The sequence below is a fragment of the Serratia microhaemolytica genome, assembly GCF_004011885.1.
Classification (GTDB): Bacteria; Pseudomonadota; Gammaproteobacteria; order Enterobacterales; family Enterobacteriaceae; genus Serratia_G; species Serratia_G microhaemolytica.
Genome location: NZ_SBEF01000034.1, coordinates 1 through 41,900, shown reverse-complemented (window position 1 = coordinate 41,900; position 41,900 = coordinate 1). Strand labels below are relative to the sequence as shown.

Below are 41,900 nucleotides of genomic sequence, written 5' to 3'. Positions count from 1 at the left end.
GAGCCAGCCAAGTTGCAGTTCGCCAAACTCCTGTATCGATTTCCATCCCGATGCGCCACTGAGCACAGCGGAGAAAACCAAAAAAATGACATCGACCAACTTATGTTTTTTGTTAATGTCTTTGCGTGGGTCTGGTATTTCACTGATATAATTAAAAATAGACATCATCAACTCTGCGTTACTGAAGGAGACTGATCAGATCGTATCTACAGAGAAAAGTTCCATTAAAAGTGGGATCCGGCCCTGGGCCTTGTGGCGACTCCAGCCAACCTTGCGGATGATGGCACTGCGTTTTCACTGACGGTAATTTGACTGCTGCCAGCTCTGGTAGACAATAATGGTTATTATCAACTTTCATCTCGTTCACCACGCGTTAACCGATCGATAGTCTGCATCGCCTCACTCAATGCAAAATCACGCCCGAGATACAAACCATTATTTAATACGCTATAGGCGGTTTTCATGGTGATGGCATTACGTGGACATTTTTGAATAGTAAATCCACGATAAATATAGCTATGACGGCTTAATTGAATTAATTGACTCATGATCTTCTCATCAACTATTGGCAATGGCATCTTTCAGCATGGCAACCATATTAACTTCGATTTTGCCACCGGAAAGTTCCTTGGGGCGGATAATGATACGGCCATCTCTGACCATACCCCGGCAGGTATCAAACGGGATACCGGTGACGCGGGCATACTCCTTCAATGAGAGATAAGGCGCCGCAACATTTAAATTGATTGTTACGTTGGTCATTTTTCACCTATCAATAAATATTTTTTATCCGATGCTGATTTTATTTAACAAACTGTTTACTTGCTATCGCTGGCGCTCGTGCTATCGCCTTAGCGCGCTCAGTGGTCATTGTTATCGCGCGCATTTGCATTCATCGTTGCCAGTCCGCGCAAAAAAACGATACGGATCATATTGGAAGCAGAACGGCACTCTGCTCTTGCCATCGCTTCAATGGTTGATCGCTCTTCGGGGGAGAGACGAAGTGGTAATGCTCCGCCAGCAACAGTATTGTTTGGCGTTCGTGATCGCTGCACATGATGTTGTTGTGTCATAGTGTTATAGTGTGATCCATAAAATGTCTGTGGTGCCTATATTGGTATCCAATTGAATACCTGTCAAGGTTTTTTTTATGCAAGAGAATACCGGAGAACGGATAAAGGAGGAGCGCGAACGGATTGGCTTGAGCCAGATGGCATTTGGCGAGATGGGCGGAGTGAAAAAACTTGCTCAACTTAAATATGAAAAAGGCGAACGAGCACCAGATACCACCTACCTAAGCGCAATTGCCAAGATAGGTGCTGATGTTCAATTCATTGTAACGGGGGTACGTTCCACAACAGCACTGACTAAAGACGAAGAAGAGTTACTTAACAGTTACCGAGCAGCTCCTATCGCACTCAAAGCAGCAGCACTTGCGGCGCTGACGGCTGGCAACTCAGCATCAAGTCACATCACTGTTTCTGGCCAGGGAAACCGAGTAGCAGGTAGGGATTTCAACGAAAACAAATGATTAAGTAAGGAAACTTTATGAGCATACACTCTACGGGCGAACAAAACCGTATTGCCGGGCGTGATTTTATTGAAAACACCATACAGATCGACCAATTTGACGGGCGCCATACCATCAACATTGCGCTCCCGGTAGAAAAAGAGGAAATCCGGCCGCTGGTACCTGCCCAGCGGAAGGAGCTAAATGACTTGGTGATTGCCATCGCCAAGGAGAGCGGAAAAGAACCTTTTCTGATTTGGCAAAAGGTTCATGCAGAAATCGGCGTTAACAGCATCAAGAATATGACCAGCAACCACTATCAAGGTGCTTGGAGTTTTCTGAATCAGATGCTGGAACATTGCAAAGAGAAAGGGAATACCAAAGCACTGGTGCGGCTACTGCTGCGCAACAGTGAAGGTGAAGAGGGGCAGTTGCGCAAAAAGTTGACCCACTACTGTTGTGTCAGTTTTGGTTCCGGTCGTTTCAATGACTTAACGCGTATTCAACTGCAACAAGCACTCTCTTGGCTGGATGAGTTGAAACAGAAAAGCGAACAGCCGCCAGTAGCACAAGGGGGTGTTCAGCCAGAAGTTACTGCACCACAGCCAGCACAAGCTGCACCGTCGCTGATTGAACGACTGAGCATGTCGGTATTATTGCGCACGTATTCCAAAGAACTGGGATTGACTTTTATTCTCGGCATGTTGCTCGGGGCATTGCTGTTTCGCAGTCACTAAACCGCAATTGATCAAATTTCAATCAATTATATTACCATAAAATAGACCTGTTCTGGCTTACCTGTGCCTAAGACGAACACATTTTAATCACCAGGGAGCAGCAAAATATATTTAAAGAAATAGCATATAGCGTGGAATAAAATTTTCCACATAACCTTTATTCAAGCATATTGTTAGATTGCGTTAATTTATGCGATCAGTCTTTCTGTTGCATATTAATTCTAAACAGGTTTACTTTTTATTTTCCTTTTAGTGAGTTTTACTATTTTTGTTTAACTTGGCAGTATTAGAGGTAATGTTATATGACGGTTCGAAGACTCGCTTCTGGAAAGTGGTTATGTGAATGCTATCCATATGGAGCCAAAGGCAAGCGGGTGCGTAAACAGTTTGCGACTAAAGGCGAAGCACTGTCACATGAACGGCGGTTGCTGAATAATGCCAGTAGCCAGGCTCCGCACGATAATGCTGTGACACTTTCCGCCTTTATTGAGCGCTGGTATCAGATGCATGGCAAAACATTAACCTCGGGCAATGAACGCAAAGCGAAATTGCTGGCGATATGTCAACGTTTAGGTGATCCCCTGGCCATCCACCTGGATAAAAATAGCTTTGCTGTTTATCGCGAGAGACGCCTCAGCGGTGAGTGGAGCCAAAAAGGGAAGAAAAAAGTCAAACAGGCGACTGTCAATCGTGAGCAATCCTATCTGCACGCGGTCTATGCCGAAATGAAACGGCTGGGTGAGTGGCAGGGCGATAATCCATTATCCGGTATTCGGCAATTTAAGGAGGGTGAGCAGGAACTCTCTTTCCTTTATCAGCAGGAAATTGAACGCTTATTGCTGGCCTGTGATCAGTCGCCTAATCCAGATTTGGGCATTATCGTGCGTATCTGCCTTGCTACCGGTGCGCGTTGGAGCGAAGCACAAAGCTTGAAGCAGTCTCAAATCTTGCCTGGGCGATTAACCTTCACGCAGACCAAGAGCAAAAAAAACCGCACGGTGCCGATCTCCGAGCAACTACAAAAGATGTTGCCGAAAAAGCGTGGTGAACTCTTCAGTCCGGCGTATGAAGCGTTTAACGCGGCGCTGAAACGCGCCGATATTCAACTACCCGCAGGGCAACGCACTCACGTGCTACGCCATACTTTTGCCAGCCACTTTATGATGCGCGGCGGTAATATTTTGGTACTGCAGCAAATCCTCGGCCACAGCACCATTATGATGACCATGCGCTATGCCCACTTCGCGCCCGATCACCTTGATGCTGCTATCGCACTCAACCCATTAGATAACCTCTCGCCTTCCACTTCCCCCCTCTCCGATAGCACCGTTGCCTCACCGCCATTTCATCGCCACCGGGAAAAATAGCCGATAAAAAAGCCGCCCTACATCGGCGGCAATATTAGATAAACCAATTGATTTAAATAATAAAAATAAAAAAGCACAACAACAAAATCGCCCTTCAAAACTGAAGGGCTGAGGGATTTTAAAAACTTTAATATCGTGTAAGCACTACTCGGTTGAGAGCTGTCTCGATTGAACAGCCACTAACCGGGTTGAGGCGTGAACAATGTCAACAATAAGGTTCACCACAGTGAAATGATAGCAGTCTTCACTACTCAGCATCCTACGATACGAGTTGATTACTGATTAGCAACAGTGATTACGCTATTAGCTTGAAAAAAAGAATGGCTGTTAATTTTAGTAGGAATAACTATATTAATAAGGAAATTTAAATACTGAACGAGATTAGTTGGAATATTCTGGAAATTCCCCCACCGTCATCGTTAAATTGATATAGCGACCATCACGTAATACCACGACTAAAATTTCAGTACCAGGACGGATCTCAGCTACTTGGTCTATCGTCTCTAATACCGAAGAGGCCGGTTTATTATCCACTTTAATAATGAGATCATTAATAGCAAAACCGGCTTTTGCTGCAGGCCCATCTGGCGTCATATTGGTGACAATAATTCCTTGCAATCGATCGAGACTGGCATTACTGCTGCGTATTGGTGTTAGATCTTTACCCTGTATACCAAAATAACCCCGGATCACCCGACCATCATGAATTAATTTATCCATAATTTTTATCGCCAGTTCGACTGGGATGGCAAAACCAAGCCCTTCAGGTATACCACCATGAGTCACTTTGTCGTAGGTGAGTGTGTTGATACCTACCAATTCACCCAATGAGTTCACCAGTGCGCCCCCCGAGTTACCACGATTAATCGAAGCATCAGTTTGCAAGAATGCTTGTCTGCCCGAAGTGCTCAGACCAACTCGCCCTGTGGCACTAATAATGCCTTGTGTGACTGTTTGCCCCAGGTTATAGGGGTTACCTATCGCTAACACCACATCTCCAACATGCGGAGTGCGCGTGGTATTAATTGGGATCACCGGTAAGTTGCCCGCATCAATTTTCAGCACGGCCAAATCAGTCAAGCTATCTGCACCTACTAGCAGTGCTTCATAGCGCCTTCCATCTTGTAACACTACGGTGATCTGCTGTGAATCCTGGATAACATGACGATTGGTGATGATATATCCGCGTTCATTCATGATCACCCCAGAGCCCAAAGAAAGCACGTTGGTCGAACCATTAACACTATGATTATAAATATTAACTACTGCTGGAGCCGCTTTGCGTACTGCCAAATTAAAACTGAATGGCGCATCACCCACACCATTTTCTAACGGTGTAGTAAACCAACTATTGGAAGAGCGCAGTGCTGGCAATGCAACCAACAGTAAGCAACCAACAATCAAGCCGATGGCAATAGAGTGCAGAAACTTAGCGATCATGGTGTCGGGTTGATGTTAAGGACAGGGTAATAGAAAGGATAACACGAGTTGACTGGGCTCAATACGTTATTGAGCCCAGTTTTTAAAAATTAACGCAGTAACAGATAAATATTCTCTTCACCACGTACAATATTGAGCGCAATCACCGCAGGCTTGCTATCCATCAGGTTACGCAACGCAGTGACGTTCTCAATGCGTGCACGGTTAATTCCAATAATCATATCGCCCTTTTGCAATCCCATCTGTGCAGCACGGCTATCTTTGTCGACACTATCAACTTTGACGCCTTTGTCACCGTTCGGTAATACACCATTGCTCAGGGTCGCACCTTGCAGCAGTGGTGATAATGTACTGGCATTGGTCGATTCATTTTCGCTGTTATCCAGTGTGACCATCAAGTCCAGCGCCTTACCGTCACGCAAGATGCCAACTTTGACTGGTGTGCCAGGAGGCGTAGTACCAACCTTGGCTCGCAATTCAGCAAAACTTCTGATTGGCTTGCCATTCAACGAAACGACGATATCTCCCGCCTTAATCCCTGCTTTAGCCGCTGCCGATTTTGGCAACACTTCACTGACAAAAGCACCACGCTGTGCATCGGTATTGAACGCTTTAGCCATATCAGCGCTCATCTCGCTGCCTCTAATGCCGAGTAAACCGCGCTTCACCTCGCCAAACTCAATCAACTGATTGCTCAAACTTTGTGCCATATTGCTCGGTATGGCAAAACCGATACCGATATTGCCACCACCAGGCGCCAAAATCGCAGTATTAATGCCGATCAATTCACCATTCAGGTTAACCAATGCGCCACCGGAGTTACCACGGTTAATCGATGCGTCAGTCTGAATGAAATTTTCTAGGCCATCGATGCTCAACCCGCTACGCCCTAACGCTGAGATGATCCCAGAAGTGGTGGTTTGCCCCAGACCAAATGGGTTACCTATCGCAACAGCAAAATCACCAACGCGTAGTTGATCTGAATCTGCCATTTTGATCGCAGTAAGATTTTTTACATTCTTGATATCATTGATTTGCAATAAGGCAATATCTGACTGTGCATCACGCCCAATCAGTTTGGTTTCATATTCACGACCATCATTAAGTTGGATGCGGATTTTATCACCATTATTAATCACATGGTTGTTGGTGAGAACATAACCCTTTTCCGCATCGATAATCACCCCAGAGCCAAGGCTTTCAAAAGGGCGCACACTCTCGCGCTGGGGCGGCATATTTGGACCGAAGAAAAATTTGAATGGTTCAGGTACCTGTTGACGCTGCACCTGTGTTCCTTCGACTCGTACACTCACAACGGCAGGCAGTACCTTTTCTAACATTGGTGCCAAGCTAGGCAATGGTTGGCCTTCAACTGCCACCGGAACTACCGCACTCGCTATGCTAGGAATGGAGGCAAATGACAAACCAATACTTATTGTTAGTGCACTAAGAATTAAAGATTTTTTTTTCATTGCAAATAACTCTCTCAACATGCCGGTGAATTTTGGACAACGAAACGGCAGCAATACCGCACTGGAAGTTAAGACTGTGAATTTCAGTCAAAGTTCACTGTAGTAGCAGCACACACCAATCAGGACATACGCTCACAACCAAGATAAACAGTATTGCCCATGCTGGCCGATCAGGCGAAGTAGCATCGCGCCCAAAGCGGAACTCACCGGTGATTACTTCACTAATCCTTGTTTCACTGACCACCCGCCAGTTCGATTAGCACCATCTCAAGGGCTATTTTGTCGCTGAGGCAGCGCCGAAAACCGTCATCTACGGCTTGTATTCTACGGTTGGTGGCCCTGCCCAGACCCAAGTTGGCAACATCAATCACAACTACAGAGAGTAAATACTGAGTTCCCTGTCAAATAGCCTCTGAATTGCTGCCACCAGAGAGGGCCGGACAAAACACCCTGCGCAGAAACAGCAGCTCAGTGATGTGTACGCCCACCCATTTTAAGCATGGCGTTGTGTATCGCGCAGCAAGCCTGAAGCACCTTCGGAGTAATCACGCGGCATTTCCACTGGCACCTGGTCGTTATCCGCCTCAGTTAAACGATAACGAAACGGGTTGTCCTGCACCGGTAAATTGGGCAGCAGATCATTAGAGGTCTTCGCCATATGTTGGTAGAGCTGACGGTAATCACGTGCCATGTTGTCGAGCAATTTGGCACTACGTGCAAAATGACCCACCAGCTCTTGCCGATAAGCCTCTAGTTCTGCTTTACTTTTATCCAATTCGTTCTGTAATGCCTGCTGCTGACGCAACTTGCTATTACCAAAACGCATCGCTATCGCACCAATCACGATACCGACAATCAAACCAATCAGAGCATACTCCCAGGTCATGATGACTCCTATGTTGACTTCGCTTGTTGACTTCGTTGTTCCACAAGGTTTTCACTTAACAACAGCCACTATAACCGCTAACCTTGTCGCAGTGTAACCCCGATAGAGTTTATACCTGATACTTACCGCTTTTTTCTACCTATCATACAGAAAAATATAATGAATCGAACAAGAATGAAATTCATCGATAAAAATCAACCCTGTAATATCAAGTGATTTCAAGGATCTCTCAAAAATGCAGCCCCAATCCCCCCTGGTTCGCTATCAACAGGCGCTCAATGCTGGCGAATATCAAACTGATGCCGCTCAATATCAGGCTGTGATGCAGTTAGAGCAGCTTTATCACGCACTACAAAAACCCAAGATGAACACTGCTCATGGCACCATCGCGCGTAAACTACGCCACTGGTTTACCACAGACAAACAACACGCTCACGACCCGGTGATAAAAGGACTCTATCTCTGGGGAGGTGTTGGCCGAGGTAAAACCTGGCTAATGGATCTCTTTTTTCACTGTTTGCCGGGAGAACGCAAGTTACGACTGCATTTTCATCGTTTTATGCTACGTGTGCACCAAGAACTCACTCTGCAACAAGGATCTGAGAACCCTTTAGAGATTATTGCGGATGGACTGAAAGCGCAAACTGACGTGCTCTGCTTTGATGAATTTTTCGTCTCTGACATCACCGATGCGATGCTGCTCGCAACACTGCTAGAAGCACTGTTTGCACGCGGTATCACGCTAGTGGCAACGTCGAACATCATGCCCGATGAACTCTACCGTTACGGCTTGCAACGTGCACGCTTTCTACCCGCGATCGCGCTCATTAAACAGAATTGTCAAATAATCAATGTGGACAGTGGCGTCGACTATCGTTTACGCACGCTAACACAGGCACAGCTATATCTCACTCCTCTCAATCAACAGACAGACGCATTGATGCAACAGCTTTTTCTTACGCTGTCGGCCAACCACAGTTCTGCTGATCAGCAACAACCTGTCGTATTACAAATCAATCATCGTCCGCTACCGACACGCGCGGTAAGCAACGGCGTGTTGGCTATTGAGTTTGATGTGCTATGTACACAAGCACGTAGCCAGCTTGATTACATCGAGTTATCCCGTTGTTATCACACCGTGATGCTGTATAACACCCATATCATGGGCAGCAACATAGGTCAGGAAGACACTGCCCGCCGCTTCTTAGCATTAGTGGATGAGTTTTATGACCGACACGTCAAACTGGTGATTGCAGCAGAAGTTCCAATGGATGAACTCTACCAGGGTGAGGCGCTGAAGTTTGAGTTTCAGCGTTGTCTCTCACGCCTGCGCGAGATGCAGAGCGAGGCCTACTTACAACTAGCTCACTTACCTTAACCAGTTATTATAAAAAGACAATTACCAGAACACTCCACTTAGACTGCATCGCTCAGTGCTTAACACCATTGGGCGATTGGCTGATTGTTAGCGGAAAACCAGCCAACGCAAAAAACTGTTCGATCTTTTAGCGCAAGATCTCTATAATTCCGCGACCCCACGTTACAACTAAAGTTTTTTTCCCAAAAACTTTGATCGTGCTGGCATCGCTATTCGAAGGGGTAGATTTGCTGGACTTGATGGGCGTGTGAAGCTCAACTGTGTTTCAGTCTGAGTAAGCACCTGCGTGTAACTAATTTATTGGGTAAGCTTTTTAATGAAAACTTTTACAGCTAAACCAGAAACCGTAAAACGCGACTGGTATGTTGTTGATGCAAACGGTAAAACTTTAGGCCGTCTTGCTGCTGAACTGGCTCGTCGTCTGCGCGGCAAGCACAAAGCGGAATATACCCCGCACGTTGATACAGGTGACTACATTATTGTTCTCAACGCGGAAAAAGTTGCTGTTACCGGCAACAAGCGTAGTGACAAAATATACTACCACCACACCGGCCACATCGGTGGTATCAAGCAAGCGACCTTTGAAGAGATGATTGCCCGCCGTCCTGAGCGTGTGATTGAAATCGCGGTTAAAGGCATGTTGCCGAAAGGCCCGCTGGGTCGTGCTATGTTCCGTAAACTGAAAGTTTACGCGGGCTCCGAGCACAATCACGCGGCACAGCAACCGCAAGTTCTTGACATCTAATCGGGATTATAGGCAATGGCTGAAAATCAATACTACGGCACTGGTCGCCGCAAAAGCTCTGCAGCTCGCGTTTTTATCAAACCGGGAAGCGGTAACATCGTTATCAATCAACGCAGTCTGGAACAGTACTTTGGTCGCGAAACTGCTCGCATGGTAGTGCGCCAACCATTGGAACTGGTTGAAATGACTGGTAAGCTGGATCTGTACATCACAGTTAAAGGTGGTGGTATCTCTGGTCAGGCTGGTGCTATCCGTCACGGAATTACCCGTGCGTTGATGGAATACGATGAAACTCTGCGTTCTGAACTACGTAAGGCTGGCTTCGTCACTCGTGACGCACGTCAAGTTGAACGTAAGAAAGTCGGTCTACGTAAAGCACGTCGTCGTCCGCAGTTCTCCAAGCGTTAATTACTGCTGCTTTGGCAGTGCAATTTGCGTAAAAAACCCAGCATAGCGCTGGGTTTTTTAATGTCTGTCTGTCAATCACTAAACCGTAACTTTTTGCCCTTCAGCCACGTTAGCCTGCACCACAGCACGCGATGAGCACTCTCAACCGTGACTGAAAAGCACAATCACTACAGCCGCGCAGCTAGCATCTTCTCTAGTTTATCCTGATCTTGTGCAAATTTGCGGATGCCGTCGCTGAGTTTTTCAACCGCCATTGGATCCAGATTGTGTTGCCAGTAAAACTCTGCTTCTGTCAATGCTGCCGGCGCTGCTTTTATCTCACCCTGGTAGGCAAGTTTGCACACCAACTCCCCTTCGCTCTCAGCTAACTCTTTTAACAACGCCGGCGCAATGGTTAAACGATCACAACCAGCCAATTCAATAATTTCTCCGACATTACGAAAACTGGCACCCATGACTACTGTCTTGTAGCCATGCTGTTTGTAGTAGTGATAGATATTTGTCACCGAGATCACGCCAGGATCTTCCGCTGGTGCAAACTCTTTCTTATCACCATTTGCTTTATACCAATCAAGGATGCGGCCCACAAAAGGTGAGATCAAGTAAACGCCGGCTTCAGCACAAGCTCTCGCCTGGGCAAACGAAAACAGCAGAGTGAGATTGCAGTTGATCCCAGATTTCTCTAGTTGCTCCGCTGCACGGATCCCCTGCCAAGTCGATGCGAGTTTAATCAGAATACGATCGTTACTGATGCCTGCCTGGTTATACAGGCTGATTAACCGTTTCGCTTTAGCAACACTGGCTGCAGTGTCATAGGAAAGCCGCGCATCGACTTCAGTTGAGATGCGCCCTGGGATCAGTTTGAGTATTTCCAAACCAATATTAACAGCCAACTTGTCCGCAGCATCAACTAATTGTTGACTGCGATCACTTCCCTGAGATCGTGCCCATGCAATCGCATCATCAATCAGTTTATTATATTCAGGCAATTGAGCTGCATTAAGGATCAACGAAGGGTTGGTGGTAGCATCCTGTGGTTGATAGAGCTTCATTGCCGCGATATCACCTGTGTCAGCAACTACCGTCGTTAATCGGCGTAGAGAAGTTAATTTATCGGTCATATTGGCGTTATCTCATCGTTTGTGCATGGAGTGTTGGCATACTCAAGCATACCTAATTCAGATAATAACATGCGTTAGGTTAGCTGCAAGGTTAGACACTCATACCGATGCGTCAAGATTTGAGACAGATCGCACTATCATCACGCCTCAACGGTAGTGAATATGACTGACTGCTACATCTTGAAATAACTTAATCTGGTTGATGGAATATTAATGAGAGGCTTTGGCAAACAATTATGTTAAATTTTTGCTGATTTCTTACCACCGCCAGCTAAAGTGAGCAACATGTGCAGGGAAATCATCTGAATGTTTTTTAACCTAACGCTACAGCACACTCTCTGCCCCAGGCGCCTGATGCTGTTGCTGGCTACTGTAAACAGAACACTAGCTTCTCCCCAAAGCTAAGGTGAACAGTGAGTAAATCGCAACACGCGGAGTGTTAAGATTGACGGGTTGAATAACATCCATCGATATCCTTGATAACATAGCAGGCTGCTAACTTTAGCTAACTTGTTGTAAAATAAATTACTTTGCTGATTATTCTCTGCTGGCAGCAGGTAACACATAACTCACTGTTAACTAGGAGCAACTTGTGACGGATCTGATTAACGCTATCAACGACATCTTATGGGGATCGGTGCTAATTTATTTGTTACTCGGTACAGGTATCTACTTCACTTTACGTACTGGTTTCATTCAAATTCGACACTTCAGTCACATGTTTTCTGTGCTTAAGAACAGCAGAAAAAGTGACCACGCAGGTATTTCATCATTTCAAGCACTTTGCACTTCACTGGCCGCACGTGTCGGTACCGGCAATCTTACCGGCGTCGCTATCGCACTCACCACCGGTGGCCCAGGGGCGATATTCTGGATGTGGATGGTGGCGCTGATCGGTATGGCGACCTCATTTATCGAAAGCAGCCTCGGCCAACTTTACAAAACCAAGGATAGCAGTGGCACCTATCGTGGCGGCCCCGCCTACTATATGGAGAAAGGGCTTGGTATGCGCTGGATGGGAGTGCTATTTTCACTGTTTCTGCTGTTGGCATTTGGTTTGGTCTTTAATGCGGTGCAGGCCAACTCAATCGCTCAAGCCAGTAAAGTAGCATTCAATTTTGAACCGAAATATGTCGGGATTGGGCTGGTGGTTCTCAGCGGTATTGTTATTTTTGGCGGTATTCGCTCAATTGCGCGGGTTGCCGAAAAAGTAGTGCCGCTGATGGCGACTGTTTATCTGCTACTGGCAATCTGGATCATCGCCAGCAATATCGAAGCAATGCCGGCGATCCTAGCACTGATCTTTAAAAGTGCCTTTGGCCTGCAAGAAGCCGCCGCAGGCGCTGTCGGTTACGGTATTTCTCAGGCAATGACTCAAGGCGTACAGCGTGGGCTGTTTTCCAATGAAGCAGGTATGGGATCCGCACCGAATGCTGCTGCTTCTGCTACGCCTTACCCACCCCATCCTGCCTCACAGGGTTATGTGCAGATGCTAGGGGTCTTTGTCGATACCATTGTTATCTGTAGTGCAACCGCTGCGATTATTCTCGCCTCAGGCGCACTGGATCACGCAGCGAGCGGGATCAGTGGCATCGATCTGACACAGCGAGCGCTCGCCAGTGTGGTCGGCGATTGGGGCGCTATATTTGTTGCCATCGCTATCTTTTTCTTCGCATTTACCTCGATCATCGCCAATTATGCCTATGCAGAAAACAACCTGATATTTCTAGAACATAATCATTCTAGTGGGTTATTAATTTTCCGTTGTGTGGCATTAGGTATGGTGATGTTCGGTGCGGTAGCTGACCTCCCGTTGGTATGGAAGATGGCAGATACCGCAATGGCGCTGATGACGATCACCAATTTAATCGCGATACTGCTGCTCTCCGGCGTAGCGATTAAATTGGCCAAGGATTATAACCAGCAATGGGCTAATGGAAGAATTCCCACCTTTGATGCCAACCACTTCCCAGAGTTGAAAGCTCAATTGGAACCAGGTGTCTGGGAAGGTAGCGATCCAGAAAAACCTAGCCAGTAAACTCAATAAGTTAAATAGCTGATTGCCTCGGTCACTCTGTTTGACCGAGGCCGCATGGGTTTTCAACGGCCACGATACTTTTCCTGTCACAGCACATTTCCTTCCTATCACAGCACAGCGGCTTTTGCTACAGTAGCCCAATGTTGTTCAACAGGATGTCATTATGCTAATCATCATTTCTCCGGCCAAAACCCTCGACTACCAAAGCCCACTGGCCACACAACGTTTCACTCAACCTGAGTTACTGGCGCAATCAGAACAGTTGATTAGATACTGCCGCCAGCTTACTCCGGCACAAATCGCCTCGCTGATGAGCATCAGTGACAAACTGGCTGGACTCAATGCCGCCCGCTTTGCCGACTGGCAACCTGTTTTTAACCTGCACAATGCACGCCAGGCAGTGCTGGCGTTTAAAGGTGATGTCTATACCGGACTACAGGCGGAAGATTTCAGTGAAGATGACTTTGATTTCGCACAACAGCACTTGCGCATTCTTTCTGGGCTGTATGGCGTGCTGCGGCCATTGGATTTGATGATGCCCTATCGGTTGGAGATGGGGATCAAACTTGTTACCCCTCATGGCAGTGATCTTTACCAGTTTTGGCAACAGACAATCACCGAAAAACTGAACCATGCCTTGCAGCAGCAAGGGGATGAATTTATCATCAACTTGGCATCTGATGAGTATTTCAAATCAGTTCACGCACAAAAACTGGATGGTGTCGTAATCAAACCAATATTTCTTGATCAAAAACAGGGAAAATTCAAGGTGATCAGCTTCTACGCCAAGAAAGCACGTGGTTTGATGAGCCGTTTTATCATTAAGAATCGCTTGACAACACGCGAGCAGTTAACCGGCTTCAACCTAGCCGGCTACTGCTTCGATGCAGACGCTTCCACACAGAGTGAGTTGGTATTTAAACGCCCTGAACAACAGTAAAACGGCCGCAGCAACCGAGATGATGTGGGGCGGAAACCCTGCCCCACAGCTACTGGCAAACGCCTGACTGGATCATCAATGAGGAATGGTGATCAGGAAATGGCTCAGTTTGTCAAAATCCGCCGCCATTGAGTAAGAGAGCAGTGGTAACATTTCACGTTCGGCCAACTCATCAGGCAACGGCAATTCACGCTCAAGGATCGACTCAACGCTCTCTTGAAACTTAGCCGGATGCGCAGTCCCGAGGAACAAACCAAATTCATCCGGTTGCAGTTGATCGCGCAGGGCGCGATAAGCTACAGCGGCATGTGGCTCAATAACATGGCCAATATTCGCTAGTGCTTTCATGGTCTGCTTTGTCGTCTCATCATTCACCGTGGCAAAACCCAACTCGCTTAATGACCAGTGTTGACGTCGGAATAGCTCTTCGACACGCGGCCAGTTGTTCGGCTGGCTGACATCCATCGCATTAGAGAGTGTCGCCTGTGTGCTATTCGGCTTCCATTCACCCGATGATAAGAAGCGTGGCACAGTGTCATTGACATTGGTGGCAGCGATAAAACGTTTCACCGGTAACCCAATTGCTTTTGCCAATAGCCCAGCAGTCAAATTACCAAAATTGCCGCTCGGTACCGAAATAACCAGTTGCTGGCGCTTCTCCTTCGGCAATTGAGCAACGGCTTCGAAGTAATAGCAAATTTGTGCCAGCAAGCGACTGATATTGATAGAGTTGGCAGAATTGAGGTGCAACCCCTCTCTCAGCGAACGATCATCAAAAGCCTGTTTAACCAGTGCCTGACAGGCATCAAAATCCCCTTCAATCGCCACGGTGAATACATTACCACCCAAGGTACAAAACAGCTTCTCCTGCAGTGAGCTGATTTTCCCTTTCGGATAGAGGATCACCACCCGCACATTTTTCAAGCCATAAAATGCGTGCGCAACAGCGGCTCCGGTATCGCCAGACGTGGCGGTCAGGATTGTCACCGGCTTATCGCCCGCTACCTCTGCCAACATCTGAGCCATAAAGCGGCCACCAAAGTCTTTAAACGCCAATGTTGGGCCGTGAAAAAGCTCCAAGCAGGCAATATCATCTTCTACCTGCACCACCGGTGCCGGGAAAGTGAAAGCCGCTTCGACACGTTTGTGTAGCCGCTCGGAACCGATTTCATCACCAACAAAAGCCTCCATAATTTTGCTACTGCGGGTGACGAAATCCATTGCTAACAGTGTGTCGATCTCATCTGCGTCAAACGATGGCAACTCCAGCGGGAAAAATAATCCCTGCCAGCGCCCCAAACCTTGCCTGATCGCCTGAGAAAAACAGACGCGTTCATTATTGTCTTTAAGATTATAAAGTTGCATAAATTATCCCAATTTCCGAGCGCCGGTGGTATCCAAGCGGCAAATATGAACAAAACCTTCATCATTCTGCAAATAGTGCTGCTTTAGCCAGTCAGCCATTCGCTGCGCTGTCGGCATATCATCACATATCGCAAACAGTGTTGGACCTGAACCAGAAATACCGCACGCCAGCGCCCCCATCTCTTGTGACGCTTTACGTGCTTGGGCAAATCCCGGTAACAGACGGGTGCGATATGGCTCAGCAATCACATCCTGCATCAACTTAGCCGCCAAACGTGGCTGCTGAGTATGACAAGCATGTATGAAACCAGCAAGATAGCGACCATGACTGATACACTCCTGCCGACGATACTGTGCCGGTAAAATGGCGCGTGCTTGTGCGGTAGAAACTTTGATCCCCGGATAGGCCATCACCCATAGCCACTGATCAAACGATGGTACCGGTTGGCTGATAATTCCGTCCTCTTCCAGCATTAACTGCAAGCCGCCCAGATAGCAAGGTGCAACGTTATCGTAATGCACGCTACCCGAAATACGCCCTTCCAGCTCCCCCATCAAGGTCAACAGACGCATATTATCCAGCGGTCGTTGGCAAAATTCGTTCATCGCCATCAAGCCTGCCACCACAGAACAGGCACTCGAACCCAGCCCTGAACCAATTGGCATATTTTTTTCTAACCGCATCGCCACCGGCACCTGCTGACCAATTTCCTGGCAGAAACGCTGCCAGCACTGATAGACAATGTTCTCTTGCGGATCTGATGGCAACTTACTGACAAAACGCCCCGTATTCTCCAAACTAAACTGCGTTGCCGCCTCCACGCTAACGCAATCGCCCAACAAACTGCCGTCTATTGGCGAAACCGCCGCACCCAGCACATCGAACCCAACGCTAACATTACCAATAGAGGCCGGCGCATAAACCTTGACCATATCAGACTCCCAACTTCCAGGACAATGTGCGCAGCAGATCAGCAAAAATCCCTGCTGCCGTGACATCACTACCGGCACCATAGCCACGCAATACCAGAGGCAGTGGCTGGTAATAACGGCTGTAAAATGCCAACGCATTCTCGCCATTTTTGACTTTATAGAGCGGGTCATTACCATCGACGGCATCAATACGTACCTGACAACGTCCATTCTCAATAACTCCAACATAACGCAATACTTTGCCCTGCTCCGCTGCAGCCGTCACTCGGCGACTAAATTCAGCATCTAACTGTGGCAAACGTGTCATAAAGGTAGCCACATCGCCACTGGCATCAAAAGATTTTGGCAATACAGATTCGACATCTATATCTTCCAGCTCAAGAACATATCCGGCCTCTCTCGCCAAAATCAATAATTTACGTGCAACATCCATCCCCGAAAGGTCATCTCGTGGATCAGGTTCGGTGTAACCATTTTCTTTCGCCTGTGCAGTGGCCGCTGATAATGACATTCCTTCATCCAACTTACCGAAAATGAAGGAGAGTGAACCGGATAAAATGCCAGAAAAGCGGCTTAATTCATCGCCAGCATTAAGCAAGTTTTGCAAATTTTCGATTACCGGCAGCCCAGCACCGACATTGGTATCATACAGAAACTTACGCCGTGATCCCGCTGCAACTGCGCGTAACTGCTGGTAATATTTCATTGAAGAAGTATTAGCCTTCTTGTTCGGCGTCACCACATGGAAGCCGTCTGCCAGGAAATCGGCATATTGATTAGCCACCTCTTGGCTGGAAGTACAATCAACAATCACTGGATTCAGTAGATGATACTCTTTCACTAAACGGATCAGATGACCAAGATTGAATGGCTCTTCACTGGCTGCCAGTTCATCACGCCAGCGATCAAGTCTAATGCCGTTAACATTGGTCACCATCGCGCGCGAATTCGCAATACCACACACACGCAGATCAATGTGCTTTTGCTTCAACCAAGGCTGCTGCCGGTGGATCTGTTCAAGCAGCGCACCACCGACCACACCAACACCAATTAAAAACAGATCAATCACCTGATCGGTATTAAACAGCATCTGGTGGCTAACCCGCACTGCAGTAGTGGCAGAATCATTATTGACCACCACCGATATTGAACGCTCTGAAGAACCCTGAGCAATCGCCACAATGTTGATATTCGCCCCAGCCAATGCCGAGAAAAATCGAGCTGAAATGCCACGTAATGTGCGCATACCATCCCCCACCACTGAGATGATCGCTAACCGCTCCATCACATCCAACGGTTCGAGCAATCCATCTTTCAGTTCAAGGTAGAACTCATCTTCCAGGGCTTTACGCGCACGCTGTAACTCATTCTGCGGCACACAGAAACTGATACTGTACTCTGAAGAAGATTGCGTGATCAGCACCACCGAAATTCCAGTACGCGACATCACTGCAAACACACGAGCAGCCATGCCAACCATGCCTTTCATGCCCGGGCCGGAGACATTCAACATCGCCATATTGTTGAGATTTGTGATGCCTTTGACCGGCATCTCATCGTCGACACTCTCACCACCAATCAAAGTGCCCGGTGCTTGTGGGTTGGAGGTATTTTTGATCAGACAGGGGATTTGGAACTGGGCGATCGGTGTGATAGTGCGAGGGTGAAGTACTTTGGCACCGAAATAGGAGAGCTCCATCGCTTCCTGGTAGGACATCGATTTCAGCAAACGTGCATCAGGTACAGTACGCGGATCACACGTATATACCCCATCGACATCAGTCCAGATTTCACAGCAATCAGCACGTAAACAGGCGGCCAACACTGCTGCGGAATAGTCGGAACCATTGCGGCCAAGCACCACCAGCTCACCTTTATCGTTACCGGCGGTGAAACCAGCCATCAAGATAATGTGATCAGTAGGGATCGCCGCTGCCGCAATGCGTGCACTCGACTCAACAATATCCACTGTAGACTCAAGGTAATGTCCCTGTGCCAACAATTTTTCCACCGGATTGATCACTGTCACAGGGTAACCCTTAGCCCTGAAAACCCCTTCCATAATAGCGATCGAGAGTTTTTCCCCACGGCTGATGATAGCGGCATTAACACTATCGGGGCACTGGCCCAGCAGGCTGATACCATGCAATACCTGCTTCAGTTGCGCAAACTCGTGATCAACCACAGTCTTAAGGCGATCATACTCAAAACTTGGCAAACTCTGCGCCAATCCTGCGAGTAACTCAGCGAAAATGCGTTCAGAATCCTGCATCGTTGGCAAGGTATCCTGTTTTGCTACCGTCTTCTCGATCATCGCCACCAGATAATTGGTGATCTTCGCCGGTGCAGAGAGCACTGTAGCCACCTGCCCTTGACGCGCATTGCTCTCAACGATGTCAGCAACACGCAGAAAACGCTCTGCATTCGCTACCGAAGTTCCACCAAATTTCAACACTCGCATCTCTGTTTCTCTCCTGAATTTATGCCTAAAAAAAACCCGCACTCTCTAGGTGCGGGCTTTTTCTTCTCATTCTTACATGCGTCAGCCCGCGCCGCTACCTACTGTGGTATCGGTGATAGTGATAATGGTGGTATTCAGGCTGGTATTACGCATTACGCTCTCTCACAAAAACTTCACTCCCCGCTATTGGTTAAAGCAATCGTCGGTCTAAGTCAAATTATTTCTTTGTTATGCCATTTGTCTAACCAGTGACACAAACCGATCTAAAAACAAATTAACCGGCAAATAATTAACATAAAAAACCATTTATTTGTAAATTTTTAGACAAAAAAACCAATAGAGTCGATATTGACACCACATTCATCGGGACAGTTTTTTTTCGATATCATGCAATAAACGATGCAACATCACCACATCACGCTGTTCTAACACACCCAATCGCTGATGCACCCAATCAGACAATTTTTGGTCATCCGCGACGTCTAACTCAGCCAGTAGACGCACTGCACGCTGACGCAGTGCCTGCAACTGTCCCGCTTCCGGCTCTGCAACCATTGGCGGCACCGCTGGTAGCAATTGCGCCAATTGGTAACAGTAAATCATTACCGCCTGTCCTAGATTGAGCGAAGGATAATCTGCCACCATGGGGACTCCCGTTAACAGATCTGCCAATGCTAACTCCTGATTAGTCAGCCCCGAATCTTCACGACCAAACACGACTGCCGCACGCTGCAACCACTGTTGGCGCTCGGTTAGCTGTTCATTTAACTGCTGCGGGGTATAACAGTAATGAAAGCGGGCTCGACTGCGTGCTGTGGTCGCAATGGTTAAATCAACATCTGCCAAAGCCAACTCTAATGAGGTAAATACCTCTGCTGAAGTTAAAATGTCTGTGGCACCATGTGCTACCCAATGTGCAGCGGGTTGCGAATGAGCCTCACTGGCAACAATCCGTAATGAGGTGAACCCCATCGTTTTCATCGCCCGCGCCACTGCACCGACATTTTCCGGCCGAGCCGGTTCCACTAACACGATATCAAACTGCATTGTCACTCCATTAGGTGTAAAATATAGCACTATGAAATTACATATTTATAGATTTTTTAACTAAAAACCTCTCTTATTTTAAACGACTTAAACAATAGAAAAACCGATAAAAAAAATCTTCGATTATTTCTCTTACAGTCGACATTAATAAGTAACACACTGAACACAATGGATAAAATAACCTCACTAACGTACTGTTTTGTAGCAATCACGTCGCATTTTAAGCGTTTCTCACAAAACTGTTAACATGCTATAATTAACTTGATATATGTCAACGAAGCATGGTTTTGTTTCTCTGTCAATTCGACACATGCTGTTATATTGCTGTTAATGCAGTTAGGATATGCGTCGTTTTAATGTCCATGAGACTATAAGAACCACACCTCAACAAAACTGTTCCTAGCTGAAAAAAGTATTGTTGAGGTAATGATGTTAATGATGGCATTGTTAATATTGATGAAAATGCATCAAAAACGAGTTTACGCACCCTAGCCCTTGTTAGGAACATCAAGGTTTTGGTGCCTCCATTTTCTATTTTGTTGGCGATTTTAGGTAGCAACTATGCAAACCCCGCACATTCTGATTGTCGAAGACGAGCTGGTTACTCGTAACACGCTAAAGAGCATTTTCGAGGCAGAAGGCTACATTGTTCACGAGGCCACTGATGGTGCAGAAATGCACAATATCATTGCTGAGAACGATATCAACTTGGTTATTATGGATATTAACCTGCCTGGGAAAAATGGCTTACTGCTAGCTCGTGAGCTACGTGAACAAGCCAGTGTTGCACTCATGTTTCTAACCGGACGTGATAACGAGGTTGACAAGATCCTCGGGTTAGAAATTGGTGCCGATGATTACATTACCAAACCCTTCAATCCACGAGAGTTAACCATTCGGGCACGCAACTTGCTTTCGCGTACCATGAGTGTGGGCAGTATGCCCGAAGAGCGTAAGTCGGTTGAGTGCTACCGTTTTAATGGTTGGGAACTCAACATCAACAGCCGCTCGTTGATCAGCCCAAATGGTGAACAGTACAAACTGCCACGCAGTGAGTTCCGCGCCATGCTCCACTTTTGTGAAAATCCGGGCAAAATCCAGACGCGTGGCGATCTGCTGAAAAAAATGACCGGCAGGGAGTTAAAGCAGCACGACCGCACTGTGGATGTTACCATCCGCCGCATCCGTAAACACTTTGAATCAACGCCTGACACCCCAGAGATCATTGCCACCATTCATGGTGAAGGCTACCGTTTCTGTGGTGATTTAGAAAGTTAAGTGTGATTTCATTACAATAACTTGATGTTATAAACTTACTGGCAGTTTATTGCGTATAGCCCTTTGGAAACACCGTGGTTCCCCGGGTATCTGCTTTAGCAGATACCCACTCACCTTTCACTTTCCCAATGTTAGCGCGACACACCAACAACACATTCCGCTTAGCCGAGCATGATCAAAACGGCCATCAGTTTCTGCTCTGAATGACACCCTCGGGTGTAGTGCGCTAGATAGCCTGCTTTTCATGCAGGATCACAATCCTTTGCTCATTCTGGGGCTTTAAGTTACCTTTTTGCCTGACATAATCCTTAAAGATATCACGCAAAAAATCATTAGTTTCAATTAGTAATCTAGTATCGCGGCTATAATTTTGTTGGTCGCTGCCCAAACATTTCAGCATATCAAAACCATCACCGCCGCCCGCCAGAAAGTCGTTAATCACCACTTTATAACGTTTGTTCAGATCGAGAGCGCGATCACCAACCATAATACGGCTGATGCGCTGACCCGTTGGTTGCTCTGCATCAAAGGTATAAGAGAGGCCCGAAACCTGCAAAAACGCCCCACTTGCTTCTGGATATAACTTCACCCCATTCTCCAGTGCCTGCTTAATTGCACCACCTGACGTTTCAATCAATACCAGGCGATTATCAAATGGCAGCGCTTCAAAAATAGCTCCGATAGTGATATCACCTTTATTGATACTGGCTCTAACGCCACCGCCATTCTGTAGAGCGATATCAGCGTTAAAATAGTCACGCGAGGCATCAGCGACAGCATTCGCCAGATTTGATTCCTGACGCCGTACCACAATCCGTTCAGCATTGAGGTTCACCTGCGCTTTACCTACCACTTCAGACATCTTTTTATCCAACTCTCTGGCATATTTCTGCACGATGTTAACCACAGTTTGGTTCACTGGCATATCTGGGTTGATAACAATTTGGCTAAATACCACGCCAATTTTTTTCTTATGCAATAAATTAACATTGATCTGATTAAGTGTTTCGGCATGTTTGCCTGGATTAATCAGCCAGCTATCCTGTTTCACCAGCGGTTGTCCCATCAGATCATTACCGCCACCAATCGCAATATCAATTCCAGAAACCTTATCTAAAACAACGGGATTATCCTCATGCAAATGCGAAAGCAGAATAATCAGATCCGCCGGATTTTTGCCAGCCTTAACCCGTGCCACTTCAGCACGCGTGGTGTCAAAATGGTCTTTGAATAAGATCTGCTCAGTATTTTTATAGTGTGTCGACATCGCACTACCGGCATCAGTAGCACCAATAATAGCGACATTAATACCATCGATCTGTTTCACGATGCTCTTTTGAAACTCTTTCGGGTAACGCCCATCACGCCAATAAGTATTCACACTCAAAAAGGGGTGGTTTGCCAAGCGCGCATTCGCTCGCAATACATCAAAAGCAAAATCAAAATCATGATTGCCTAATACCGTAGCATCATAGCCCATCGCATTCATCACCTCTATCGTTGATCTACCAGCAAATGCATTGGCGATATTGGTGTTATAAGGAGCATCCCCTCCATCCAACAATAATAAATTGGGCTGACGCTGGCGCATTTTTTCAATCAGATAACTCATTCTGGCCAATGAACCCACATGCACCTTCGAACCAGAAGGCTTATAAGGTTGCAGATGGCCATGAATATCTGAGGTCGCAAACAGCGTAATTATTTTAAACTCTGGATTGTCAACAATGCGCGCTAATGCAGACGCAGCTTCGCCACGTAAAATCGGTCGCGTTGACGTAGCCAGTTTTTTATCTAATAAGCCATCAGCAATCGCACGCGTGACCGAGTGATCAGTTGAGTTAACACCATAAATAGCCTTTGCCAGCATAGTCGAAAACTCGGCAGAACTGATTGTGGCATCCGGATGAAAATGGTGATCAGTGAGCGTCATCAACTTGGCACTCAAAATTGCCTCGATCGCCTCCCTGGCACTGGAATGCAGCGTGTCTTGCGCTTCAGCCACCATAAATGACTCATTCACTACACCTAAATGTGAAGGGTAGGCATACTGCTTTATTAAAGCCGGATCCTTTTTATAATCAAAAGGTTTTATCTCAGCAAGCTGGAACGCCCGTGCCACCAATACAGCCGCCTCCGCTCTGGTTAACGCCACTTGAGGACGATATTTAGCACTATCCTCAATAATAATATTGCGCTTATATAGCGAAATAATTGCCTGTTGGTCGGCAGAGTTGGCAATATCACTAAAGGGGGCTGCTACTGCATGGAGTGGCAGTAGCATAATCGCTATTAACGCAAAAAATTTGCTGATGATAGTTAGAAAGCAATTCATTATTTCGCTCCTTGAGTCAAAATGAGGCATTCGGGTGATATTACTTGCCATTTTGTGCCGAGCTAGTGCGCCAAATCCCCGCGTATATCTATCTGCTTGTGGTGTTAGCGCACTGTCAGAGTCCAAACTGACAGTGCCAATAATGCCTGCGAGATAATAGGTGTTAAGTGCGGCTTTTAGCTTCTAGGTACATCACCGTTGCCGCAACACGTGATGGCACATTCAGTTTGCGCAAGATATTGCGAATATGCACTTTGACGGTCTCTTCAGAAATGTGCAGTTGTATCGCCACCTGTTTGTTCGACATGCCACGTGCGACTTCCTGCAACACATCTAACTCGCGCTCGGTCAGTTCGCTAAACGGATCATGCTGCTCACTGCGCGACGCCAGATACTCCATCAACGCGGAACTGATCACGTTCTCCCCCTCTGCTGCAGCGCGGATCTGCTGTAGCAATTGCTCAGGCTCACTGTCTTTCAGTAGATATCCATCCGCTCCGGCATCCAACAGCGCATAAACATCACTTCTGGCATCAGAAACAGTCAGCACAATAATACGTGACTCCACCGCCTCGTTGCGTAATGCCTTGAGTGTATCTAATCCAGAAAGGCCTTTCATATTAAGGTCTAACAAAATAACATCGGGCGAAGTCTGCCCAGCCAGAGCAATTGCTTCACTGCCGTTGCTGGCTTCAGCAACCACATGAAAAGCGGGATCTAGCCCTAGCAACTGCTTCACCCCCCGTCGCATTAACGGATGGTCGTCAACAATCATAATGTTGTAATGGTTCATCTCAGTAAACATGCTCCCTGTAGCAAGTAGAATCAAACCCTGTGACTGCAAAAGCAGCCAGTAACGGCTAACAACCCATCCCATTTGGCCCCATCTTACTGCCGATATTGCACTAAGATGCTATGTAACCTGCTCATATACCTTGTAGCCAGCCAGATCATCAAGCCAACAGGGATAAGACGTAAAGTAAACAGTATACCCCTCTTGAATAAAGTTGCAGGCGCAGTATCTGCAGTAAACAATTTGAGTTGCATCCAGATGACAACGCTACTGGCGACTGGATCGATCATGCAACCACTGAATAACCGCTATGCCGCCTGAGGCGTGGCGAGTATACCGTTTTAACACGGGAAACGCAGACAAACCTGTGTGCCGTGTTGACTAATGCGCTGGATCTGCAATTTTCCGCCCAAACGCGCCGCACGCTCACTCATAATGGTCAGCCCATAGTGGCCTTCCGGTTCATCCAGGCTCTCGATCCCACTACCATCATCAGTAATGGTAATGCAGTTATCGCCGGTTTCTAACACCTCGCAGTGAATGACAATTTTTTTCGCATCTGCATGTTTAATCGCATTAAGTACCGCTTCACGCACAATCTGCAATGCATGTACCTGCTGCTGAGCATTCAACGCCTGTGAAGCAATCCGACAATCTAGCTGAATTTCAGCCTGAGTCAGCAATCTCAATGGTTCTAATACTTGCTGTAGCGCGATATTGAGGTCAGCATCTTGCACAGTGAGGCGGAAAGTACTTAACAGATGCCGCAGTTGACGATAAGCCTCGGCCAACGCTTGATCAAAATTATTGATGATCTCATTAGCCTGTTCCGGATTACCCGCCAATGTGCGCTTCAGCAGTGTCAGTTGAATGCGCAAAAAAGTCAGTGCCTGAGCCAGTGAGTCATGCAACTCACGAGCAATAGTCGCTCGCTCTTCCATCAGCAAAAACTGCATATGCTGCTTTTGTGCCCGATTGAAATGCATTCCTCGGCTCAGCATGTTGCTAACACTCTGCATCAAATGCGGATGTGGTGCCTGCCCTTGGTGCTGCCAGCTCAAACTGCCGCGAGGTTTACTCTCCTGCATAATGGTTTGTGAATGCCAAGGTAAATCGGGCAGTGGCTCACCACTGCCGATCTGCCATTCACTCAAACTGTCTTGCACATTCAGCCTGATGCACTGTAACTGCTCGCTGGAACGCACAATGCGTAACACCTTCTCAAACGCCTGCTGATCAAGTTTGCCGGTACCAAGCGCCTGTGAACAGCGGTAGAGCACTTCGAGGGTACGATTTGCCTGCTGTAATCGTTCCGTCTTCTCCTGCACTTTCTGCTCTAACGACTGGTATAGTTTTGCCAGTTCACTCGACATCGCGGTAAATGTCTGCGACAACACCCCAAGCTCATTAGGAGATGAGACATCCAGTGGCGGATGGTTAAAGTCACGCTGCTGCATATAGCGACTGGCGTGTACCAACTGCTTCAGCGGAGCAACCACCTGTCGACGCATAAAGCGGATACAGAACAGCACCAGGCCGATAATCGCGATATACCCCATCACACTGATCACTGCCACAACGGTTAACTTACGCTCAGAATAGCGCTGTAACGCCAGCACAAACTGGTCGATCTGTGCAACGTGGCTGGCCACATTGTGTTGGTAATGTTCAGTCTGACCGGCAAGGATCTGCTGTTCCAGCGTCTGCCAAGAGTGACGTAACGTAATATACTGTTGCCTGACATCCTCTGGCACATAAGCATGATCAAGTTTATGCAGTGAAGGCGCTTCAAGCGTGTTCTGATATTGCGTCAGATAGCGATTCAACTGATGCGACGGGTTAGCCAGCTCATATGCCAAACGATAACTCTGCATACGCAGTGAACCGGCAATGTTGACCGCTTCAGCATCACGCAAACTCCCAGCAACGGTAGTCAATGCTAACCCTGTCGAGAGAACAGAGAGTATTACAATCCCCGTCAATGCTTTAGCCAGGCTACTGGTGACCGAACGTTTTACTAGCAATCGTCTCTCCTCCTGTTGAAAAACCTTTTTCCTCAGCTTATTGCTGTGCAGCACTGAAATCTGTCTGAGATTGGACTGTGATGTAACAAATTAGTGATCAACTCTGCCGATAAATGTCAGCAAATTTTCATCCTCTTTGACCAGAGATTGATCTAGCGCAAGCAACCCCCCAATTTACCCCTAACGAGGGATTATCTGCTATCGCCATTCCCCCTACTTTATCCGCGCATTCAGCACGAGTTCCACCATAATAACCCTAATAGGAACGCTGCCACTTATTTTGTTTGCACGCACAAGCGTGCTGTTGACTTGAGGAATAAACCACATGGCCGACGTGTCGCGACGCAATTTGCTCAGCGGACAATGGCACCATCGCTCGAACGTGATACGCCCCCCGTGGTCACGTGAGCCTTCCCTGTTTGTTGCTGCCTGTACTCGCTGCCAGCAGTGTATTGACGCCTGTGAGACCGGTGTATTAATCAGCGGTAGTGGTGGTTTTCCTGAAATTGATTTCCAACAGGCCGAATGTACTTTTTGCCGTCGCTGTGCAACGGCTTGTCCGGCTGAACTGTTTTACCCAGAACAGCATCCAGCGTGGCAACAAGTGGCCAACATCGCCGATCACTGCCTGGCATTACGGGGGGTTGAGTGCCGTAGCTGCCAGGATAGTTGTGAAGTACCCGCGATCGCATTTCGGCCGCAATTAAATGGTGTGGCTCAACCGCTGCTTGATCAAAATAGCTGTAACGGTTGCGGAGCCTGCGTAGCACCTTGTCCAGCACAGGCGATCGCCATAACCCGGAGTGACAACCATGAATAACGAATGGCATGTGAGCGGCCTTATGGTACAGGCACGGCCAGAAATGTTTCCAACACTGATCCCAGCACTGCTGACAATTCCGGAAACGGAGATCCCAGCGCAAGATCAACAACAGGGCAAGCTGGTGGTGGTAATGCAAGCTGCCAGCTCGCAACAGTTATTAGAAAATATTGAGTCAGCACGCAACCTTGACGGTGTGCTGGCTGTGTCGCTGGTTTATCACCAGCAGGATGAGCAAGGTGAGGTAATAGCATGAAACTCAGTCGTCGTGACTTCATGAAAGCTAACGCTGCAGCGGCAGCCGCTGCGGCTGCTGGGTTGACGATCCCAACAGTCACACTGGCAGCAAACAGTGCAGACGAAATCAAATGGGACAAAGCACCTTGCCGTTTCTGCGGCACCGGGTGTGGTGTTCTGGTCGGCACACAGAATGGTCGTATTGTCGCCTCACAAGGTGACCCGGATGCACCGGTTAACCGTGGTCTCAACTGTATCAAAGGTTACTTCTTGCCAAAAATCATGTATGGCAAAGATCGCCTGACACAGCCGCTGCTACGGATGACAAATGGCCAATATGATAAAGAAGGCGAATTTACACCAATCAGTTGGGATAGCGCGTTCGATATCATGGAAGAAAAATTTAAAGCGGCATTAAAGGCCAAAGGTCCAGAAGCGATCGGTATGTTTGGCTCAGGCCAATGGACAGTTTGGGAAGGGTATGCTGCCGCTAAGCTGTTCAAAGCTGGGCTACGCAGCAACAACATCGATCCTAATGCTCGCCACTGCATGGCTTCTGCGGTAGTCGGTTTCATGCGCACCTTTGGCATGGATGAACCGATGGGCTGTTACGATGACATCGAACAGGCCGACGCTTTTGTGCTTTGGGGCTCAAACATGGCCGAAATGCACCCGATCTTATGGTCGCGCATCACCAATCGCCGGTTAAGCAACGACAAGGTTAAAGTCGCAGTGCTATCCACCTTTGAACACCGCAGCTTCGAGCTAGCAGACAATGCGATGGTGTTCACGCCGCAAACCGATTTGGTGATCATGAACTACATCGCCAACTACATCATTCAAAATAATGCCGTCGACCATGACTTCCTCAAGCAGCACGTCAATCTGCGCAAAGGGGTGACTGATATTGGTTATGGTTTACGCCCGACTCATCCATTGGAAAAAGCGGCGAAGAACCCAGGCAGTGATGCTTCATCACCGATCAGTTTTGAAGATTACAAAGCATTTGTCGCCGAATATACGCTAGACAAAGCAGCACAGATGAGCGGTGTGCCAAAAGATCAGTTAGAAGCACTGGCAAAACTGTATGCTGATCCAAAGGTAAAAGTGGTCTCCTACTGGACGATGGGCTTCAATCAGCACACACGCGGAGTATGGGCAAATAACCTGTGCTACAACCTGCACCTGCTCACTGGCAAAATTTCCAAGCCGGGTTGTGGGCCATTTTCTCTCACCGGGCAGCCTTCTGCCTGTGGCACCGCGCGCGAAGTAGGCACATTTGCTCACCGCCTGCCAGCAGACATGGTGGTCACCAACGAGAAACACCGCAAACTTGCTGAACAGTTGTGGCAACTCCCAGCCGGCACCATACCTGCCAAAGTGGGCCTGCACGCCGTGGCGCAAGATCGTGCGCTGAAAGATGGCAAATTGAATGCCTACTGGGTGATGTGTAACAACAATATGCAGGCAGGGCCGAATATTAACCAAGAGCGTATGCCTGGCTGGCGTGATCCACGCAACTTTGTTGTGGTCTCTGATCCTTACCCAACTGTCAGCGCCCTCTCTGCCGACCTGATCTTACCTACCGCAATGTGGGTAGAAAAAGAAGGTGCCTACGGCAATGCAGAGCGCCGCACCCAATTCTGGCGTCAGCAGGTACAAGCACCGGGTCAGGCAAAATCTGATCTGTGGCAACTCGTTACTTTTGCCAAACGCTTCAACGTGGAAGAAGTGTGGTCAGACGAACTGCTGGCACAGAAACCACAGTATCGCGGCAAAACGCTATATGACGTGCTGTTCACCAATGGTGAAGTGAATAAATATCCGCTGACTGAAATCCCCGCCGATCAACTGAATGACGAAGCGCGTGAGTTTGGCTACTACATCCAGAAAGGGCTGTTTGAAGAGTATGCCGAATTTGGTCGAGGCCACGGCCATGACTTAGCCCCATTCGATGTCTATCACCAAGTTCGTGGTTTGCGTTGGCCGGTAGTGAACGGAAAAGAGACCTTGTGGCGTTACCGTGAAGGCACCGATCCTTATGTAAAAGAAGGTGAAAGTGTACGCTTCTACGGCAAACCCGATGGCAAAGCAGTGATCTTCGCACTGCCATTTGAGCCGGCGGCTGAAAGCCCAGACAAAGAGTACGATCTCTGGTTATCAACCGGTCGTGTGCTAGAGCACTGGCATACTGGCACCATGACACGACGAGTACCTGAACTGCATCGCGCCTTCCCGGAAGCGGTGCTGTTTATCCACCCACTCGATGCCCAGAAACGCAATCTGCGCCGTGGCGACAAAGTGAAAGTGATCTCACGCCGTGGTGAAGTGCTCAGCACTGTCGAAACTCGCGGACGTAACCGCCCGCCGCAGGGATTGGTATTTATACCGTTCTTTGACGCAGCACGTTTGGTCAACAACTTGACACTGGATGCCACTGATCCGCTGTCAAAAGAGACCGACTACAAAAAATGTGCCGTGAAACTGGAAAAGGTATAAGCGCAGCGCCATGAGCCAGCAACGGGATAAAACTCCAGCCAGACGGCGTTTTTTACGCGACACTGCACGCAGCGTCGCGGGTTTGGCCGGAATTGGCGTGTTATTGGGGCTGCAACAAAAGCAGTCTCAAGCACGCGATGGCCTGCTATTGCGCCCACCCGGCGCAATAGCCGAGTTTGAACGTGCCTGTGTGCGCTGTGGTCAGTGTGTACAAGCCTGCCCGTATCAAACCCTGAAACTGGCAACACTGCTCTCTGCCAACGCTGCGGGTACACCGTACTTTGTGGCACGCGATATCCCTTGCGAAATGTGTGAGGACATTCCCTGCGTAGCCGCCTGCCCGAGTGGCGCACTCGATCCTGCCTTGCAGGATATCGACCAAGCACGTATCGGGCTGGCAGTGTTGCTGGATCATGAAAACTGCCTCAACTGGCAAGGATTGCGCTGTGATGTCTGCTACCGTGTCTGTCCATTGATCGACCAAGCAATCACGCTCGAAATGCAACAGAATGTCCGCACAGGCAAACATGCCAAATTTATCCCAACGGTACACAGCAATGCCTGTACCGGTTGTGGCAAATGTGAACAGGCTTGCGTGTTGGAACAGGCAGCAATCAAAGTATTGCCGTTGGAACTGGCACAAGGGCAGTTAGGCGAACACTACCGCTGGGGCTGGAAGGAAAAAGAACGCGCTGGTCACGCACTGGTGCCGGAAGGACCGAAACTTCCCGTCTACGGTGAGCAGGGAGGTAACTGATGGCTAATCCCGTGGCTCAAGCTGGACGAGAAGCGCGTCTGCGTCATGGCTGGTGGCGCAGCCACCGTTTTTTACTACTGCGTCGCAGCAGCCAATTGCTGATCCTACTGATGTTCCTTGCCGGGCCACTCTGGAGCATCTGGATCTTGCGTGGCAACTACAGCGCTAGCTTGCTGTTCGAGAGCGTGCCACTGACCGATCCACTGATGATGCTGGAAAGCCTGCTCGCTGGGTACTGGCCAGTAGCGACACTGTGGAGCGGTGCAATGGTGGTGCTGATCGGCTACGCTGTTATTGGCAACCGTCTGTTCTGTGGCTGGGTATGCCCACTCAACCCCGTCACTGATCTGGCTGCCTGGTTACGGCGTAAATGGGGCCTACGCCAATCAGCAACGCTGTCGCGCCAATTGCGCTTTGGCATTTTGCTGATGATCCTCATCGGCAGTGCCCTCAGTGGCACACTGATCTGGGAATGGATTAACCCTGTTGCCCTGATCGGACGGGGCTTGATCCCAGCAACCGCAGAAGGCATTTCCGGTTGGCTCACTGCCATCGGTGCAGCATTTGGTGCCGGCATCTGGCTGATTGTTGCGCTATTTCTGTTTGACCTGCTGGTGGTTGAACATGGCTGGTGCGGTCATCTCTGCCCGATTGGCGCACTGTATGGTGTGATTGGTTGTAAAGGTATCGTTCAGATCCGCGCAGAACGGCGCGAAAACTGCACCCACTGCATGGATTGCATCCACGTTTGCCCAGAAGCGCAGATCCTGCGTGAACCGGTGTTACTAAAAAGGGGCACACCGACTGTTGCGCGTGATGCCTGTATTGCCTGCGGACGTTGCATTGACGTTTGCGCAGAAAACGTTTTCGAAATTAAGACAATCTTTCATTCGTCGGGAGCCAAAAAATGAACAGTAATGTCCTGAAAAAGCAGTTTTCCCTCTGGGGAGCACTGTTATCACTGGTGGTAAGCAGCATCACGTTTGCCGCGGGTGGTGTGGATCTTCAACAATCGCCAGAGGTTTCCGGCACCGCTGAAAAGCAGATCAAAATGCCAAAACAGCAAGAGAGGATGCCGCTCAACTACGTCAATCAACCACCAATGATCCCACACAGCATCGATGGTTATCAGATCACCAAAAACACCAACCGCTGCTTACAGTGTCACGGCGTCGAGCACTATCGTACTACCGGTGCACCGCGCATCAGCCCAACACACTTTATTGATAGCAATGGCAAACTGTTAACCCACGTTGCCCCACGCCGCCACTTCTGCCTACAGTGTCATGTGCCACAGACAGACGCAGCGCCGATTATTGGTAACGACTTCAAGCCTGCCCCAGGCTTTGGGCAATAAGCGGAGTTATCATGTCAGAACAGCATCCAAAAAATTCAGAACAGAAAGTCGGCGTCATTCGCCGTTTATGGCGCTGGTGGCGCAGACCCAGCCGTTTGGCACTCGGCACACTGCTATTGATCGGTTTTGTTGCGGGTATCATCTTCTGGGGCGGATTTAACACCGGCCTTGAAGCGACCAACAGCGAACGCTTCTGCATCAGTTGCCATGAAATGCGGGCTAATGTCTACCAGGAGTATATGGAAACGATACACTACACCAACCGTAGTGGTGTACGAGCCACCTGCCCTGACTGCCACGTTCCCCACGAATGGGGCCCAAAAATGCTACGTAAAATCCAAGCCAGCAAGGAGCTGTACGCCAAAGTATTTGGTTTGATCGACACGCGGCAGAAATTTGAAGACCATCGACTGGTACTGGCTAACAATGAATGGAAGCGCATGAAAGCCAACAACTCTCAAGAGTGCCGTAACTGCCACAACTTTGAGTACATGGATTTCACCGCACAGAAAAGCGTGGCGGCAAAAATGCACGATAAAGCGATCACCGAAGGTAAAACCTGCATTGACTGCCACAAAGGCATCGCACACAAACTGCCTGACATGCGTGACGTACCTAGCGGTTTTTAACTCGGATTAATCACTGTACTTGAGAGCCAGTAGCTTAGGGCAATCATCACTCAGTGATTCAGTCTGTCTGAAGTTACTCACTACGGGTTACTCACTACGGGTTACTCACTGAAGCTGCCCGCCGTATTTGATTATGGCGGGCAGTCGCTGTCGCCAAAATATCAGCGTACCTACTGTATTTCCACCCACAGCTAGCCAGTTGATCGGGCTGTATAAAAAAACAAATTTCAAAAATATAAGTTCTCTATTTCGCCTACCCCATATACCATACAGCGGCTGGCAAGCTCTATCCTGCTCAACCTGTTGCCGTACACCGTTGTGATTTTTGAACACCCCCACAATGCGGCTAGCGCCATCAGTAAAAAATCACAAAAACGTTAACCTCAATGAATTAAAAAGATTAACACTATGACGGATAGCAAAAATCTGGACTCCCACACCCCAATGATGCAGCAGTACTTGCGGCTTAAAGCTGAACATCCGGGGATCTTGCTGTTTTATCGCATGGGTGATTTTTACGAACTGTTTTACGACGACGCAAAGCGTGCGGCACAATTACTCGATATTTCACTGACAAAACGCGGTGCCTCAGCCGGAGAACCGATCCCAATGGCCGGTGTTCCCTACCATGCGGTAGAGAACTATTTAGCCAAATTGGTGCAACTGGGTGAATCCGTCGCGATCTGTGAACAGATTGGTGATCCTGCCAGCAGCAAAGGGCCGGTTGAACGCAAAGTCGTGCGCATCGTGACGCCCGGTACCATCACCGACGAAGCGCTACTACAAGAACGACAAGATAACCTGCTGGCAGCAATCTGGCAGGAAGCACACCGCTTTGGTTATGCCACACTCGATCTCAGCTCAGGCCGCTTTCGGATCTGTGAAGCAGATGACCTGGAAAGCATCGCTGCCGAGCTACAACGCACCAATCCCGCCGAACTGCTCTACCCGGAAAATTTTGCCGCCCTAGGGCTGATTGAACAGCGCAACGGCCTACGGCGTCGACCATTATGGGAGTTTGAGCTAGAGACCGCGCGTCAACAGCTCAACCTGCAATTTGCCACCCGTGACCTAAGCGGTTTTGGTGTCGAACAGGCGCACCAAGCACTGCGTGCAGCGGGATGCTTACTGCAATATGTCAAAGATACCCAACGCACAACACTGCCGCATATTCGAGGCATTACCATCGAACGCCAACAGGATGGCATCATCATGGATGCCGCGACACGCCGCAATTTGGAAATTACTCAAAACCTGGCCGGCGGTAGTGAAAACACCCTGGCCGCGATCCTGGATCGCACCGTCACGGCAATGGGCAGCCGGATGCTAAAACGCTGGCTGCACACGCCAACCCGCAACATCAACGTGCTCAGCCAACGCCAACAAGCGATCGCCGGCTTACAACAACTGGCTAATGAACTACAGCAACCACTGCGACAAATAGGTGATTTAGAACGCATTCTGGCACGTCTCGCACTGCGCACTGCTCGCCCACGCGACTTGGCACGTATGCGCCATGCCTTTCAACAACTACCTCTATTGCACCAGCTACTCGCTCAGACTGAAACAGCGCATCTACAGCAACTGGTTACACAGATTGGCGATTTTGAACAGCTACACGATCTGTTGCAGCGAGCGATCGTAGAGACACCCCCGGTGTTAGTGCGCGATGGCGGCGTGATCGCGCCAGGCTATCATGCCGAACTTGACGAATGGCGCGCGCTCGCCGAAGGTGCCAGCGACTATCTCGAACGTCTGGAAGTGCGCGAACGAGAAAAACTGGGATTAGATACGCTAAAAGTCGGCTTCAATGGGGTACATGGCTATTACATTCAGGTGAGCCGAGGCCAAAGTCATCTAGTACCCATACACTACGTGCGTCGTCAAACACTCAAGAATGCCGAACGCTACATCATTCCTGAACTCAAGCAATATGAAGATAAGGTATTAACATCCAAGGGCAAAGCGCTAGCACTGGAAAAAGCGCTGTATGATGAACTGTTTGATCTGCTACTACCGCATCTTGAAGCACTGCAACAGAGTGCCGCCGCATTGGCGGAACTGGACGTGTTAACCAACCTGGCAGAGCGCGCCGACACGCTCAATTATCACTGCCCAACCTTAACCGAACAGCCCGGTATCGCCATTAGTGAAGGGCGTCACCCAGTGGTAGAGCAGGTATTACGCGAACCGTTCATCGCCAACCCACTCATGCTGTCACCACAACGGCGCATGTTGATGATTACTGGTCCGAATATGGGCGGTAAAAGCACCTATATGCGACAGACTGCGCTGATTGTCTTACTGGCTTACATTGGCAGTTTTGTCCCCGCCACCAGTGCTACCATCGGCCCAGTTGATCGTATCTTTACCCGCGTTGGAGCGGCGGATGACCTGGCTTCTGGCCGCTCGACCTTTATGGTCGAGATGACCGAAACCGCCAACATCCTGCATAATGCCACTGAACAAAGCTTAGTCTTGATGGACGAAATTGGCCGTGGCACCTCAACTTATGACGGACTTTCTCTCGCCTGGGCTTGCGCCGAAACATTGGCAAACCGCATCAAATCGATGACGCTGTTTGCTACCCACTACTTTGAACTGACTCATTTGCCAGAAAAGATCGTCGGCGTAGTTAATGTCCATCTCGATGCGCTGGAACATGGCGATAGCATTGCCTTTATGCACAGCGTGCAAGAAGGAGCAGCCAGTAAAAGCTATGGGCTGGCAGTGGCTGCGCTGGCAGGAGTACCGCGTGATGTAATCAAACGCGCACGGCAAAAATTGCGCGAACTGGAGACGCTTTCACAGCAAACCGCAACCAGCACCATCGAAGCCAGCCAAATGACGTTACTGACTGAAGAGTTGCCACCGGTGGTGGAAGCGCTGGAGAAATTGGAGCCGGACACACTGTCCCCCAGGCAGGCATTGGAGTGGATCTATCGGTTAAAAGCCTTGATCTAAAAAACTGCCACCGGCTTGAGCGGCTATTTTTTGCCCTTTTCTGCCCGTAGACGACGCAACTCTTTCGGATCAGCCAGTAAAGGGCGATAAATCTCTATCCGGTCGCCCTCACTAACGCGATCATCCAATTTCGCCAACCGGCTGTAGATACCCACACGATTGCTCGACAAGTCAATATCACGCCGCAGTTCAAGCAGCCCTGAAGCGACAATCGCCTGCTCAATGGTGCTATCAGCAGGCACCTTCACCTGCCGCAGATATTGGCGCTCCGGCAGCGCGTAGACAACCTCGACAGATATTTCAGACACGATAGATCTCTTTCGCCCGTTGAGTGAACGCCTGCACCATACTGTTGGCCAATTCTTTAAACACCTTACCAAAAGCCAGTTCAATCAGATGATTGGTAAACTCAAAGTCAAGATGCAACTCCACCTTACACGCCTCTGGGCTTAAGGCAGTAAAGTGCCAGCCACCGATCAGCTTTCTAAATGGTCCGTCGACCAGTTGCATATTAATGCTCTGATTATCCTGCAAAGTATTACGTGTGGTGAAAGTTTTACTGATCCCCGCCTTAGCGACCTCTACCGCTGCCGTCATTTCGTGGTGAGAAGCAGCAAGTACACGGCTGGCAGTACAACCGGGCAGAAAATCGGGATAAGAGTGAACATCATTAACCAATTGGTACATCTGCTCGGCACTGAATGGCACTAACGCAGATCGGCTGATCTGTGGCATAACATTTCCTGTACAATACAAACCGGCAGATAATACCACCGATTTGCCTTTTGGCGTCTATCTTAAGAAGAAATTGCTGAGTAGCAGCCTGCACTTCGCAACTTACACGCTAACCGCAGGCTGAACGCACAGCGAAGTTAAATTTTGCCTTGCTGATTTTTACCTTGCTGACAATGCCAAACAACGTAGATAATCCCTGCATACAAACAGTTGCTATCCGTCACTGTATGCTGACGCTATGTTGTCGCGCAAACAGCATACCGGCAGTAGGCAACGATTTCGAGCACAGCCCAGCGACAAAACGGCAACTCAACATGCCGCCATTGGCTCGACTCCAAATCCGAATCAACTAACAAGCTCGATGATGTTACCCCGATTGCAGCCGCTGCAACTGAAGGTAATCATAGGAAAAGATATCCTTCATCGCACTATTGAATATAAATGAGCGCATTATGGCAAAAAAAAATAACCACAAACCCGGTTCCGCAACCATTGCACAAAACAAGCGCGCACGTTTTGAATACTTCATTGAAGAAGAGATCGAAGCGGGGCTAGCGCTGCAAGGTTGGGAAGTCAAATCTCTCCGTGCTGGTAAAGTTAACATCAGCGACAGCTACGTGACATTTCGCCAAGGTGAAGCCTACCTGTTTGGTGCCACCATCACACCGCTAAGCGTAGCGTCCAGTCATGTGGTCTGTGATCCGACTCGAACCCGTAAACTCCTGCTTAATAAACGCGAGCTGGATTCACTGATTGGGCGAGTCACACGCGACGGTTACACCGTGGTGGCACTCTCAATGTATTGGAAAAATGCCTGGAGCAAAGTGAAAATTGGTGTCGCCAAAGGTAAAAAAGCGCATGACAAACGCAGTGATATCAAAGATCGTGAATGGCAAACTGACAAAGCCAGGATCATGAAACATGCGCAACGATAACTTGCTAGCGTAGCGCATAACGTTTCTGTTATACTACGCGACACTGTTTGGGGGCTGATTCTGGATTCGACGGGATTGGCAAAGCCCAAGGAGCATGCCGAGGGGCGGTTGGCCTCGTTAAAAGCCGCAAAAAATAGTCGCAAACGACGAAAACTACGCTCTAGCAGCTTAATACCCTGCCTAGTGCCCTCTCTCCCTAGCCTCCGCTCTTAGGACGGGGATCAAGAGAGGTCAAACCCAAAAGAGATCGCGTGGATGTCCTGCCTGGGGCTGAAGCGTTAAACTTAATCAGGCTAGTTTGTTAGTGGCGTGTCCATCCGCAGCTGGCAGGCGAATGTAAAGATTGACTAAGCATGTAGTGCCGACGGCGGAGTAATTTCGGACGGGGGTTCAACTCCCCCCAGCTCCACCAAAATTCTCCATCGATGATTACCAGAGTCATCCGATGAAGTCCTAAGAGCCCGCACGGCGCAAGCCCTGTGGGCTTTTTTGTGCCCTCAATTTATCCCGCGAACTCCAAAGAGAACTCATTACATCCGAACTTTTTAGGCTCATTGTAAACATCCGGCGATCTCACCTTGCGAATTTATGTTAAGCGGTTAAGGTGAGATCGCTTGATCATGTCGTTCGGTCTAGCGACAATTGCTCTGCCCGTCTGAGCTGTTCCTTAAAAGCACCAATGAAGCAAGCTCTTATCCACAATGCGGCTGGATCGTTGGTAAGGCGTGCGCTCCAGGTGATGACATGCTTCATCTCTTCGATTTTAAACGGTGTCTCCCTGACCTCAAGTCCAAAGCGCTGGATCACGTCCGCAAGCACAACCGTGGGAAGGGTTGCAATCATGTTGCTCTCAGCCAAAAGCGCAGCAACTGCTCCAAAGGTTGGCACGGTCAGCCCAATGTTCCGTTTCAGCGCCGCCTGTTGAGCCGCCAATGTGACCGGGCTGCGTACTTGATCACCCGTACCTACTGCAATGTGGGGCCACGCTGACCACGCCTTCTTGGTCCATTTGGCCAGAGCGGGATGTCCTGACCTCATGAAACAAGCCCACTGAAATTCGCCAATTACTTCCGTAGCAACGCCCTCGGGCTGCTTGATCGCATCAGGTAACAGGGCTAAATCGACTAAGCCCTCAGAAACATCGAGCAGCGTGCTTGATTTGGGTGTTTCCCATTGCAGCACCACTCCCGGAGCCTCGAGTTGAATACGCCGAATCAACGACGGGAACATGGTCATTGCCAGATCCGGTACGGCCAAGCGAAAACACCGGGTCGAGGTGCTTGGTTCAAAGGCTTCTCGCGGACTGAGCACTCGCTCGATGCTGCGCAGAATTGGACGCACTTCCTGCACCAGTTCCATTGCATAAGGACTGGGCTGCATACGACCGCCCACCTTCACTAACAGTGGATCGCCCAACTGGTCGCGCAATCGCCCAAGCGCATGACTCACTGCTGACTGTGTGCGTCCAAGCTGCTCGGCAGTTTTGGAAACACTGCCTTGCTGCATGAGCACGTCGAACAGCAGCAACAGGTTTAGATCGATCTTGCGTAAATCAATTTTGTGCATATGGTATGAACATTATCTGTTTGCTACATGTGAAACTTCATCATAAATTCTGATTCATCGTCAACTTATTCATGGAGATTTACATGCCAAAACATCCTCGATTTCACACGCTGCTGGCGCTTACCGTAATGGGCGCCAGTGCGTTGCCTTACTCTGTCCATGCGCAAAGCCTGACTGTCGAACAGGCACGTATCGCAGTCACCCCCTTTTATGACGCACTCAATGCCGTGCCCGGCAAAGATGCCTCGGCATTGGTCATGCAGGCCACGACACCAGATTGGGTGTCATGCAGCGGTCAGCATGACTGCAAACCGCGCGACAAGGTGGCCCCGTCGATTGCCGGCTTCGGAAAAGTCATTCCAGATCTGAAGTGGGAGATCAAAGAATTACTGGTCAACGGCAACCGTGTAGTGGTGCGTGGCGAGGCTTCCGGCACTCCTGTATCTACGTTTATGGGAGTGCCAAATACCGGCAAGTCCTTCCGCATCATGTCTATTGATATTCACACCGTTGAAAATGGCAAGCTCATCCGCTCTTACCACGTGGAGGACTGGATGAGTGCGGTACGACAGCTTTCGTCGAAATGAATGTTAGCAACAACACACAGCGCGGTTATCTCTGGGTCTATGCGTCACCGGCGTCGGTTGCACAGCGTATCTGGCATAGCGCCGTTTACCTGGTTGCACTTTGTGTTGACGCATCTTCCAACATGGCAACAGGGCCAACTGCTGACACAGCCCGATAACATCTTCTCCTCATCCAGCTAATCGGCTGCTCACCTTAACGGCTTAACATAAACTCGCAAGGTGAGATGGCCGGATGCTTACATAACATGCCCACCTCACAGCAGTCGACTGAAATTATTCATGATAAATTGACAGCATCGCTGTTGAATCACAGAGACGCCTCAATTAATAATTCTTATCAAAATAAACAGGATATAAACAATACATTTACAAGCCATTTAGCTTAACAACAAGCAAATATATGTAAATAAAAACTAAACATACATAATCATACAACTACCATTTCGATTAAGATCATAAAAAAACATACAAACTGATAAAAACGATAAATTATAATTGACATTATCATGGCAATCGAACAGCATTTGTACAGCAAACTTCGCCGTAACATTAAGCAATATTATGTCGAGATCATCTCCTGTGAATTTGCTCGCATCTAAAACGACCAAGTGAAAAACATGTCCATCTAACCATGATGCATGCAGCAAGAGAGATTAAACGAGGGAACGGAGCGCTGTGTTATGCCACCAATTCGCCACCATGCAGAAGAACTCAGCCAATTGCAGGACGACATCGATACCCTGTTTGATGATCGCCCCAGCACCCTGCGCTACATTACCGAACCCGCTCAAGACCCCGACGCCGAACGCTTGGGCGAAGGCAACACCTTTCTTGGCAGCCAACTTGAAGCCCTGGTCGAGCAACTCGCGCCACAACTGGACTACGGCCTGACCGATCTACAGTGGCCAAGCCGCCTGCGCCCAGTGCCCAGCCTCACCATCCTGGAATTTCACGCCAACACTGTCGATCCGGCACAACCGATCACCACCCTGGCCGCCGGCCAAACCGTGTTCAGCGCCCCGCTGCAACTGGAAGATGGCCGCAGTGAACGTTGCCAGTTCCGCACCAGCCGCACCCTCTCTCTCACCCCACTGCAACTGCAACAGGTACACACAGAGAGTGACAGCCTGGCACTGCAACTGAGCTGCCCCCAGCCGTTGCCGCTCAACGCCCTCGGCCTAACGCAACTCAACCTCTACCTCGGCCAGGATAACTACATCGGCAGCCAACTGCTGTTGTGGCTCTGCCACTACCTGACACAGGTCGAGCTGCAACTGGATGACCAGACGCTCCCCCTGCCCGACTGGCGTTTTCGTGTACAAGGATTGGCGGAAGACGACCAAGCGACACTGCCCTACCCCAGCCACGTGTTCAGTGGCTGCCGGTTACTGCAAGAGTACAGCTGCTTCCCGCAACTGCTGATGTTTGTGCAAGCGCACTGCTCAGCACAGTTGGACGCACGCCCAGTGCAACACCTGACACTGCGCTTTCACTTCTCGCGCCCACTGCCGCAGGATCTGCAACCGCGCACCGAACACCTGCACCTGCACTGCACCCCGGCAATCAACCTGTTCTCACACGCCGCCGAACCGGTGATTGTTGAAGGCCAGCAGAGCCACTACCCGCTGGTGCCCAGCTACCGCCATCCGCAAGCCTATGACCTGTTCTCGATTGACCAAGTGCAAGGCCAAGTGCTACAGCGCCCTGATCTCGGCACCCGTCACTACCGCCTATTTGAAGGCTTTCGCCACCAGCAACAGCACGGCAACCAGCACTACTACCGCCTGCATACCCAGCTTGGTCTGCCGGCGCATGTGCTGGCCAAACGCGGCTTTCAGCATCAGCTCTCGTTTATCCGCCTTGATGAACCGCAGCGCCACCCAGACACCGAAGTGATCTCTTTGCAACTGACCTGCTCACAGCGTGACCTGCCGGGGCTACTGACCATTGGTGATCTCTGCCACGCCGAACTGCCGCCGGGCATCACAGTGCGCAACCTGACACGCCCCAGCCGCTCACTCTACCCACCGAGCGACGATGAGTTGCTGGATAACCTGCTCAGCTCGCTGACCTTAAGCAGCGGCTCGATCCTGTCGCTGTTTGCGCTGAGCGAACTGCTGCGCCTGCACGATCTACCGGCCAGCTACCACCCGAACCTGGCTGAAGCCGCCCTTCGGCGGCGCATGGCGCTGGCAGAGATAACCTCACGCCCGATCGAACGCTACTACCAAGGGGTACTGATCGACGGCATCGCCTCGACACTGTCGATTGAGCAGCACGGCGCCTTTGCCAGTGAAGGCGAGCTCTACCTGTTCGGCAGTGTGCTGGCGGCATTTCTGGCGCGTTACGCCAGCCTAACCCTATTCCATCAGCTCAGCGTCATTAACCTTGATAATCAGGAATGTTATACATGGCCGATAACTTTCCCCAATTAAGGCGCTTCAACTTCTACCAGTTGGTAGAACTGCTGCGCGCGCTCTCGGATCGCAAAGCCGACCCGCTGCATGATTTAACCCCCGAGCAGGAGCCGATCCGC

Annotated in this window: 39 protein-coding genes, 1 other RNA gene and 1 other annotated feature; of the genes, 21 read left to right on the top strand and 19 right to left on the bottom strand. The window is 49.1% G+C overall.

Features of this window, described 5'->3' with window-relative positions; genetic code table 11:
* From EOJ37_RS11130 to EOJ37_RS11110, 5 genes are all read right to left on the bottom strand, one after another.
* Positions 1 to 165 (bottom strand): transposase family protein (locus EOJ37_RS11130; protein ID WP_162473693.1); only part of this gene is annotated, 165 nt, incomplete at its 3' end.
* Between the two features lie 13 nt (positions 166 to 178).
* Positions 179 to 358, bottom strand: coding sequence for a hypothetical protein (locus EOJ37_RS11125; RefSeq protein WP_127959992.1), 180 nt, complete (start codon positions 356 to 358; stop codon positions 179 to 181).
* Positions 348 to 551 carry a DUF4761 family protein gene (locus EOJ37_RS11120; RefSeq protein ID WP_127959994.1) on the bottom strand — a complete coding sequence of 68 codons (204 nt, stop codon included), beginning with the start codon at positions 549 to 551 and terminating at the stop codon, positions 348 to 350. Before EOJ37_RS11120 ends, EOJ37_RS11125 begins: the two co-directional genes overlap by 11 nt.
* 7 nt (positions 552 to 558) lie before the next feature.
* Entirely contained in the window at positions 559 to 762 is a 204-nt protein-coding gene (locus tag EOJ37_RS11115; RefSeq protein ID WP_127959991.1) for a DNA-binding protein, read from the bottom strand.
* A 98-nt stretch (positions 763 to 860) separates the two neighbouring features.
* Positions 861 to 1,073 (bottom strand): hypothetical protein, encoded by a 213-nt coding sequence (locus EOJ37_RS11110; RefSeq protein ID WP_127959990.1) that lies wholly within the window; start codon positions 1,071 to 1,073, stop codon positions 861 to 863.
* A 77-nt stretch (positions 1,074 to 1,150) separates the two neighbouring features.
* On the opposite strand from EOJ37_RS11110, the gene EOJ37_RS11105 reads away from it, so the two are divergent.
* The 3 genes from EOJ37_RS11105 (at position 1,151) to EOJ37_RS11095 (ending at position 3,614) form a co-directional block, all read left to right on the top strand.
* The gene (locus EOJ37_RS11105; protein ID WP_127959989.1) at positions 1,151 to 1,531 is read left to right on the top strand and encodes a helix-turn-helix domain-containing protein; all 381 of its coding nucleotides are present in this window, start codon (positions 1,151 to 1,153) and stop codon (positions 1,529 to 1,531) included.
* 17 nt (positions 1,532 to 1,548) lie between these two features.
* Entirely contained in the window at positions 1,549 to 2,247 is a 699-nt protein-coding gene (locus EOJ37_RS11100) for a hypothetical protein (RefSeq protein WP_127959988.1), read from the top strand.
* A gap of 302 nt (positions 2,248 to 2,549) precedes the next feature.
* Entirely contained in the window at positions 2,550 to 3,614 is a 1,065-nt protein-coding gene (locus EOJ37_RS11095) for a phage integrase (RefSeq protein ID WP_127959987.1), read from the top strand.
* 381 nt (positions 3,615 to 3,995) lie between these two features.
* Here EOJ37_RS11095 and degS read toward each other — a convergent pair whose 3' ends face one another.
* The 3 genes from degS to zapG form a co-directional block, all read right to left on the bottom strand.
* Positions 3,996 to 5,054, bottom strand: a complete 1,059-nt coding sequence (degS, locus tag EOJ37_RS11090) for an outer membrane-stress sensor serine endopeptidase DegS (protein WP_127959986.1) — start codon at positions 5,052 to 5,054, stop codon at positions 3,996 to 3,998.
* Between the two features lie 89 nt (positions 5,055 to 5,143).
* On the bottom strand, positions 5,144 to 6,526 hold the full coding sequence (gene degQ, locus EOJ37_RS11085) for a serine endoprotease DegQ (protein ID WP_127959985.1): 1,383 nt from the start codon (positions 6,524 to 6,526) through the stop codon (positions 5,144 to 5,146).
* A 493-nt stretch (positions 6,527 to 7,019) separates the two neighbouring features.
* Positions 7,020 to 7,412 (bottom strand): Z-ring associated protein ZapG, encoded by a 393-nt coding sequence (gene zapG, locus EOJ37_RS11080; protein ID WP_127959984.1) that lies wholly within the window; start codon positions 7,410 to 7,412, stop codon positions 7,020 to 7,022.
* Between the two features lie 235 nt (positions 7,413 to 7,647).
* On the opposite strand from zapG, the gene zapE reads away from it, so the two are divergent.
* The 3 genes from zapE to rpsI all read left to right on the top strand — a co-directional run bounded on the left by zapE (position 7,648) and on the right by rpsI (position 9,943).
* Positions 7,648 to 8,790 carry a cell division protein ZapE gene (gene zapE / locus EOJ37_RS11075; RefSeq protein WP_127959983.1) on the top strand — a complete coding sequence of 381 codons (1,143 nt, stop codon included), beginning with the start codon at positions 7,648 to 7,650 and terminating at the stop codon, positions 8,788 to 8,790.
* Between the two features lie 316 nt (positions 8,791 to 9,106).
* Entirely contained in the window at positions 9,107 to 9,535 is a 429-nt protein-coding gene (rplM, locus tag EOJ37_RS11070) for a 50S ribosomal protein L13 (RefSeq protein WP_127959982.1), read from the top strand.
* 15 nt (positions 9,536 to 9,550) lie between these two features.
* The gene (rpsI, locus tag EOJ37_RS11065; RefSeq protein ID WP_127959981.1) at positions 9,551 to 9,943 is read left to right on the top strand and encodes a 30S ribosomal protein S9; all 393 of its coding nucleotides are present in this window, start codon (positions 9,551 to 9,553) and stop codon (positions 9,941 to 9,943) included.
* Positions 9,944 to 10,110: 167 nt separating this feature from the next.
* On the opposite strand, the gene tal is transcribed toward rpsI, so the two are convergent.
* Entirely contained in the window at positions 10,111 to 11,064 is a 954-nt protein-coding gene (gene tal, locus EOJ37_RS11060) for a transaldolase (protein ID WP_127959980.1), read from the bottom strand.
* Positions 11,065 to 11,656: 592 nt separating this feature from the next.
* Between tal and EOJ37_RS11055 the strand changes: the two genes are divergently transcribed.
* On the top strand, positions 11,657 to 13,102 hold the full coding sequence (locus EOJ37_RS11055; protein WP_127959979.1) for an alanine/glycine:cation symporter family protein: 1,446 nt from the start codon (positions 11,657 to 11,659) through the stop codon (positions 13,100 to 13,102).
* Between the two features lie 163 nt (positions 13,103 to 13,265).
* Positions 13,266 to 14,042 carry a peroxide stress protein YaaA gene (gene yaaA, locus EOJ37_RS11050; protein ID WP_127959978.1) on the top strand — a complete coding sequence of 259 codons (777 nt, stop codon included), beginning with the start codon at positions 13,266 to 13,268 and terminating at the stop codon, positions 14,040 to 14,042.
* A 75-nt stretch (positions 14,043 to 14,117) separates the two neighbouring features.
* Here the strand turns inward: yaaA and thrC are convergent, their stop codons facing one another.
* The 4 genes from thrC to EOJ37_RS11030 all read right to left on the bottom strand — a co-directional run bounded on the left by thrC (position 14,118) and on the right by EOJ37_RS11030 (position 19,848).
* Complete coding sequence (thrC, locus tag EOJ37_RS11045) at positions 14,118 to 15,407, bottom strand: threonine synthase (RefSeq protein ID WP_127959977.1); 1,290 nt, start codon at positions 15,405 to 15,407, stop codon at positions 14,118 to 14,120.
* Between the two features lie 3 nt (positions 15,408 to 15,410).
* Positions 15,411 to 16,340 (bottom strand): homoserine kinase, encoded by a 930-nt coding sequence (thrB, locus tag EOJ37_RS11040; RefSeq protein ID WP_127959976.1) that lies wholly within the window; start codon positions 16,338 to 16,340, stop codon positions 15,411 to 15,413.
* A gap of 1 nt (position 16,341) precedes the next feature.
* Positions 16,342 to 18,801, bottom strand: coding sequence for a bifunctional aspartate kinase/homoserine dehydrogenase I (thrA, locus tag EOJ37_RS11035; protein ID WP_127959975.1), 2,460 nt, complete (start codon positions 18,799 to 18,801; stop codon positions 16,342 to 16,344).
* Between the two features lie 25 nt (positions 18,802 to 18,826).
* Positions 18,827 to 18,947: a sequence feature (Thr leader region), on the bottom strand.
* A 214-nt stretch (positions 18,948 to 19,161) separates the two neighbouring features.
* The gene (locus EOJ37_RS11030) at positions 19,162 to 19,848 is read right to left on the bottom strand and encodes a tRNA/rRNA methyltransferase (RefSeq protein WP_127959974.1); all 687 of its coding nucleotides are present in this window, start codon (positions 19,846 to 19,848) and stop codon (positions 19,162 to 19,164) included.
* Between the two features lie 561 nt (positions 19,849 to 20,409).
* Between EOJ37_RS11030 and arcA the strand changes: the two genes are divergently transcribed.
* On the top strand, positions 20,410 to 21,126 hold the full coding sequence (gene arcA, locus EOJ37_RS11025) for a two-component system response regulator ArcA (RefSeq protein WP_127959973.1): 717 nt from the start codon (positions 20,410 to 20,412) through the stop codon (positions 21,124 to 21,126).
* 226 nt (positions 21,127 to 21,352) lie between these two features.
* On the opposite strand, the gene EOJ37_RS11020 is transcribed toward arcA, so the two are convergent.
* The 3 genes from EOJ37_RS11020 to narQ all read right to left on the bottom strand — a co-directional run bounded on the left by EOJ37_RS11020 (position 21,353) and on the right by narQ (position 26,278).
* A complete protein-coding gene (locus tag EOJ37_RS11020; protein ID WP_162473692.1) occupies positions 21,353 to 23,461 on the bottom strand; it encodes a bifunctional metallophosphatase/5'-nucleotidase in 2,109 nt (702 codons plus the stop codon).
* A 163-nt stretch (positions 23,462 to 23,624) separates the two neighbouring features.
* Positions 23,625 to 24,254, bottom strand: a complete 630-nt coding sequence (gene narL, locus EOJ37_RS11015; protein ID WP_127959971.1) for a two-component system response regulator NarL — start codon at positions 24,252 to 24,254, stop codon at positions 23,625 to 23,627.
* Between the two features lie 341 nt (positions 24,255 to 24,595).
* On the bottom strand, positions 24,596 to 26,278 hold the full coding sequence (narQ, locus tag EOJ37_RS11010; RefSeq protein WP_127959970.1) for a nitrate/nitrite two-component system sensor histidine kinase NarQ: 1,683 nt from the start codon (positions 26,276 to 26,278) through the stop codon (positions 24,596 to 24,598).
* Positions 26,279 to 26,603: 325 nt separating this feature from the next.
* On the opposite strand from narQ, the gene napF reads away from it, so the two are divergent.
* The 8 genes from napF to mutS all read left to right on the top strand — a co-directional run bounded on the left by napF (position 26,604) and on the right by mutS (position 35,541).
* On the top strand, positions 26,604 to 27,098 hold the full coding sequence (napF, locus tag EOJ37_RS11005; protein WP_127959969.1) for a ferredoxin-type protein NapF: 495 nt from the start codon (positions 26,604 to 26,606) through the stop codon (positions 27,096 to 27,098).
* A complete protein-coding gene (napD, locus tag EOJ37_RS11000) occupies positions 27,091 to 27,354 on the top strand; it encodes a chaperone NapD (RefSeq protein ID WP_127959968.1) in 264 nt (87 codons plus the stop codon). Before napF ends, napD begins: the two co-directional genes overlap by 8 nt.
* On the top strand, positions 27,351 to 29,834 hold the full coding sequence (napA, locus tag EOJ37_RS10995; RefSeq protein WP_127959967.1) for a nitrate reductase catalytic subunit NapA: 2,484 nt from the start codon (positions 27,351 to 27,353) through the stop codon (positions 29,832 to 29,834). Before napD ends, napA begins: the two co-directional genes overlap by 4 nt.
* A 10-nt stretch (positions 29,835 to 29,844) precedes the next feature.
* On the top strand, positions 29,845 to 30,591 hold the full coding sequence (gene napG, locus EOJ37_RS10990; protein ID WP_127959966.1) for a ferredoxin-type protein NapG: 747 nt from the start codon (positions 29,845 to 29,847) through the stop codon (positions 30,589 to 30,591).
* Entirely contained in the window at positions 30,591 to 31,502 is a 912-nt protein-coding gene (napH, locus tag EOJ37_RS10985; RefSeq protein ID WP_127959965.1) for a quinol dehydrogenase ferredoxin subunit NapH, read from the top strand. The genes napG and napH overlap by 1 nt, the downstream gene beginning before the upstream one ends.
* Entirely contained in the window at positions 31,499 to 31,948 is a 450-nt protein-coding gene (gene napB / locus EOJ37_RS10980) for a nitrate reductase cytochrome c-type subunit (RefSeq protein WP_127959964.1), read from the top strand. Before napH ends, napB begins: the two co-directional genes overlap by 4 nt.
* 11 nt (positions 31,949 to 31,959) lie before the next feature.
* Complete coding sequence (napC, locus tag EOJ37_RS10975; protein WP_127959963.1) at positions 31,960 to 32,577, top strand: cytochrome c-type protein NapC; 618 nt, start codon at positions 31,960 to 31,962, stop codon at positions 32,575 to 32,577.
* Between the two features lie 408 nt (positions 32,578 to 32,985).
* On the top strand, positions 32,986 to 35,541 hold the full coding sequence (gene mutS / locus EOJ37_RS10970; RefSeq protein WP_127959962.1) for a DNA mismatch repair protein MutS: 2,556 nt from the start codon (positions 32,986 to 32,988) through the stop codon (positions 35,539 to 35,541).
* Positions 35,542 to 35,564: 23 nt separating this feature from the next.
* Here mutS and EOJ37_RS10965 read toward each other — a convergent pair whose 3' ends face one another.
* Both EOJ37_RS10965 and EOJ37_RS10960 read right to left on the bottom strand, forming a co-directional pair.
* Positions 35,565 to 35,849, bottom strand: a complete 285-nt coding sequence (locus EOJ37_RS10965) for an RnfH family protein (RefSeq protein ID WP_127959961.1) — start codon at positions 35,847 to 35,849, stop codon at positions 35,565 to 35,567.
* Positions 35,842 to 36,276 (bottom strand): type II toxin-antitoxin system RatA family toxin, encoded by a 435-nt coding sequence (locus tag EOJ37_RS10960; RefSeq protein ID WP_127959960.1) that lies wholly within the window; start codon positions 36,274 to 36,276, stop codon positions 35,842 to 35,844. Before EOJ37_RS10960 ends, EOJ37_RS10965 begins: the two co-directional genes overlap by 8 nt.
* A 452-nt stretch (positions 36,277 to 36,728) precedes the next feature.
* Between EOJ37_RS10960 and smpB the strand changes: the two genes are divergently transcribed.
* Together smpB and ssrA are read left to right on the top strand one after the other, a co-directional pair.
* Positions 36,729 to 37,211 (top strand): SsrA-binding protein SmpB, encoded by a 483-nt coding sequence (gene smpB / locus EOJ37_RS10955; protein WP_127959959.1) that lies wholly within the window; start codon positions 36,729 to 36,731, stop codon positions 37,209 to 37,211.
* Positions 37,212 to 37,261: 50 nt separating this feature from the next.
* Positions 37,262 to 37,623, top strand: a transfer-messenger RNA (tmRNA) gene (ssrA, locus tag EOJ37_RS10950).
* 206 nt (positions 37,624 to 37,829) lie between these two features.
* Here the strand turns inward: ssrA and EOJ37_RS10945 are convergent.
* Positions 37,830 to 38,777 (bottom strand): LysR family transcriptional regulator, encoded by a 948-nt coding sequence (locus EOJ37_RS10945; protein ID WP_127959958.1) that lies wholly within the window; start codon positions 38,775 to 38,777, stop codon positions 37,830 to 37,832.
* 83 nt (positions 38,778 to 38,860) lie between these two features.
* Here EOJ37_RS10945 and EOJ37_RS10940 point away from each other — a divergent pair, with 83 nt between their 5' ends.
* Together EOJ37_RS10940 and tssF are read left to right on the top strand one after the other, a co-directional pair.
* Entirely contained in the window at positions 38,861 to 39,364 is a 504-nt protein-coding gene (locus tag EOJ37_RS10940; protein ID WP_206194050.1) for an ester cyclase, read from the top strand.
* A gap of 680 nt (positions 39,365 to 40,044) precedes the next feature.
* Positions 40,045 to 41,799, top strand: coding sequence for a type VI secretion system baseplate subunit TssF (gene tssF, locus EOJ37_RS10935; protein WP_162473691.1), 1,755 nt, complete (start codon positions 40,045 to 40,047; stop codon positions 41,797 to 41,799).
* Positions 41,800 to 41,900: the final 101 nt, after the last annotated feature.

Coding starts and splice junctions, on each gene's coding strand:
- EOJ37_RS11125 (WP_127959992.1), bottom strand. CDS start 358: ATGAAAGTTGATAATAACCATTATTGTCTACCAGAGCTGGCAGCAGTC.
- EOJ37_RS11115 (WP_127959991.1), bottom strand. CDS start 762: ATGACCAACGTAACAATCAATTTAAATGTTGCGGCGCCTTATCTCTCA.
- EOJ37_RS11110 (WP_127959990.1), bottom strand. CDS start 1,073: ATGACACAACAACATCATGTGCAGCGATCACGAACGCCAAACAATACT.
- EOJ37_RS11105 (WP_127959989.1), top strand. CDS start 1,151: ATGCAAGAGAATACCGGAGAACGGATAAAGGAGGAGCGCGAACGGATT.
- EOJ37_RS11100 (WP_127959988.1), top strand. CDS start 1,549: ATGAGCATACACTCTACGGGCGAACAAAACCGTATTGCCGGGCGTGAT.
- EOJ37_RS11095 (WP_127959987.1), top strand. CDS start 2,550: ATGACGGTTCGAAGACTCGCTTCTGGAAAGTGGTTATGTGAATGCTAT.
- degS (WP_127959986.1), bottom strand. CDS start 5,054: ATGATCGCTAAGTTTCTGCACTCTATTGCCATCGGCTTGATTGTTGGT.
- degQ (WP_127959985.1), bottom strand. CDS start 6,526: ATGAAAAAAAAATCTTTAATTCTTAGTGCACTAACAATAAGTATTGGT.
- zapG (WP_127959984.1), bottom strand. CDS start 7,412: ATGACCTGGGAGTATGCTCTGATTGGTTTGATTGTCGGTATCGTGATT.
- zapE (WP_127959983.1), top strand. CDS start 7,648: ATGCAGCCCCAATCCCCCCTGGTTCGCTATCAACAGGCGCTCAATGCT.
- rplM (WP_127959982.1), top strand. CDS start 9,107: ATGAAAACTTTTACAGCTAAACCAGAAACCGTAAAACGCGACTGGTAT.
- rpsI (WP_127959981.1), top strand. CDS start 9,551: ATGGCTGAAAATCAATACTACGGCACTGGTCGCCGCAAAAGCTCTGCA.
- tal (WP_127959980.1), bottom strand. CDS start 11,064: ATGACCGATAAATTAACTTCTCTACGCCGATTAACGACGGTAGTTGCT.
- yaaA (WP_127959978.1), top strand. CDS start 13,266: ATGCTAATCATCATTTCTCCGGCCAAAACCCTCGACTACCAAAGCCCA.
- thrC (WP_127959977.1), bottom strand. CDS start 15,407: ATGCAACTTTATAATCTTAAAGACAATAATGAACGCGTCTGTTTTTCT.
- thrB (WP_127959976.1), bottom strand. CDS start 16,340: ATGGTCAAGGTTTATGCGCCGGCCTCTATTGGTAATGTTAGCGTTGGG.
- thrA (WP_127959975.1), bottom strand. CDS start 18,801: ATGCGAGTGTTGAAATTTGGTGGAACTTCGGTAGCGAATGCAGAGCGT.
- EOJ37_RS11030 (WP_127959974.1), bottom strand. CDS start 19,848: ATGCAGTTTGATATCGTGTTAGTGGAACCGGCTCGGCCGGAAAATGTC.
- arcA (WP_127959973.1), top strand. CDS start 20,410: ATGCAAACCCCGCACATTCTGATTGTCGAAGACGAGCTGGTTACTCGT.
- EOJ37_RS11020 (WP_162473692.1), bottom strand. CDS start 23,461: ATGAATTGCTTTCTAACTATCATCAGCAAATTTTTTGCGTTAATAGCG.
- narL (WP_127959971.1), bottom strand. CDS start 24,254: ATGAACCATTACAACATTATGATTGTTGACGACCATCCGTTAATGCGA.
- napF (WP_127959969.1), top strand. CDS start 26,604: ATGGCCGACGTGTCGCGACGCAATTTGCTCAGCGGACAATGGCACCAT.
- napD (WP_127959968.1), top strand. CDS start 27,091: ATGAATAACGAATGGCATGTGAGCGGCCTTATGGTACAGGCACGGCCA.
- napA (WP_127959967.1), top strand. CDS start 27,351: ATGAAACTCAGTCGTCGTGACTTCATGAAAGCTAACGCTGCAGCGGCA.
- napG (WP_127959966.1), top strand. CDS start 29,845: ATGAGCCAGCAACGGGATAAAACTCCAGCCAGACGGCGTTTTTTACGC.
- napH (WP_127959965.1), top strand. CDS start 30,591: ATGGCTAATCCCGTGGCTCAAGCTGGACGAGAAGCGCGTCTGCGTCAT.
- napB (WP_127959964.1), top strand. CDS start 31,499: ATGAACAGTAATGTCCTGAAAAAGCAGTTTTCCCTCTGGGGAGCACTG.
- napC (WP_127959963.1), top strand. CDS start 31,960: ATGTCAGAACAGCATCCAAAAAATTCAGAACAGAAAGTCGGCGTCATT.
- mutS (WP_127959962.1), top strand. CDS start 32,986: ATGACGGATAGCAAAAATCTGGACTCCCACACCCCAATGATGCAGCAG.
- EOJ37_RS10960 (WP_127959960.1), bottom strand. CDS start 36,276: ATGCCACAGATCAGCCGATCTGCGTTAGTGCCATTCAGTGCCGAGCAG.
- smpB (WP_127959959.1), top strand. CDS start 36,729: ATGGCAAAAAAAAATAACCACAAACCCGGTTCCGCAACCATTGCACAA.
- EOJ37_RS10945 (WP_127959958.1), bottom strand. CDS start 38,777: ATGCACAAAATTGATTTACGCAAGATCGATCTAAACCTGTTGCTGCTG.
- EOJ37_RS10940 (WP_206194050.1), top strand. CDS start 38,861: ATGCCAAAACATCCTCGATTTCACACGCTGCTGGCGCTTACCGTAATG.
- tssF (WP_162473691.1), top strand. CDS start 40,045: ATGCCACCAATTCGCCACCATGCAGAAGAACTCAGCCAATTGCAGGAC.